This window comes from Nonomuraea sp. NPDC050383 (assembly GCF_044459125.1).
GTDB lineage: Bacteria > Actinomycetota > Actinomycetes > Streptosporangiales > Streptosporangiaceae > Nonomuraea.
In genome coordinates, this window is record NZ_JBITIP010000013.1 from 1 (window position 1) to 57671 (window position 57671).

Sequence of the window (57671 nt, forward strand, 5' to 3'; positions counted from 1 at the left end):
TTGCCCGACCACGCGATCCCCGGCGCGAACGTCCCGTCCTCGTAGTACTCGCCGGTGAAGTTGAAGATCCCGCTGGTGTGCTGCAGCACCATCCGCACGGTGATCCGCTCGTCCAGCCCGAACTCGGGCAGGTAACCGTCCACCGGGCTGTCCAGCCCGATCTTGTCCTCGGCCACCAACTGCAGCACCAGCGTCGCGACGAACGCCTTGGTGGCGCTGCCCACCCGGAACCGCCCATCCGCCGGCGGCCGCTCCGACGAACCCAGCTCGCGCACCCCGGCGGTGCCGACCCACTCACCGCGCTCGTCGTTCACCCGCAGCTGCATTCCGGTGATACCGGAGTCCACGATCTCCTCGATGATCTTCTGCAGCTCCGGGCGGACCCGCCCGGCCACGGTGTTCGCCGCGCTCACCCCGGACGTGGCCGAAGCGGCGTCGAGGGCTGCGCCGATCTTACGGGCCATCTCGGTCATGGTGGGGCTGGGCCTTTTCTGGGTGGCCGCATCGATGGCGATCAGGACAGTGCGGCGGAAGTTGTCGGCCTCGGCCGGGTCCTGCTGCCCCAGCAGCCTCATGGAGGCGGTCAGGGCCGGCAACACCTGGTCGGCCAGCTCGGCCACGCTCTTGCCGTACTTCACGCCCTTGGGCGCCTTGGCCAGCACGTGCCCGACCAGGCCGGTCGCGGAGGTCAGGGCGACGGAGCCCTCGGTGGCGGCCTGGTGCGCCGAACCGGCGGCACCAGCGGCCGACATCAGCGAAACGGCGCCCCAGGCAGCGGTGCGCAGGGTGAGCGCGTCCTGGTCGGTGAGGGTGATGGACATGATGGTGTGCTCCTTGAGATCTGTTACGAAAAGTCATGTGCACGAGCGATAACACTGACGATCGCCGACCGCGCTGATACCGGGCCGTCGCCGTACTGACGCCGCCGCTGACACGACGCCGCCGGTCAGCTGAGGTCGGGATGCCCGCCGGGCACGATCCATTCGGTCAGCTCGACGACGATGCCGTTGGGGTCGGTGAGTCGCAGCTGCCGTTCACCCCAGGGGCTGCACCACAGGTGCCTGGTGATGGGTGCGCCCGCTGCCTGCAGGCGCGCGTATTCGCCGACCAGATCGGTGACCGCGAACGCCACCACCGTCAGGGCGATCCGCTCGTGCGGCTGTTCAAGGTCACGCTGGTTCAGGAGGATGTCGACGGCCGCGTCGTCGCGGCTCAGCCAGCTGAGCTCCGGGTTGCCGAGCACCTCGCGGAAGCCCAGATAGACGGTGAAGAAGTGGCGAGAGTCGGCCAGATCGTCGACTGTGAAGACGACCGTTGAGCCGACAATGTTCACGTTTCTACCCGTATGCGGTTGTCTACCACTTTTCCCCTCCCGTGTAGCGATTCGCCCTGAATCAAGGCTGCCGGTACGGGCCGGCCGGGGCAACGCCGGATCCTGCAACGCCGCGTTAACCGCAGACTTCACGCAGGAGAGGACACGCGGGAGGTCCGCGACGAGCTGTGGGCGGTCTCAGCCGGGCAACGGTCCCAGATCGCCGGCGACACGGGCGAAGGCGCGGATCATGTCGTTCTCCGCGTCGCTACGCCACACCAGCCCGTACGGCAGCACATCCATGTCCTTGACCGGCAGGTAGGCGATGTCGGGGCGGGGGTAGTAGCGGATCACGTGGGTCGGGAAGAGGGTGACGGTCTCCCCCAGGACGGTGGCCATGAACACGTCCTCCAGGTTGTCCACGCTGACGGTGCGATCGATCGCGCGGCCCCGGGGTGTGACCTCCGGGACGTACTGCTCGAACCAGTCGCCGGGCGCGGAATCGATGACCACGTGCTGGAAGTCGCTGACCACCTCCACGGAGATCGAGGACCATCTGGTGAGCGCGTGGTCGTTCGCCACGCCCAGCACCCTCGGCTCGGAGAAGAGCACGGGGCCCTGGGTGAGGTCGGGCTCGTTGACGGGCAGCCAGGCGACCAGGATGTCGGCCTCTCCGTTGCGTAGCTGGGCGAACGGATCCTGGTAGTTCGACATCCTCAGCCGCAGCTCCCACTGCGGATGCCGGGCGCGGAAGGTGTCCCAGTAGCGGCGCAGTTCCTGGACGTTGCCGGGGAACAGACTCACTCTGAGCGTGCCGATCTTGCCGCGCGCGGCCAGCCGTGCCCGCTCCATGGTCTGCGCCAGGCCCTGGCTGAGCGGGCGCAGATCGTCCCGCACTTGCTCGCCGAGCTGCGTCAGCCGTACGCCGTGGCTGTTCCTCGCGAAGAGCTCGGCACCGATGGCTCGTTCCTGCTTCTTGATCGCCTGGCTGACCCTGGCGACAGAGACGTGCAGCCGCTCGGCGGTACGGCCGAAGTGCAGCTCCTCGGCCAGCGTCAGGAAGATCTCGATGTCCCGCAGCTCCACAAGCCCCATTCCTATCTGTGCAGCGTATGGGGTGGAGTTTGGCATATCAGGCCAAACAGGAAGCAGTCGAGCAACCGAACCTCTCCTGCGGCGACGAGTTGCGATGGGAGACTGGGCACCAGCGAGAGAAACGATCCTGGGTACTGCGGACACTCCCCCAGGACACGGGCACCACGTCGACGCCACGGCTGATGCTCAGCCGTCTGCGTCGAAGACCTCGGTGATCTTGCGGGCCATCGCGGTCATGATGGGGCTGGGCTCACCCTTCTGCGACCGGGCAGATGCCTCGATGACGACGATGACGGCGTGGCGCAAAGTAGTCGGCCTTTGCCGGAACCATCGATCGCTGCGCATCTCGTACGCCTCCTACCGTGGGTTTCCGGTCGGCAGGGTGCGTGACTGGGCCGAGGGCGCGGCTCTGGGGTTCGGCTCTCAGCCGCGCCGTAGCAGACCACGTTCATGGCGACCACCACTGCGTAGGTGCGGTCGTTGACCTCGACTTCAGCGAAGATCCGCAGCAGGTGGGTGTTCACGTGGCTTCCGCCATCACCAGGCGCTTGCCGGATCTCAGCGTTGGACAGACCGTCGGCGATGGCCGACAGCACATCCTCCTCACGCGCGGTCATGGGCATCTGCACGAGCCTTCCCGTCAACACCTACAACACTCAGCGCACCTTCGGCGGCCCCGCGTTCCCAAGCCCAACCAGCACAGCCATGACCGGAACCAGCGCAGCGCCTACTGGTTCGCACTCAACCGCCACGGCGGCCGCGGACTCCTCTGCCACCGCCATCTGCACCCCGTCATGATCCGAGATTGGTCCCTCCCGATGGACCTGTTCGCTGGCACCGTCCACGCCAGCGCCGACACCTGGAACCACCGCCCCAGGAACGCTCGCTGCCTCAGCGAATACCTCCGTCCGTTTCCGGTCGGCTCCGATCACCTCGCCACCGCCACCATCCCTGCTCCCTGGCCGGTCCGGACCACTCCCCGCCAGGCGCACCGGCCCCGCCCGAGCTTTGGCCGCGAGCGCAAGACTGGCTGAGTGCCTGTTCCAAGGCCGGTGATCTTCGCTGGCAAGAAGATTTGCGGTAGGTCGATTGCACGGCGACATTCAACAGTTCGGCCTCCCGAGCCGTCTATCCCCTGACGGAACGAGGAAAGGCAGAGGCCATTGGAGGACGAGCCCCGCTTCGAGGCATTCGTGGCGGAACGGGCCGACGCCCTGCTGCGCTACGGCTACCTGCTCAGCGGCAACCCGCACGACGCGGCGGACCTCACACAGGAGGCGCTGGTCCGGCTGCATCAGGCCTGGCCGCGGGTGCGGCGGAAACTGGCCCCAGAAAGCTACACCAAAACGATCATGGTCCGGCTGCACATCAGCACGTGGCGGTTACGCAGGCGCGAGCGGCCGGACTGGGCGCTGCACGAGACGGCTCGATTCGACACACCGCCCTCCGACAGCGACGAGGGCCTGTGGCAAGCGCTCGCCACGCTGCCACGCAAGCAGCGGGCCGTGCTGGTGCTGCGCTACTACGAGGACCTGTCCGACACGGACATCGCCGACGTGCTCGGCATCTCCCGGGGGACCGTACGCAGCCACGCCTCTCTCGGCCTGGCCAAGCTCCGTTCCGTTCTGCCCAGCATCTCAGAGATCAACGGGAGCCCCGAATGACCGACCCATTGGAATCCCGTCTGCGCGCGAAGCTGGGGCACGCCGCCACGCGCGCGCCACAGGCCCCGCCAAGTTTCTCCACTGAGGTAGTGTCGCGGTCGCGGCGGCGCAGGATGCGCAGGAACGCGCTGGTAGCAGGCATCTGCGTCGTCGCGATCGCCGCGCCGATCACGGTGATGGCCACGCGCAGCACCGACGAGCGCGGCGATCTCGCCACCGTCGCCACCGAACCCTCACTCGGGAACCCGGTCTGGGACACGTCCCCCATCGGGAAGCGCCTGACGATCGACAACCCCTCAGAGAAGCGACCCGTCTCGTTCTGGTACGCCAGGACGAAGAGCGGCGCCACCGTCTTCTGCCAGGAGCACAAGTCCAGGTCCGGAGGGAGTTCGAAGTTCTGCGGCGACGAGCCGATCGACGGCCGGGAGGTCACCGATCAGGGCTCCACCGAGTCGTTCCCACCCCCCGTGACCGGCAAGGTGCTGCACTACGGCACCGCCCAAGCCAACGTCGCGCACGTCGCGGCGGTGCTCAAAGACGGCGGGCGAGTCCCCGGCACGCTTCAGACACCACAGGGCGCTCCTCAGGCCATCTGGACCGTTACCGTGCCGGCGGACAAGACGGTGACGGCTTTCGAGTTCACGGGCGGCGAGGGCGAAACGATCGAGCGGATCGAGCGGCGGCCGATGGCGACGCCCGAGGCCGGTGCCAAGCCGATCGGCCTTACAGTCCAGATGCCCGGAAAGCTCGAGGTGGGTCTCTACGAGACGCCCGACAAGAATCTGATCTGGAAGCTGGATGGGCAGGCCGTGGGCCTCAACGTCCTGTCACCCGGCATGGCGGTGATCGCGAGAGGCGGCCCCGATCGGGCGCTGATCGACATGGGCGGCAAGCCCATGAAGGTGGAGCTGCGAGAGCACAAGGAGCACTGGTTCGGCATCGCCGGCGCCAAGACCGTCCGCGTCGCGCTGGTCTTCAGAGACGGCGCCTCGGTGAGCGTCGACACCCGGCCTGACCCGTGGAAGATCGGCGGCTTCCGGATGTTCGCCGGGACGCAGCAGCGTACCGATGACCTGTACGCCGAAGGCTTCAAGATCGTCGGTTACGGCCAGGACGGCACGGAGCTCTGGCATGAGGTTCACGAACCCACGCGCTAGAAGCGGGGGTTGACGCTGAGAGGAGGTCTCGTGCGACGAGTGATCGCGTGCCTGCCCCTGGTGCTGCTGCTGGCTTCCTGAAACCGGCCGATCTCATCGAACAGGAGTGCCCGGCCACGGGATGCCGGCCCCTCCGGGTGACCGGAGCCACATTGGGCAAGGTTCCGCTGGAGACCAGCCGCGGCACCATCCAGGTGCCCGCCTGGCTGTTCACCGTCGAGGGAGTCGAGCAGAAGAAGGTCCACGTGGCGGTCGACCCCTCGGCCGTCACTGCCCGTCCCGAGCGGGTACAGGGGGATATCGAAGAGGTGATGGCGTTCGACCTCGTCGCCGGCCAGCCACACGAGCTGCTTCTCCGTTATGGGTGCGGCGCCTGCGACACCGTTCACGGGGCACGCGCTTACGAGACCGAACAGCTGGTGGTGGTGGACGTGGACGAGAAGGACTCCAGCTCTGGCAAGCCTTGCCCGTTGATACGCAAGACGGCCACGATCACCGTCACGCTCGACCGGCCGCTGGGCGACCGTCTGGTGCTCGACTCCGGTACGGGGCTGCTGGTGCTGCAGGGACTCAACAAGCGCTGAGGGCTCAGCGACCGTACGCGGAGCTACCTGGAGCCGGCCCGGCTTGGTGGACAGCTGATCTGTGGGGAACCCTGGTTCCCGGAAGAAGGAGTCTGCTGTGCCGAACATCTATCCGCCAAAGTTTCGCCATCATCGGCGACCGCCAGTATGAGGCAGAAACCGACAAGTTAGTCCGGACGACCATGAGCCCCGGTCCGGGCCAACTTGTCGAGTCGCAGGTCACGCTGGACTCCTCCGAAATCACGCAGCGCACCTGACGCGAACTGAAGGGTCTTCACGTTCTATGGATTGTTTCGACCCCTTGAGTTCGCCCGAACCGGCGGGGTCTTGTTCCTCGGCAGCCGTGACCAGAAGCCGCCGGGCGGAGTCGGCGTAGCGGATGGCGGTCTTGGTGCCGAGGCCGAAAAACCGAGGCGAGATGCAGGGGGTCGCCTCGGCAGGCGAGGGCTCCTTCGAGGATCCGATCGATGCGCAGGCGTTCGAGGGTAGCGGCCTGTTTGTGCAGGATCAGCGAGGCGCCCTGGCCGCTGGCCGGCACCGTGGTCGTGGCGGTGATGCGGTTGATGAGCAGGTGTGGGTTGGCGGTGTTGGGCCTATCAAGACCGAAAAAGCCCCTACGGCCGCCCCGACAGCGAGGTACGGCTGGTGTGGCCAAGCGCCTACCGCTAAGCGCTAACGCGGGTTAGGACAGCGTCACGGTGATTTTCGCGGCCGACTGTTCTCATCAACTGGTTGCCCACCGCGGTCCTGTTTCCACGCGTGGCCGACTCGCCGGAGTACTGGACACCGTGGCGGCCAGAGGTCTCGCTAAAGGACCTCAGCCGGTTGGAGCAGATCAGCCCTGCGGTGGCGGATCTCGGTTCCCATCGGCCCCTCCATCCACAGCGGGTCAACGACGCCGAGAGGAATGCTCACCCGCTGCAGCCCTGTTGTCGGGTCGATCGGAATCCGCGACACATGAGACCACAGCCAACCCGGAACTTCAGATGAAACCTCATACTCACCCCAACCCACCACACCGATGCATTGCCCATCACCTTGATGAACGCGAATCCCTCCAGGCCCGACGATGGAACGTTTGCTGGGGACGCGGCTGTTGACAACATCGATCCGTTCGATGTTTCGCCATGCCATACGCGCACGGGCCTGCGGTGCTCCGGATCGCTCGCACGGTGGGTCCTGGAGTCAGCCTGCGGATGTTGCAGGTGCTGGGCCGGTCGAGCCGCGCACGATGAGGTGGGTGGGCAGCATCAGCCGGGATCGGCTGGGGCGTTGACGTCCGCCGAGTAGATCCAGCAAGAAGTCGACCGCGGTCCGCCCGATCTGCTGCTTGGCCACGGCGACGCTGGTCAGCGGCGGGTTGGCCATGGCGGCGAAGGGGATGTCGTCGAATCCGACGAGGCTGATCTGTTGGGGAACCCCGATGCCCCGGGCGGTGAAGCGGTTGAGCAGTCCGAGTGCGATGACGTCATTGAAGGCGATCACCGCGGTCGCTGAGGTGGCGAGCACCAGATCGGCCACAGCGGTGCCGCCGTCGTAGGTGGGTGACACGGCGCTGAAGTCGGTCAGCTCGGCGCCTGCGGCGGCGACGGCGGCGCGCAGGCCGCGGAGCCGTTCGCGGTTGTCGGAGGAGGCGGCGGGTCCGGCGACGTAGGCGAGGCGTCGGTGGCCGAGGGCCAGGAGATGCTCGGCCACCTGCCGGGCGCCGTCGGTGTTGTCGGAGGTGACGCTGGGAACCTGCCTGCCCCTGTGGTTGATCGTGACGACCGCGGTTGTCCGCAGGAAGGGATCCAGGTCCTCCTGGGCGGCGCGGGGTGAGCACAGCAGGAACCCGTCGACCTGCTTGGCCAGGGTGCGCACGAGGTCGACCTCGGTCGCTGGGTCCTCCCCGGTATCGGCCAGCAGGACGGAGTAGCCGCTTTCCCGGGCCCGGTGCTGCACGGCCTGGAAGATGGAGGAGAAGATCGGGTTGGTGATGTCGGGCACCACGAGTCCGATCGTCCGGGTCCGGCCCGTGGTCAGGGCGCGCGCGGCCTGGTTGGGGTGGTAACCCAAGGCTGCCGCGGCCCGATGGACGCGCTCGCGCGTGCCGGGGCGCACCTGGCCGGGGTCAGCCAGCGCGCGGGACACCGAGGCGGGTGACACACCCGCCAGCCGCGCCACGTCCTTGATCGTCACCGTCACGACAGGTTCATCCGTCACGACAGGTTCCTCTGGATTCGCCGGCACGTCGTATGCCACACCAGACTCATTCTGGAACCGTTTCCCTTTTGCTGTCAAGCAACAGCCGGGACGCCCGGCGGACACTCCTCAAACTTTGGGCCTTGACATGGTGAGGACCTCGGTCGATGTTTGGAACCGATTTCAGTTGCGTTTCACACTTCGGCGTTCCCAAGCCACTCCTCTGGAGGCGAAGCCGCCATGGAACACGCATCCGCCCCCGTAAGAGGCACCCGCGGACGATGGCGACGACGGTCCACGGCTTGTAGACGGCCGGGCCTTGAGCTGGTCGAAGCCGGTAGCGCGTCGCCCACCTTCGCAGGTGGCGTCCCTGTCGCCGCGCTGACCAGTCGAAGGATCAATGCGGCCGGGCCGGCATCGAACTTCTGATCGATCTCCTCAACGAGGGTGAACGGCCCGCCAGTTCCCGCAGGGTCGTACGCCTGCAGCTCCATCAGCCGGCCCCGTTCTCACGTATCGGGCAGGTAGACGCAGCCCTTTACACCACCATTCCGCCCACCATCGAAGATTGTCCGCGGCACGATCTGGGATCCCAGCCCGCACCCACGATCACTGCCGCTGGCACTGGCCCCCGCAAGGGATTCCCGACAGGACGGACCCCTCATGAGAATCACACCTCTTGCGAAGTTACTTGCGAAGTTATTGGCTGTCGCACTCCTCGCCGTTGGCGGCGGCGTCGGGACGAACGCCCTGGTGGCGCCGGTGTACGGCGCGACTGCGGCGACCGGCGCGGCCGGGGACAGCTCGGTCGGTCGGGCAGCCGGCGGCTGCGTCGCGGATCCCACCCTGCCCGGCGCCACGAAAAGCCCCCTCTACACCGTCGCGGCGGACGGCGCGCCGCTGTTCGTCGAGAAGATGACCAAGTTCGCCCCCGAGATGCAGGTGCATTACGCGCACTGCTCGATGGCGGGAGCGGGCACGGCCACGTTCTCGGTCACCGTCGCTCAGAGCTTCAGCTCGTACACCGTCAGCCCGAAGAGCCGGAAGCTGGCGGTCACCAGAAGCGGCAACACGATCACTTTCGACAGCGGCCCCAACTACTTGATCGTCCAGTTCGACTCCAAGGAACTGCTGTTCATTCTCATCGACGCGCCCGAGTCGAGCCCGCCCCTGCCGGGGGACGCCAACGTCAAGAACCTGGCCGATTACGGGGTCGACAACACGGGGGCGACGCTCGTCACCACCAAGATCCAAAACGCGATCAACGCCGCGTCCGGAGCGACCCGGAACATCCTGTACGTCCCGCCCGGCAGGTATCAGGTCGGTGAGCTCTGGATGAAGAGCAACATGACCCTGTATCTGGCGGCCGGCGCCATCCTCTACGGCTCGAACAGGCCGGGAGACTTCAACACCGGCGGCGGCGGTGTGAACATCGAAGGCACCCAGCACGCGACCGTCCGGGTGTACCAGGTGAGCAATGCGAAGCTGCTGGGCCCCGGTGTCATCGACGGGAACGGAAAGTCCCTGCGGGCGCAGGGCATGAACCTGAACCTTCTGAAGATCGAGCAGAGCTCCGACATCCTGGTCGACGGCCTCACCGTCCGAGACCCCAGCTACTGGAACACGCTCGTCTACCGCAGCGACAAGGTCACCATCAAAAACTACAAGGTGATCAACGTTCGGCCCACCACGACGACGTACAACAACACCGACGGCGTGGATTTCGACGAGTCGACCAACGGCCTGCTGTCCAATGCCTTCCTCTACACGGGCGACGACAACATGGCGACCAAGAACGAGTACGACACCGCAGGCGCGATCAACACCAGGAACGTCGTCCACGAGCATGTCGTCTGCTACAGCAATTCGGCCTGCGCGAAGATCGGGACCAAAACCCAAGGAACCTCGATGGACGGCGTCACCTTCCGTGACATCGACGTGGTGAAGGCTGGACGGGCGATGGTGATCGATGCCTACGACACGGCCGTCGTCTCGAACACCAGGTGGGAAGACATCCGAGTGGAGAACACCGACAGCCTGGTCGACCTGGCCGAAGACCGTCCGCCGACATGGAGAACGGCGAAGAACACCTCGACGATCCGGGACGCCTACTTCACGAACGTCGCCTCGGACGTCAAGAAGGTCATCAACCTGCACGGACGTTCCTCATCCGTGAACATCAGCGGCGTGCACTTCAGCAACTTCACCGTCCAGGGCAACCCGATCACCAGTCGAACCGATCCGGACGCGAGCTGGAACATCAACGCCTACGTCTCGAACATCACTTTCGACACGACACCGCCGCCCGGGACCTTCCGGCTGCGCAGCCAGCTCGCCAACCGGTGCATCGACACCCCGAACGGCGCCGGCGCCAACGGCACCCAACTGCAGATCTACGACTGCAACACCCTCGTCAACCAGCAGTTCACCCGCACCGGCGGTCAGCTGCAGCTCGTCGGCAAATGCCTGGACGAACCCACGGGCGCGACCCCCGGAACCAGGGTGCAACTCTGGAGCTGTTCCGGCGGCAGCAACCAGCAATGGAACCTCAACACCGACGGCACCCTCACCAGCGGCAGCGGCAGCGGTCTCTGCCTCGACCTGAACAACGACGCCACCACTAACGGCACCGCGGTCAACCTCCGCATGTGCGACGGCGGCAATTCACAGAAGTGGACCGTCAGCTAATCAGTGCCGGCATCACCCAAACGCACTCGCGCCGGCTATCTCAGCCTGAATCCCCGGTGTGATCCCAGATGATCGTTTTCGAGCGGATTCCTGGGGACTGTACCAAGAAGACTGGACACACTCCTGCCTGGTGGAACGTCGTTGACAGTCCGGCGAGGCGGGTGACGCCTCACCACTCGGCGGACGCGGGGAGGAAAGTTTCACGACATCTCATCGCAGCGGTGCGAACGTGTCACGGGAAGAGCCCAGGTGGCGCGTCGACGGCACCCGCGGCCTCCGAGACACGTGATCCACGTTCTTGACGTCCGGCCCTTCAATGAATTAACTCCACACCACTGTCACCCCGCGAATCAGTCTCGAAGGCAATTAATGTTAGCGCTAACATACGCATGACTCAACCTGCCGTATCGGCACCCGCTCATGATTCGTGATTGAGAAAGGAATGCATGATGCTTTCCGGGAGCCTGAGAAAGGCGCTCGCGGCCGGGGCGGGCGCGCTGCTCGCCACCTCCTGCCTGGTCGGCGGTGGCACAACGGCCCAGGCGGCGACGTCGCAGCCGTGTGACATCTACGCCGCGGGCGGGACGCCGTGCGTGGCGGCGCACAGCACGACCCGTGCTCTGTACGGCGCCTACAACGGCCCGCTGTACCAGGTCAGGCGCGCGTCGGACAACACCACGCGCGACATCGGCGTCCTCAGCCCGGGCGGAGTCGTCAACGCCGCCACCCAGGACTCGTTCTGCGCCAACACGACCTGCGTCATCAGCGTCATCTATGACCAGTCCGGCCGCAACAACCGCCTCACCCAGGCGCCGCCCGGCTACTGGAAGGGCCCCGCTCCGGGCGGATGGGACAATCTCGCCGACGCGAAGGCGGCCCCGATCACCATCGGCGGGCAGAAGGCGTACGGTGTCCGCGTGGAGCCCGGTACCGGCTACCGCAACAACAACACCAATGGCGTCGCCAAGGGTGATGAGCCCGAGGGCATCTACGCCGTCGTCGACGGCACGCACTACAACCAGTGGTGCTGCTTCGACTACGGCAACGCGCAGACGGATGGCATAGCCGACTCCCCCGCCATCATGGAGACCGTCTACTTCGGCGCCGACAAGCAGTGGGGCTACGGGGCCGGGGCTGGTCCCTGGATCATGGCCGACCTGGAGTGGGGACTCTTCTCCGGCGTGAACCCGGGCTACAACAACCTCGCCGCCATCAACCACCGCTTCGTCACCGCCATTGTCAAGGGCGAGCCGAACCACTGGGCGATCCGGGGCGGCAACGCGCAGTCGGGCGGCCTGACGACCTATTTCGACGGACGGCGCCCCAACGGCTACCACCCGATGAAGAAGGAAGGCGCCATCCTGCTCGGCATCGGCGGTGACAACAGCGTCTCCGGTCGAGGCACCTTCTACGAGGGCGTGTTGACCTCCGGCTACCCGAGCGCCGCCACCGAGGACGCCGTACAGGCCAACATCGCCGCCGCCGGCTACGCGCCGGCGGGCGGCGGCGACCCGCAGCAGAACGTCCAGATCGTGGGCGGCCAGTCCGGCCGGTGCGCTGATGTGCCGAACGGCAGCACCACCAACGGCACCCAGGTGCAGCTGTGGGAATGCTGGGGCGGCACCATGCAGCGCTGGACCTACACCTCGGGCAAGCAGTTGCAGGTGTACGGCAACAAGTGCCTGGACGCCTACGGGCATGGCACCGCCAACGGCACTCAAGTGATCATCTGGGACTGCAACGGCCAGACCAACCAGCAGTGGAACGTGAACAGCAACGGCACCATCAGCGGCGTGCAGTCCGGCCTGTGCCTCGACGCCTACGACCAGGGCACCGCCAACGGCACGAAACTCATCCTGTGGTCCTGCAACGGACAGGCCAACCAGCGGTGGACCCTGCGTAGCTGACTCCGGCCGTCGGGTTCGGTGCGCATGAGGGTGATCGGGTGAAACGGCCTGATGGGGTCCGGGCACCCGGGTGCAGCGCGCCGAACCCGACGGCGTGCATCTGAAATGTCGGATCGTGACGAACTTCAATTTCTCAGTTGTGTTTGCCCAGCCTGGAGGCGTGTTGGATGCCGCGGCGGGCGCTCACAGGACCGTTTCACGGTCCTGTCCGTGCTGCGGGGGGAAGCTCAGACCAAGTCAGACCCTCTGCATCACTTCTGGCACCGGACACACACCACTCGGCCCAGAAATCGTTGATCACAAGGTCGTTTCTGGAGATGACCTCGTTGAAGTTGTCGGCGGTCAGCTCGATGGTCCTCATGAGTGCCATTCCTGCTTGTGCTGGGGGTATTGGGCTGTGCCTGGGAGCTGTGGGCCGTCGTGCACACTTCGAGGTCGCGGTGTGCCCGATGGCCAGCTGTCGCGTTCGTACGCCGTCGGCAAGGCAGGTCCTGCGAGGTCAGCGGGCAGCGACGCTTTCCGCGGCCCCGGCCTCCGGGGCTGCCTCGTCGTCGGGCCGGAGGGGTGCGGTGCTCTTCGGGCCGCGCAGGACGACGTGGACGAGCAGGGCGGCCATGACGGCGGCGCCGATCCACATGGCCTGCTGCCAGCCGTCGACAAAGGACTGCTGTGCCGCGTGGATCAGGTCTTGGGCGTGGCTGCCGGTCTTGGGCGCGACCTCGATGGCGTTGGCGATGCCTTCGCGTGCGGTGTCCGCGGCCTCGCCCGGGATGCCGTCGAGCTTGTCGTCGATGGCGCTGCGGTAGCCGTTGGCCAGGAGCGCGCCGAGCATGGCGACGCCCAGGGCGGTGCCGAACTCGCGGGTGACGTCGTTGAGCGCGGAGGCGACGCCCTGCTTGGCGCGGGGCAGTGAGCTGGTGATGGCCTCGGTGGAGGGTGTCATCGACAGGCCCATGCCGATGCCCATGGCGAGCATGCCGGCCAGGATGGACAGGTAGCCGCCGTCGACGGACACGAACAGCGCCATCAGGGCCAGGCCGAGCGTGGCCACGGCGACGCCCACGGTCATGGTGGAGCGGGCGCCGATCTTGGCGGCCATCTTCGCAGCCAGGTTCGAGGTCATCATCATCATGACGGCCATCGGCATCATCGCCACGGTGGACAGCAGCCCGGACCAGCCGAGTACGGCCTGGAAGAACGGGAAGAGGACGACGGCGATGCCGGCCTGGACGCCGAAGACGACGAGCAGGGTGATCGAGCCGCCGGCCAGAGCGCGCTCACGGAAGAGGCGTACGTCCAGCAGCGCGGCGTCGCGGCGGTGCAGCTCCCAGGCCACGAACGCGATGGCGGCGACGACGCCGACGGCCAGGCTGATCAGGGTGATGGGGGCGGTCCAGCCGCGCTCAGGGCCTTCCTGCAGGACGAAGATGAGACCGATCACGGCGATGGTGGAGATCAGCGCGCCGATGGTGTCGAAGGTATGGAGGGAGCGTTCGCGGGAGTTGGGTACCGACTTCAGTGTCATCGCCAGCGCGACGACGACCAGGACCACGGGCAGCACGAACAGCCAGCGCCAGTCGGCGACGTCGACCAGCAGGGCGGAGAGGAACATGCCCAGGATGCCGCCGCCTCCGGCGACACCGGTCCACACACCGATCGCCTTGCCCCGCTCCTCCTCAGGGAAGGTGGAGGTGATGACGGCCAGCGTGATCGGCATGATCATCGCGGCGCTGATACCGGCCGCCACGCGGGCGGCGATCATCACCCCGGCCGACGGGGCGAGTCCTGCGACGACGCCGGCGGCACCGAAGACGACCAGCCCGGTGATCAGCATGGGCTTGCGGCCAAGGCGATCACCGATCGCGCCCAGCGGCAGCAGAAGCGCGGCCAGGGCGAGGGTGTAGATATTGATGATCCACAGGACGGTGGTCTGCGAGGCGTCGAACTCGACGGCCATGTGGGTCTGGGCGACGTTCAGCCCTGACACCGAGGCGATGACGGCCATCAGCGCGATCGAGACGGTGATCAGGATCGCGCGCAGTTGACGTGCATCCGGCGCTCCCCCACCGCTTACTGTCGTGTCCGCCGCCTGAGGAGGCTGATTGGTACTCATGATTTCCTTCCCAAAAGGGCATGCAGAACCAGCGCCGGGACAGGACCGGTCGCCAGGTTCGTGAGATAGGGACTTGCTCGCCGCGCGGACCGCTGGATGGCGGTCGTGCGGTTCTTCAGCAGCGGGGCTTACGTGTCAGCCGGTGGTCTTCTGTGTCGCGGTGAGGTCGGTGGCGTTGCCGGCCACCCACACGCCCGGGATCTCGGTGGTTCCGGCCATGGCGGAGGCGAAGCGGCGGCCCATGTTGTCGGGCAGGTCCTCCCTCGGCAGCTTCAGCCCCTCCAGGCCCTCGGTGCGGGCCTGCATCTGCGTGGCCACAGCCAGGACCCGCCGCTCCACGAAGGCGCCGTCGGTCAGGTGGACGCCTGCGAGAGCGCCGCCGTCATCGTTGACGACTTCCTTGACGTCGGTCTCGACGATGCGGATGTTGCGTGCGGCGGATCGGGCGCAGGACACGGAGTCCAGGTCGGTGCCGCGGGTGAAGTACGTGAGGTGTGGCCCCGGTGCTCGGCCAGGCCGGACACTTCGGGCAGCACGTCTCGCAGGCCGGTGGCCACCAGTACCCGGCGCGCCGTCAGCGTGCGGCCGTCGGCCAGGGTGACGGTGAACCGCAGGCCGCCGTCCGCTAAGGGGGCGGCGGGTGCGGCCGAGACGACCTCACCGAAGACGATCTGGCCGCCGTACTGGCGTACCTGCCGGCGTCCGCACTTGAGGATCTCGGGCGACGGGGTACCGTCCAGGACGATGAAGCCGTGCACGGCAGCGGCGGGGGGTTGCGCGGGGTGCCGCTGTCGATCATCACGACATCCACGGTCGCGGTGGGCAGTGCGTCGCTCTCGTAGCGGGAAGTCTGCGCAGACATGTCGCGTCCTTTCGTCGTACCTGGCCCCCCGTGCTGGACCGTCTGTAGTCGACATTAACCTCGCGTTGCATCAAAGGCATAGCATGTTGCTCATGACGCAAGAAGATGGGCAGCTGGACAGCCTCGTACGCAAACGGATCCGCGCGCTGCGCGTCGCGCAGGACTGGTCACTGGAGGAACTGGCCACCCGCGCCAACCTCAGCCAGTCCTCACTGAGCCGCATCGAGAACGGCCAGCGTCGTCTCGCCCTGGACCAGCTCGTCACTCTCGCCCGCGCACTGGACACCACCTTGGACCAGCTCGTGGAGAACGCCACCGACGACGTTGTCATCAGCCCGATGATCGACGGCACTCACGGCCTGATGCGCTGGCCCATCAAGGGCGACCCCGGCATGAGCGTGATGCGTCAGCGGATGACCGACCCGCCACCCGATAATCCCGCCCGCATGCGCGCCCACCCCGGCCGTGAATGGCTGGTGGTGTTGTCCGGCACCGCCATCCTCATGCTCGGCCATCGGCGCTTTCGCATCGAGACCAACCAGGCCGCAGAGTTCCCCACCATGATGCCGCACGCCATCGGCGCCGAGGGCGGGCCGTGCGAGATCATGGGGATCTTCGACCGCGACGCCCGCCGCGGCCACCAGAAAGACGCCGGCGCCGACGGCGCCGAAGACGACTGCGGAGGTGCGCAGGGCCTCCGCGAATAGAGCGCGTCGGCCGCGCCGGAGGCCCCGCTCCGCCTGGCGACCTTGCGCGCCGGGCAGCACACCAAGCCACCTTCTTGCGCGTTTAGCAAGAAGACTTGCGGTTGGCGCATGACGTGCTTACGGTGTTGCCATGACCCAAGCGCACCAGCACACCTTCCACCATGCCGAAGGCGGCCACCACCCCGACCACGGCCATGGCGGCCACCAGGAGCATGGTGATGCAGGCCAGGCGGAGATCCTCGACCTGGATGCCGAGGTGCTCGCCGAGCACACAGCGTCCATCACCGCCTGGCTCCCGCTGAAGAGCGAGCCGAGCCAGATCGTGGACCTGGGCTGCGGCACGGGAGCGGGCACCTTCGCGCTCCTCGCGCGCTTCCCCGACGCGCACGTCACCGCTGTCGACACCTCGGCCGGGCACCTCCAACTCCTGCGTAAGAAGGCATCCGCCCGCGGTGTTGAGGGGCGCGTACGGACCGTGCAGGCCGACCTCGACAGCAACCACTGGCCCGACCTCGGCACACCGGACCTGGTGTGGGCCTCGGCCTCGATGCACCACATGGCCGACCCCGACCGCGCCCTCCGGAGCGTCCACGAGCTACTCGCCCCCGGGGGCCTGTTCGCCGTCGTCGAGCTCGCGGGCTTCCCCCGCTTCCTGCCCGCGGACGCTCCCGGGGACCGGCCCGGTCTCGAGGAGCGCGCCCATGCCGCGACCGACAGCTTCCACACCGAGCACGTCCCGCACCGCGGCGCCGACTGGGGCCCGATGCTCACCGCCGCCGGGTTCACCGTCGAAGAAGAACGCACCATCACCGTCAACATCGCAGGCGAGCGCAGCGAAGCCATCGGGCGCTACGCCCACGGCAGCCTGCAGCGCATCCGCGGCGTCGCCGCACCCGCGCTCAGCCCCGAGGACCTGGCCGCACTCGACGAACTCCTCGACGCCGACAGCCCGAACAGCATCCTGCGCCGCGACGATCTCGCCGTACGGACCGAGCGCACCGTCTGGGCCGCCCGCCGCGCGTGACGCCCCGGCGCCCCCAGGTTTGCCCGCCGCGCAGACCAACATCCGAATGGCTTGCCTCAACCGAAACCACCGCCTGCGTATGGGCGGGCGTGCGCTGCGCTGGGCCGAGCGATCACGCCCGCGCACGCCTCGCCCAGCGCTATCGCCGCGACCTCCATGGCGCGGCGGAGAGGAACGGGAGCATCCACATGACCGCACCGCAGACCCCCGCGGACTACGAAGCCTGGCGCCAGGGCCGGTGGGAAGAGATCGCCGGAGCGAACGGCAAAGCCAAGGTCGTCGCCAACGCCAAGATCACCACCCCGGGCCCTCATGCACTTCCTGGCATCCCCGGCCAATGGCGCACCACCGCAGCAGGAGACCTGACCGTGACGGCCCAGGCCACCGACGGCGTGCAGGTAGCCGGCAGCCTGGTCGACGGAACGAGCCCCGTCCCTTCCGGCAGCTCCCTGGAATTCCCCGACAACCGGGTCGGCTTCGCCGGCGGCGCGGACGGCTCCTACGGCCTGGTCGTCATGGACCAAGGCCGCGTCGAGCGCACCGGCCTCACCGGCATCGACACCTTCCCCTACGATCCCGCCTGGGTCTTCGAAGGCCAGTACCGGGCAGCCCCGGAAGGGCGCCGCATCGAGGTGCCGCGGCTGACGAGCCCACGCAGCACCGAGGCCATTCTGGCCCCGGTCGACCTGGCCGTGACCATCAACGGCACCGAATACGTCCTGGCCGTCCTCCAGGACTTCCCCGGCCAGCGCCTGGTGATCTTCACCGACGAGACGAACGGCGATTCGACGCCGCAGATCGGCCGCTGGCTGGTGCTGCCGCTGCTGGAGCCCGGCAGCACCCTGCCGGTCGACTTCAACAAGGCCACACTCTCCCACCACCACCTGAACCCGGACGTCTTCGTATGTCCGCTCTCGCCGCCCGGCAACCACCTGCCGATGCGCATCGAGGTCGGCGAGCGCGCCCTGATCCACGCCGCCGCCGACCAGAGCTGATACGCCCCACCCCTGCCGGAACCCATCACCGTGTAACGAAGGAACACCCACATGAGCCAGGACCTGAAGAACAAGGCCGTCACCTACCTCCGCGCACTGGAGAACCGCGACTGGAAGACGGCCCGCGCCCTGTGCACCCAGACGGCCACCGTCTGGCACAACGACGGCAAGGGCGAGCAGTCCATCGAGGAGAACATCGCCGGGATGGAGGGGCAGATCGAATCCATCGAGTCGATGCGCTACGACATCCTGCGCCAGCTCTCCCAGCCGGGCGAAGTCCTCCAGCAGCATGTGGTCCACGTCGCCACCACCAGCGGCATGCGCGGCGAAGTCCACGCCGCCGTCTACTTCGGCTATGACGACACCGGAAAGATCAAGCGCATCGAGGAGTACGCCAACTTCATTCCCGTCGGTGGCCAGGAGAGCTGAGGGCGGCAGTCAGCACAACCCCCTCATCGTCACGGCACCAGTCCATGGCGATGAGGGGCGCTGCCATGCAAGCGTGCCGGAGCCTGACGACGCCATGACCTCGAAGAGGCCTCACCTACTGCCCGGGCCGCCGACCGCATCCTGACCGATAACGGCTCCTGACACCGAGACATCGACACCCACCTCAAGGGCATCGCGTACGACTTCTCCGCCCGCCTGCTGAGGCGTCTGCGGCATCGCGGGCGTCTTCACCGTCCTCGATGACCTCGTCCGGTTCCTGCGCTACATGCTCGTGCCCACGACCGCGCCTGCTGGCGCCGGATTCGGGGCCGAGTGGACCGCACGTTCCCTGACCGTGCAGACCGGTGGCCTGGAGCCCGCGCGGGGCTCGGATAGGCCAGTCGCCGAACTCGTTAGTCGCCCTCGTCGTCAGACTGTCGTGACGGATCCGATCAAGGTGCCAGAGCGCCCACGCACCAAGGGTGACGGGGCACTTCTGTCGCTCACGATGCTGTGGCTTGTGGGCACACCTGTTCTCGGAGTGATCTGGTTCAGCTACGGCTTCGCCCTCATCGGCGCACCGGCCAAGAACAAGGAGCTCTCCCAAGTGGCAGGTCATGCCATGGTGTTTCTCGGCCTCGGAGTCCCGCCTCTTGTATGCCTGCTGTCGCTGATCTGGAGGAGGAGAGTGGCTGCACTCATCTACGGGCTGACCTCACTGGCCTTGATGATCTTGGTTGTCACTCGAATCAGCTGACCGGGCAGGCGTCTTCCAACTCATGTAGGGCGGCCCGGAACGGCGCAGGGTGGGCAGCGCAGCGAGCGCGGGCATCGGGACGACGATGGGCGCTCGCCTGCTCGCCGAGCCGAGCGAGCAGACGAGCGTGGGGTCGCGCGGTGGCGTGGGTCTACATGGTCGTTCCGCCCGAGACGTCGAGCCGGTGTCCGGTGATGTAGCGGCTGTCGTCGGAGGCCAGGAAGGCGACGGTGTCGGCCACGTCCTCGGGCGTGCCCAGCCGCCCGAGGGGCGTCTGCGCCGACAGCCAGGCCAGGGCTTCGCCGACCAGGCGTCCTTGGTGCATGTCGGTGTCGATGACGCCGGGTGCCACGAGGTTGACCGTGATGCCGCGCGGCCCGAGCTGCTTGGCCAGGGCGACGGTCATGACGTCGAGTGCGGCCTTGGACATGGCGTAGTCGATCGCCCTGGGCATGGCCGCCCCGCGGGTCAGCATGGTGCCCACGGTGATGATCCGCCCACCGTCCCGCAGCCGTGGCAGGGCTTGCTGGGTGATGAAGAACGGGGCGGTGGTGTTGACCGCGAACAGCAGCTCAAGGCCCTCCCGGGTGACGCCGTCGATCTCGCTCTGGCCGCCGAGGATGCCCGCGTTGTTGACCAGGACGTCCAGTCCGTCAGCGTGCGCGTCGAAGGCGGTCCACAGAGCTTCTGCGTCACCGGGCGCGCCCAGCTCGGCCTGGACGGCGAAGGCCCGCCCGCCGGACGCTTCGATGGCGGCGACGGTGTCCTTGGCGGCGGCGTGGTTGCTGCCGTAGTGCACGGCGACCCGGGCGCCTTCGTGGGCCAGCCGGGTGGCGATCGCGCGGCCGATGCCCCGGCTCGCGCCGGTCACCAGCGCCGTCTTACCGGTCAATGTCGTCATGATCATGCCTTTCTTGCTTCATGCGGTGTAGGGGGTGGTGGCCTTGGCGTCGCGCAGGACGCGCGCCCACCAGGTCACCTGGTCCAGCAGGGTCTTGGCGGCCGCGGCCGGGCCGACCGGGTCCTTCGGCTGCCCGTCGGCGTCAAAGCACTCCCAGGCGCCGTGGAAGCTGACGGTGTCGCGCGTAGTGACGGCGTGCAGCTCGGCGAAGACGGCACGCAGGTGCTCCACCGCGCGCAGGCCGCCGGAGATGCCGCCGTAGGAGACGAACGCCACCGGTTTGGCGTGGAACTGCTGGTTGTGCCAGTCGATGACGTTCTTCAGCCCGGCAGGGTAGCTGTGGTTGTACTCGGGGGTGACCACCACGAACGCGTCGGCGGCGGTCAGCCGCGGCGTCAGCCCGCCCAAGGCCTCCAGCACCGGCGTAGGCGCGGACATCGACGGGGCCGCCCCGCCGATCGGCACCTCGGCCAGGTCGATCACGTCGACGTCCAGGTCCGGGCGGGACGCGGCCTGGCCGGCGAACCAGCCAGCCACGGTCGGGCCGAAGCGGCCGTCGCGGACGCTGCCGACAATGACGGCCAGCCTCAGCGGATCAGTGATCACTTGTGTTCTCCCTTCGTCCCGGCGGCCTGTCGCAGGGCCGCCGACAAGGTTGTCTCGGTCTGGGATCCGGTGAGCGGGGGCAGGTCCTCGATGAGGAAGACCGGCACGCCGGTGATGCCGAGGCTGCGCACGCGGTCGAGCCGGGCGCGTACCTCGGTGGAAGGCACGTGGCCAGTGGTGACGCCGAGCTCGGCGGCCAGCCGGGAGAGCGTGGCGGGGTCGCCGATGTGCAGCCCGTCGGTGAAGTGGGCGCGAAACAGGCGTTCTGTCATGAGCTCGGCTTTGCCCTGGCGCGCGGCGTCGGCGATGAGGCGGTGGGCGTCGAAGGTGCCGGTGGCGATCGCCTTGCCGTACTCAAGCCGCAGGCCCTCGCCGGCCGCGTGTCGGGCGTAGGCGAGCGCGCCGGCGGCCGCTTGCGGGCCGAAGGTCTGTTCCAGGACCTCCAGCACCGGACGCCCGTCGGCCGGGGCGCCCGGGGCCAGCTCGAAGGGCAGGAATTCCACCGTCACCGGCAGGCCCTCGGCCCTGAGCCGGTCCGCGGCACGGGCGAAGCGGGTGTAACCGACGTAGGAGTGTACGCAGATGACGTCCATCACGAGCTGGACTTTCACCCTCTGTGGCATGGCCGCGCCCTCACGCGGCCGCAGTGGCGGGCTGGGGCGACGGGGTGCCATCACGCAAGGGGACCTCGCGGACGAACCAGGCCAGCACGAAGGCGAGGACGCCCAGCGCGGCGGCGCCGAGGGCCATGACGTGGATGCCGTCGGTGACGGCGAGGCGAACCGCGTCCCGCGCGGCGGGGGTGAGCCGGACGAGCGCCTCGGGCGTGAGGGCGATCCGGGTGGCGCTCTGCGCGCCGAGGCGGTCGATGAGGGTCTCCTGGAGGCGTCCGGTGTACAGGGCGCCCAGGGCGGCCACGCCCAGTGAGGCGCCCATCGTGTGCCAGAGGGTGACCGAGCCGCTGGCCGCCCCCATGTCGCGCGGCTCGGCGCTGTTGATGGTGATGATCGTGGTGGACTGCATGAGCAGGCCCACCCCGAGGCCGCCGATCAGCGTCAGGGCGGAGGCGAGCGTCAGGTTGACGCCGGGGCGCAGCAGGAGCAGCGCGAGCATGCCGGCCGTCACGGTGGCGCCGCCCAGGATCGGGTAGATCCGGTAGCGGCCGTTGCGGCTGATCAGCCGGCCGGTGCCGATCAGTACGGCGACCATGCCGAGCATCGCGGGCAGGATCAGCAGGCCGCTGGCGATCGGCGAGGCGCCGTGGACGAGTTGCATGTACTGGGGCAGGAAGGTGGCGGCCACCACCATGCCGACTCCGCCGAGGAAGCGGATGACCTGGGCGAGGGTGAAGTTGCGGTCGGCGAACAGGCGCAGCGGCACGATCGGCTCGGCCGCGCGCCTCTCCACGAGCAGCAGGACGCCCGCCGCCGCCAGCCCGATCACGATCAGGGCCAGGATCGCGGGCGAACTCCAGGCGTACCTGGTACCGCCCCAGCCGGCGACCAGGCTCAGCGCGACCAGGACCACCGTCAGCAGCAGCGCCCCGAGATAGTCGATCCTGGCTCTGACCCGGCGCCGCTCCAGCCGGACGGCCGCACCGATGAGCAGCAGGGCGGCCCCGCCGATCGGCAGGTTGACGAAGAACGCCCACCGCCAGCCGACATCGGCGAACAGGCCACCGAGCAACGGCCCGGCGATGAACGCGATCGGCATCATCACCCCGAACAGTCCCATGAGCTTGCCGCTGTGCCGGGGTGGCACCAGCTCGCCGATCAGCGCCAGGGCCCCGGTCATCAGTCCGCCCGCGCCCAGTCCCTGCACCATCCGGCAGCCGACGAGCTGGATCATGTCCTGCGCGGCTCCCGACAGCCCGGATCCCAGCAGGAACACCGCGATCGCGGCCATGTAGACCGCCTTGCGGCCGTACAGGTCGCCGAGTTTGCCCCAGATCGGGGTCGAGGCGGCCATGCAGATCAGATAGGCCGTCGCCACCCAGGAGAAGTAGTCGAGACCGCCGAGATCTTTCACGATCGCCGGCAACGCGGGCCCCAGCATCATGCCGTCCAACGGGGCTGTGATCATGCCCAGCAGCACGCCGATGACGCCCACGCGAAGAGCTCCATCCATGCTTCCTCCAATTCGCGTACTCCGTACGTGAAACGGACCATAGCCATTCGGGTACCATGTACGCAAATGACGGAAGGGTGGGCGGATGGCCGACGAGGAAGCGACCAGCATCTGGATGCAGCCGGAGGAGCACGAGCGCACCGGCCCGGGACGGCGCCCCGGCTACAGCCGCGAGCAGATCACCCGAACGGCCGTACGGATCGCCGATGCCGAAGGAGTCGAGGCCGCGACCATGCGGCGGATCGCGGGCGAGTTGGGCACCGGCGCCATGTCGCTCTACCGCTACGTCCCCCGGCGCGACGACCTGTTCGACCTCATGATCGACCTGGCGACGGGAGAGATCGAGCTCCCCGACGGCCCGTCCGGTGACTGGCGCGGCGACCTGACGCTGCTGGCCCGCCAGATCCGCGCGATCGGCCTACGTCATCCCTGGCTGATCGCGCTGCTCACCAGCCGGCCCACGCTGGGCCCCCAGCTGCTGCGCGTGCACGAGTTCGCACTCAGCGCCTTCAACGGAACCGGGCTCGACATCGACGACATGACCGGCTTCGTCGGCATGCTGAACGACTACATACACAGCGCGATCCGCCGCGAGATCGGCTGGCTGGAGGAGGCCCGCCGTACCGGCCTGGACCCCGAGCGCTGGAAGCGGGACTACATGGGGCCGTACGTCCGCCAGGTCGTCGAATCCGGCGCCTTCCCCCTGTTCAACCGATCGGTCCTCGACTCCCGCACCGCCCACCTCGCCCCCGAGGAGCGCTTCCACCACGGACTCGACCGCATCCTCGACGCCATCGCCGCGCTCATCCCATCGCTCCGTCGTCGTTGAGCAGCCAAGTCGGCAACGCTCCCGCGAAGGAGCAGTCCGCGGCGAAGGCGATCTGGATGCCGCCGGCCGTCATGCCCAGTAGGGACACCGGCCGGCACGCTATGACGACAAGTTCGTCCGCCGCCATGACGACAGCCGGCCATGGCTGCACGCCGCCAGCGAACTGGCCCAAGTCCCACCAGGGGGAAGAAGGCTTCGACTTCTGGGGTGCAGGCAGCCTCCGTGACGCAGACACCCTCGTCGATCAGACGGCGTAGTGCGGCCGGCTCGGCGGGGCTGTTGGCGTTGATGCCGCCCATCGTGGTGATCACTCTGCCGTCACCTCATTGACGGCGATGCGGGCGCTGGATTCGTCACGGCGGCCCGCCGCCGAAACCGCTGCTCTGGCCCCCTGCTTTCCCGATCTGCGCCAGTCGTGCTGCTCGCTCTGCAGCCGGGCTAGACGTCGTCGTCCGGGCGTAGGGCGTGCAGGACCGCAGAAGTGTCCAGGTAGAACGGGTGTATCTCGGTGATGCGTTCATTCTTGATCGTGATCAGCTGCATCACCGAGGTCTCCAAGGCCCGGCCGGTGGCGCGGGCGCGCAGGATCCCGCGGTTCCAGACCACGACACTGCCGCCGTCGACCACATACTTCTGCTCCAAGAACTCCAGGGACTGCCATGCCTCGCTCATGGCGGCCATGAACTGCTCGATGCCGCTCGGCCCGCGCCAGATGCCCCCGTAGGGCAGGGAGTCCGCCTGATACATCACGACCTCTGGGTCCAGGCACTGGGCAAGCTGACCGAAGTCGGCCTTGCCGAGGCCCCCTGCGGCGATATAAGCGACTTCCGCCCGGTAGAACCTCTCCAGCACGGCGAGTGAGCTCCTGCCCTCGTCGCCTCCCGAAGCCGGACCGTCATTCGTCATTGCTTCTGCCATCATGCGCTCATCATCTCCGCCCCGGACAGGATGCATCCGGCGGAAATCGGACCCGTAGTCGTCACGCATGTAGAGCGGCCTCAGCTCCGACAGCCGGCCGTGATCCCGAGGCAGCGGGCACCGGCAGGATCATCTCCATCACCAGCTGCCGGGCCTCGCCCCACCAGCCGCGAACAAGATGAGCACGCCAGGCCGGATCACCTCGGCCGCCATCAGATACTCGCGCGCCAGGTTGAACAGCAGCGTCGGCGAATCATGCTCCATCGTCCGGTCCAGCAGGAACTGCTCCACTCCAGCCGGCAGTGATCACCCGGGCCCCCGAACAGCGGCCGGTCCAGTGGCGGGTCCTTGCGTGGCCGACGTGAGCAGGTCACGGCCGGGGCGCAGACGTGCCGCGCCCCCGGCAGCGGGCTGCCAGGGGCGCGGGGATCAGGATGACGCGAGCTTCACATCGAGCCCGGTGATCCGGTCGGTGGCGACGGCGGCGGTGGCGGTCGTGGCGGCGTAGCCGCTCTTGGTGACCGTCACCTCCCGATCGCCGGTCTGGGGGGAAAACAGCCAGTAGGCGCCGGAGACGTCGGTGGTGGCCGTGCGCCCGCCGGAGGCGACCGCCGCCCCCTGCACGGGCTTGCCGGTGGCGGCATCGGTGACCGTGCCGGTCACCAGGCCGCCCTCGACCTTCTGGCAGGTGCGGTCACCGACGTAGACGTCGTCGATCGCCCACCAGCCCGAGCGGTTGCCCCGGTAGTGGAAGCGGACCTGGGCCTTGGTCTTGCCCGCCGCCTGCGGCATCGGCACCACCTGCGCGGCCGGGCCGGAAGCGCCGGGGAAGCCCTTACGGGTCCACACCGTCGTCCAGGTACGCCCGCCGTCCAGGCTGAGGTCGGCCCAGGCGATGGCGTTCACGCCGGGCTTGAGGTCGCCCGCGAACTCCAGCACCGGGCTGGTGTGCTCGGCCAGGTTCAGCACGGGGCTGGTCAGGTAGGTGTCCTGGACATGCCCCTTGCCGGAGTGGTCGGAGTCGACGATGGCGAACCTGCCGCTCCCGCCGGTCCGGTTCTCCCGGGCGCCGGGGTTGTCGAAGACCCAGCCGGGCTGGTGGTCGAACCCGGGGAAGCCGGGATCGACGTTGGTGACCTGCCACCCGGTGGGCTTGCCCGAGCTGAACGGCTCGGGCGTGCCCGCCCTGCTCGCCTGGTAGCCGGGGGCCACGCACGCCAGGGCGGCGGGCAGGGCGGCGTCCACGGTCTGGTCCTCCGCCCCCAGACTGACCTTCCTGCTGACCGGGTCGTAGCCGGGCGCGCCCGGGGTGATGCGCAGCGTGTAGTCGGTGGCGGGCAGCAGGGACAGGGAGAAGCGGCCGGTGATCGCGTCCGCGGTGGCGTCCCACGTGTGGCCCTTGCCGTCGTCGGCGGTCACCTTGGCGCCCAGCGGCCAGCCGTGGCCGGAGCCGTCGGTGAGCGTGCCGGACAGGGTCTTGCGCTGGGTCGGGGTGAGCGGGACGTCCTGCTTGATCGAGCCGTCCTTGGTCACCTTGACCGCCACGGTGGCGTCCTGGTAGCCGTAGGCGCTCACCTTGAGCTGGTAGTCACCAGCCAGCAGCTTGAAGGTGTACGCGCCGTCCTCGCCGGCGGTGGACTGGCGGTTGAGCGGCCCGCTCAGCGACACGGTGGCGTCCTTGAGCGGCTCGCCGGTGGCGGCGTCGGTGACGGTGCCCGAAAGCGTGCCCAGGCCCTGGGCGCCCGCCTGCACCAGCGCCAGCGCGTCCAGGCGGCCCTCGCCGTAGACGTTGTTGTTGGCCGCGTCGCCGCCGCACTGCGGGTCGGCGGTGTCGATGGCGGTCAGGTCCAGCAGCGTGCGGGTGCCCTCGATGTCGCGGGCCAGCGACGGGTTGGCCGACCAGAGCAGGGCCACCGCGCCCGACGCGTGCGGCGTGGCCATCGAGGTGCCCGACATCAAAAGGTAGCCTCCGCCCTTGACGGAGGAGCGGACGTCCACGCCGGGAGCCGAGATGTCGGGCTTGATCTGCCCGTCCTGGCCGTCTCCCCGGCTGGAGAAGCTGGCGATCTCGTTGTTGCTGTCGTAGGCGCCCACGGAGTAGTTGAGCGTACGGCTGCCCGGGGTGCCCGAGGTCCGGCACTCGGGCCCTTCGTTGCCGTTGGCCCACATGCCGAAGATGCCGGACGCTGCCCAGGCCGCCTGGACCTCCTCGAACATCGGCTCGTTGGAGGGCAGGTCGCTGCCCCAGGAGTTGTTGACGATGTGCGGGCGCTTGGCCGGGTCGGGGTTCTGCCCGGCCGCGTCGGTGGGCGCCAGCATCCACTGGCTGGCCCGCATCAGGTCCAGGTCGCTGCAGCCGCCGGCCTGGCAGCCGCTGGCGGCGATCCACTTGGCCTTGGGCGCGACGCCGATCTGGTCGCCCTTGCCGTCGTCGCCCACCATGGTGCCCATGGTGTGCGAGCCGTGGTTGTGGCCGTCGCACGGGCCGGGCTCGTCGCAGTTCCCGGCCGCGTCGTACCAGTTGTAGTCGTGGGTGAAGGTGCCGTCGCCGTTGTTGCCCCGGTAGGAGCCGATCAACGCCGGGTGGGTGTACTCCACGCCGGTGTCGACGTTGGCCACGACGATGTCCTCGCCGCGCACGCCGTACTGCTGCCACACCTGGTCGGCCTTGATGTTGGCGATGCCCCACGCCACGGCGGCGGCCGTCGCGGCGGCGGCCTTGGTCTCCACCGGCAGGGCCACCGGGTAGGTTCTGGGCGCCCGGACCTCGCTCACCCCGTCCATCTTCGCCAGCTTTTCGGCCAGCTTCAGGGGCACGTCGCGGACGTACACGGCGTTGGCCGCCCAGAACGTCTCGCTCTTGCGGCTCTCGGCCTTCAGCAGCTTGCGCAGCGGGGCCTGCGAGCGGTCGGCCGTGTCGCGCAGGGCGCGCACGACCTGCTCGCCGCGCGCGGTGCGGGTCCTGGCCCGCTCGGCGCTCTTGGTGTCGGCCTTGTCGGACAGCAGCACCCACAGGTCGGTGCGGTCCTTGGCGGCGTAGGCCGCGAGCACTTCCCCGCCCAGCGGACGCGGATCAGCCGGCGCTGCGGCCGCCGCCGGGGCGGGGGCCAGGAGGGAGGCGGCCATGAGCGCGCCCACCGCTAAAGTGATGATTTTCATGTCAGCGTCCTTCGCAGCTCAGGTGCGCGACGAGTGGCTGTGAAGTGGTCTCCCAGCCAGTGCCGTTGAGAATCTGGCCGCTCGCCCAGACGTCCTTGGGCCCGGAGCCGGTCAGCGCGGTGTAGATGTACGCCGAGCCGGGCGCCTGGACGCCCTCGGGCCGCACGTCCGTCCAGGACTTGCCGTCCCAGTGCTGCAGCGGGGGTTGCGACGAGCCGTCGGCCGGCGACGTCGCGGTGATCCACACGTCGTTGGGGCCCGCGGCGTAGACAGAGAAGGGCGAGGTCCAGGCCGCCGACGGCGTGGGCGCGGCGCTCCAGGACTTGCCGTCCCAGTGCAGCGCCACGGGGGCGAAGGTGCCCGGCTTCCGCTCATAGCCGACCGCCCAGACGTCGTCGGAGGCACGAGCGCTGACGGAGAGGAGCTCGGCGAGCAGCCCGGGCACGCCGGGCACTTCCCTCCACGCCTTCCCGTCGTAGTGCAGGATCAGCGACTCGATCCGCGCGGGGTCGGTGTACTGCCTGCCGACCGCCCAGACGTCGTCACGGGACCGCGCGTGCACAGCGCGCAGGGTTGCGTTCGCCCGGGTCATCGCCGGGTGGTCGACGTTCTTCCAGACTCTGCCGTTCCATTGCTGGATGGCGGCGCCGGCGGAGTCCGCGCTCTGTGTGGTGTACTCACCGACGGTCCAGGCGACCGAGGGTGAGACCGAGTCGATGGACTGAAGAACGGGCCTGGTCGCGGTGGGGTCGGGGGAGATCGCGGTGGGCACGAAGGCCCACCGCCCGCCGTTCAGGCGCGCGAAGACCGGGACGCCGCTGCCGTAGGTGTCGCCGTAGCGGAACTGGTAGCGCGCCCACCCGCTGGACGTCGAGTCGAAGGTCGTCTCCCAGGCGCCGCCAGCGGCCATGGCCGCGTGCGGGATCTGCTTGGGCAGGAGCTTGACCGACCTGCCGTCCGAGGTCAGGGTGGTGGAGGTGCGGTCACCCTCGGTGGTGAACACCGCCTGCTTGGATGAGACGGACGACGCGTGGGCCACCGAGACGCCGCCGTCGGGGATGGCGGGCACGTCGAGCAACTTCCAGGTGGGGGTGCAGGCGGCGGCCGAGGCCGCCGTCGCCGCGCCGGTCGTGAGCGCGGTGGTCAATGCCGTCGCCGCCAGGGCGACAGCGGTTCTGCGTATGCTGCGCACGAATGCTCCTCAGAAGGCGCCGATGCCGTTGGGTACGCCCATGCCGGTGGGCCCGTCGTATCCGCGCCTGGCGGTGCACAGCGGCGAGCCGCCGCAGGACCCGTTGGCGCCGGTGGTGATGTCGAACAGGTACTGGCCGGAGCCGTAGAGCTTCTGGCCGGGCACGATCTTCTGGCCGTTGTCGCCCAGCGCGTACACGCCGCCGATCAGCGCGACGCTGATCGGGGTGCCGCTGACGCCGATCCAACCGCCCCAGGTGGTGCTCTCGTAGAGCTGCACGGGCGAGCGGGCATCGCCCACCGCGGCCACGTCGGCGACCGTGCGCTTGGCGCCGCACTGCCCCTTCGGCTGCCAGGCCGGGCGCGCCTCGTACACCGAGCAGCCCGAGCCGGACCCCGAGGAGGCCATCTCGCTCCAGCCGCGCGCGTTGCCCGGGTCACGCCACAGGATGGTCGCGCCCACCGCGATCACCGATCCGTAGGCGGCCGGGACCATCTGCCTGCCCACGCCGTTGCCGAACCCGCTGCCGCCGCCCGCGACGATCGGGACACCGGGGTGGTCGTAGTGCACCGCGTCGGCCCGCTGGCCGGCGTACTCGTAGAAGCCGGTCATCACCGAGACCGCGTCGGCGCCCTGGACTACCGCCTGGTCGACCGCGGCGCCTATGCTGGCCGGCGTCTCGTCGTCGGCCTCGACCAGCAGCAGCTTGCAGTTGGGGCAGGCGGCCGAGCCCAGGTCGAGCCCGGCCGCGGTGTGCAGCGCGTAGCCGTTGTGGGTCGGTGGCCTGGTGGTGCCGCCGCGCTGGTCCACGTGACGGAAGCAGGGGAACATCTCATCGCACAGCGGCAGGTCATTGCCCTTGCGATACTCGTTCAGGTCGCGCTCGGCGCGGGGATGGCCGTACGGGACCACGACCGCGAGGGTCTGGCCACCGCCCAGCCAGGACGAAGGCAGCTTGTAGGCGTCCTGCAGGTCGGCCGCCTTGAGCCCGTCACTGACGTTCGCGTCGGACTTGGAGGTGACCTTCAGCAGGCAGTCGGGGGTGGAGCAGTCGCCGGCGGCCTGAGCCGACGCCGGCACCAGCAGGGTCAGGCCGAGCACGATCGCGGGGAGCAGCCGGGAGATGATCACGGTCACTGGTCCTTCGGTGCGAGCCGGTAGGCGCGGAGGTTGGTCTGCTCGACGGCGTTGCCGTCGCGGTCCACGGCCTTGATCCGCAGGGCGGCGTACTCGCCGCTGCCGGGGCTGGTGAGGGTCGTGGTGAAGCGGCCGTCGCGTCCCCGGTTCGCGGTCTGGGGCTCCGACCACGTCGTGCCGCCGTCGTAGGAGACGGAGACGGTGGCGTTCACCCTGCTGGGGTCGTCCTGGTACTGCTGGTGCCGCACCGTGAAGGCCACCTCGAACGGCTCGCCGGCGGGAGTGGCGTTGTTGATGTCCAACGGCAGGTCGGGCCGTACGAACAGCAGGGGCAGGAACGAGCAGCGGCGGGTGGGGTCGGGCGCGCACATCGCCTGGTCGGGCAGATCGGCCGACCGGTCGCGGTTCGTGGTGCGGAAGGTCCAGTCGGTGGTGCTGGTGGCGTCCTCCACACCAGGGTTGTCGCCGGTCACCTTCAGCCGGTATTCGGCGGGCTGCGGCAGCAGCGGCAGGTCCAGCAGCTGCGTGAGGCGTGTGCCGTCGCCCCGGGTCGCCGAGGTGAAGGCGAGCGCGCCGTCGCGGTAGAACTCCACCTTCGCGAGTCCGTCGAGGGCCGAGCGGTAGTGGCCGGCGGTGGAGTCGGCGTACGGGTTGAGGTACAGCAGGCCCAGATCGTCCTGCCGGCAGGCCACGCACACCTGCTGCAGCGCGCTGGTGACGTTCGTGTCAGGGGTGTCCTGGACCCCGATCAGGGCCTCCTGCACATACGGTGCACTGCTGGAGGGCACCTGCGGTCCCTTGTTCCAGGTCTCGGTGAGGTGCTGGCCCGGCCGGATCAGCCGGCGCTCCCCCAACAGGCGCAGCCCCAGGTCCGGTCGCAAGATGGGCTCCCAGGAGACCTTGCCGGGGGCGTTGCTGTACCAGTAGTCGGTGCGCTTGCCGCCGTACATGGGGGCGGTGACGCCGAAGGTGGTCTGCGTCCACGGCAGGTAGACCGTGCTCAGGAGCTCCGGGTGCTGGGAGGTGGCTCCCGGAGTGTTGTGGATCGTGGAGTCCACGGTCGTCAGGTCCGAGCGCCTGACCGTGCGGGTGAGTGAGGCCGGCACGCCACCGGGCTCGTGGAAGGCCACCTTGTACGTGGGATCGGCCCCGGTGGGACCGCCGATCGAGGTCATGGCCAGGAAGTCCAGGCTGCCCTTGGTCACGCGCCTGGTCGGCGTGGCGTACAGGGTGTGGACCCCGAAGTCCCCTCCGGAGACCAGGCGCATGAGGAACAGCGCCGTGACCGAGTTGCCGAAGGGCGGGTTGCCGACCTGGTCGCCCTGGACGGTGGTGCGGTTGTAGGTGATGAGGTCGTACTGCGTGTCGGCGGTCTCGGGCACGCCCTCGATCGTCGTCTCGTACGGCACGGCCTTGCGCGCGTCCAGCGTGAGCGACATGTCCTCGGTGACGGAGAACTCCGGCTCGATCACCAGGGCGCCGGTGGAGCCCATGTCCAGGACCGGTCCGGTCAGGACACTGGCCTCGATGCTGTAGTGGCCCGCCGGCACGCTGAAGACGGCCTGGGAGGTGCCCTCCACGCCGTCGCCCACCTGGAACAGCGTGAACGTCGGGTCGTCCAGGCTGTGGATGGAGCCGAGCATGACGCCGGGCTTGCCGGTGCGGTCGATGGAGTCGACGGTGACCGTGTGGTACTCGGGATAGTCGGCCGGCGCCGCCATCGGATCGGCGGGCAGGGCCGGGGCGCCTTCGGGCTGGGCCAGCGTGATGCGGCCGGTGCCCGGCTTCTGCCCGGCCTTCCACTTGCCGGCCAGCTCCTGGCCGAAGCCTTCGGCGTCCTTCTTGGCCAGGGTCCTGGACTGCGGGCCGAGCGTGGCCACGCCGCCCGACTCGACCTTGACCGGCAGGGCGTCGGCGTGCGCGTCGTCCAGCCCGGCGCGCACCAGGTAACTGACGTTGAACAGGCGGACGTCCAGCGTGGTGCCCAGGAACGGGGCGGCCTCGGCGGGAATGACGTACTCGTCGCCGTTCAGGGTGAGCTGGGCGAACACGCCATTGCCCGGGTCGATGACGGTGGCGCTGCCGGTGAGGTCCACCTGCACCTTGTCACCGGTCACCAGCGTGACCGTGGCGCCGGGCCCGGTCGCGGCTTTCGGCGGGGGTTCTGTCGTGGCCTCGGCGGTGCCGAGCCCGGTGACCAGCGTGAGCGCGAGGCAGGCCGCGCCCAGCCGGGAGGTTAACTTGTTCATGCCTTGACCCAGCCGTCCTTGTCGTCTTCGCTTCCGCCTTCTTCAGGCGCGATCTCCGCGCCTTCGTCCTCGGTGAGCTCGCCCTCGACGGGCTCGTCCTCGGCCTCGTGTACGTCGGACATGCGAAGAGCGTGACGAATAGGACATTCAGCTAGCTATGCGGGAGATCCCTCATTCCGCCGTGGCGGCGTCCCCCATGAGGGCCAGCTCGATCCGCGAGCGCAGGTTCAGCTTGCGCAGGACGGCACTGAGATGCCGCTCCACCGTCTTGGCCGACAGGAACAGCTCCTGCGCGATCTCCTTGTTGGTCAGCCCGGAGGCGGCCAGCCGCGCGACGTCCCGCTCGCGGGGTGACAGGGCGTCGCCGTAGCCGCGGGTGCCGCCCCGGTGCCTGGCGGGCAGCGACAGGCCGCGATCGCGCGCCAGGCGGGCCGCGCGGTCCAGGTCCCAGCGGGCGCCGAGCGCCTCGTAGGTCTCGATGGCCCGCCTGAGCTGCTCATCGGTCCCGGCCTGCTCCCTGGCCTGGGCCGCCTCGTACGGGCACTGGATGGCCTCGTAGAGCTCGGCCGCGGCGGTGAAGTGACCGCCGGAGGGGTCCAGGACGCCGCGGGCGTGGCGCAGCGCGGCGGGAGCAAGCGGCGCGTGCAGGCCCGCCATCGCCCGTTCGGAGCGGTTCACCAGGTCCGCGGCCTCCGCGGCGCGCCCGGCCGCCACCATCGCCTCGGCCAGGGCGGGCACGGTCCGCACCTCCGAGGGCCGCAGGCCGCGCTCGAACCACGACTCGATCAGCGGCAGGACCTCCGCCACCGCCCGGTCCGGCTCGCCGCGCGCGACGGCCTGGCGCAGCAGCGCGGTGATCAGCAGCGCCGTCTCGTCCATGGTGCCCGGGACCTCGGTCATCACCTGGCGGATGCCGAACTCGGCGCCAGCCGCGTCGGTGCGGGCCAGCGCCAGGCAGGCGGTCACGGTCGCCGCCGCGTACCTGTCCTTGGGCCGCTCGCTGAGCCGCTCGGCCAGCATGGCCGTCTCGGTGGTCAGCCCGTCCCAGGAACCCGCGCAGTAGTCGGCCACCGCCAGCGCGGAACGGCACCGGTCGATCATGTCCCCGCCGCTCACCTCGACCAGGGGGGCCGCGCCCTCCAGGGCCACCCGTAATATCGTCTGCGCCTGGACGTGGTCACCGACGAAGGCCAGCGCCGAGCCGATCGAGTAGTAGGCGTTGACCTTCGCCCGGTGCCAGGACCGGTGCCCGAGGCTCCCGCGCACCTCCTCGATCAGCTCGGCCCAGCGCGGGTCGCCCATCAGCACCATACTGCTGGTGATCTTGCCGAGCACGAAGATCTGCAGGGGCGCGTTCTTGACCGCGGGCAGGACGGCCAGCGTCCTGTCCATCCAGTGCCGGTCGGCGGTTCTGGCGTCCCGCCCCATGCTCAGGACGGTCATCATCCGCACCGCCAGCTCGGGCTGGGCCTCGATGTCCAGGTCCGCCACGGCCGAGGTCAGCGCCTCGAACCAGGGGCCGGGCCCCTGGCCGGTCGCATCCTTCAGATAGAGCAACAGCAGGGTCAGCTCGGCGCGCAGCACCGGCGAGGGGCCCTGGTCCAATGCCAGGGCCAGCAGGTCGATGACGTCGGGAATGTGCAGCAGCCCCTCGGCCGCCCAGCCGAGCTTGACCGTCAGCCGCCCGCGGTGCTCCGCCTCCAGCGGAGCGTGCCGCAGGACCGCCTCCAGGATCCTGACCACCTCGGCGTCGTCGCCCAGCCGCAGCGCCTGGTCGGCGGCTCGTTCGGCGGCCTCCACCCAGGCCGCCATGTGCCCGGCGCGCCGGTGGTGGTGGGCCAGTTGCCCCAGCGGCACCGACGGCATCGCCTCCACCGCGGCGGCGGCCCTGGCGTGCAGGTCGCGCCGCCTGGCCGCCGGAATGTCCTCGTACACCGCCTGCGCCGCGAGCACGTGCCGGAACGCCGCCGTCTCACCGCGCGCGGTCAGCAGGCCGTGCTCCACCGCCTCGTCCAGCCCGTCCAGCGCGCTCTCATACGGCAGGCGGGCGGTGGCCGCCAGCACCTCGACCGGCATCGGCTCCTGCAGCACCGAGGCCGCCCTGACCACCGCCTCGGCCTGCGGCGACAGGCGGCCCACCCGCTCCAGCACCGGGTCGCGCACGCCCGCCGGCACGTCCAGCCTGGCGATGGTCCTGCGCGCCCACTCTCCGCCCCGGTGCATGAGCGTCCCGCGCTGGCGCAGCAGCGCCACCAGCTCCTGCACCGCCAGCGGAACGCCGGAGGCCCGCTCGCACAGGTGCTCGGCGAAGTCGAGCGAGATCTCCTCGGTGCCCAGGATCGCCGCCGCCAGCTCCCTGGTCTGCGCCACGTCCATGGGCGCCAGTCGTACGCGGGCGTGGGCGACGGCGCGCGGCAGGCGGGCCGTCACCGCACGCAGGTCGGCGGAGGCCTCATCGGCGCGGTAGGTCAGCACCACGGCCAGGTCCCGGGGCGGGTCGGACAGCAGGTAGCCGAGGAACTCCACGGTCTGCTCGTCGGCCCAGTGCAAGTCCTCCACGACCAGCACGGCCTGGCCCAGCGCGCGCAGGAGCTCACTCAGGCCGCGGAACACCCGGTGGCGCTCGCCCGCGCGGTCGTCCAGGGGCTCGGGGGGCTCCGGCAGGCGTTCGGCCAGCTCGGGCAGGAGCGGGCGCAGCGCGCCCGCGACCGCTGACAGGCCGGTCAGGTCATCGGGCACCTCGCGCAGCGCCTCGACGATCGGGCCGAGGGGGAACGGCTCCCTGATCCTGGCGCAGCCGCCGGTCAGAATACGGAGACCGGTCCGGGACAGCTCGGCCACCAGGCGGGTCTTGCCGATGCCCGCCTCGCCCTCGACCACGGCGACCGCTGGGGTGTTGGAGACGGTCTCGGTCAGCTGGGCCAGCTCACCGGCGCGGCCGACGAGTGTCGGCGAGATCATCAGCCGCTTATGGATCACGTCTGTTCCCTGCTCGACCCAATGCCTAGATCACACAAATACCACAAATCCCCTTTCGGCCCGTCCCTTTCTCGGACTTCTCCTCGACGACGGACGGCTTCCGGCGGCCGAGGACGAAGCGGGTGGCTGGCCGAAGCGGCGCCGGTGATCCACGGCGCCGATGTCTCGCACAATGACCGGTGACGCCGGGGACCAGCGGCCGGGCGCGCCATGGCCGAGCTGAAGCCCTTGGACACGCATCCGCGTGTCCGGTGGCCGCGGCAGCCCGAAGTGCAGGAATTCCCGCAGGCTCTGACCTCCGTGACCACCTGTGAGCCTCAACTTCCCAACTGGAGGAGAGCCGAGCGGGGTGCCCGGCTGGAGGTGGCGGGGGCTACCCGCCGCGCACCGATTGCGGCAGCCTGTACCCGCCAGCTGGGCCGGCCGCCGGCGTATCCGGCCGTCAGGTCCCGGGCGCGGCCCTGCTGGATGAGTGACGCGAGCTACCGGCGCCCGACACCGGCCATCGCTGATCGTCCGGCTTGCCGCGTTTGTCAAATGGGCGTCACCAGAGGTGTACTGCCTTCCGGAAAGCTGATCATCCGATCACGCACGAGGGGGGACCGGTGGACTTCGCGATCCTGGGCACCATTCGCCTCAATGGACCCGGCGGCCGGATCCGTCTCAGCCGCAAGCAGCGGGCCGTGATCGGGGTCCTGCTGCTCCACCCGAACGTGACCGTTTCCACCGAACGCCTGATCGGCGCCCTCTGGGACGACCCGCCCCGCTCGGCACTGTCCAACGTCCAGACCTACGTCCATCAGCTCCGCCGCTCCCTGGAAGGCAGCGGCCTGTGGCTGGGGACCGAGGGGTCGGGGTACGCCTGCGAGGTCCCGCCGGAGCGTCTGGACCTGCTGGTGTTCGAGGAGGGCGTACGCCGGGCGCGCAGGGAACGGGCGAACGGCGACCTGGTGGCGGCCGAGCGGGAGTACGCGGCCGCAGTCGCGTTGTGGCGCGGAACCCCGGCCGAGGACGTACCGCTCAGCGGGGCCGTGGCGCCGCGGATCACCGAGCTGGAGGAGCAGCTGGCGGTGGCCAGATCGGAGTGGATCGACGTACGGCTCGCGCTCGGCCACGACGGCCTCGCCGCCGAACTGCGTACTCTCGTCGCCGCCCACCCGCTGCGTGAGCGGTTGCGAGAGCAGCTCGTGGTCGCCCTGCACCGCAGCGGGCGGCGGGACGAGGCCCTCGACGCCTTCCGCGAGGCGCGTGAGCTGCTGGTGGCCGAGCTGGGCATCGAGCCGGGCCCGGAACTGCGCCGCCTGCACGCCGCGCTGCTCTCCGGCGACGCCGATCGCCGTTCGCCGCTGCTCCCCGGCGAGACCGATCATCACTCGCCATCGGCCGGAGAGGCCGGGCGCCACTCGCCGTCACCGACAGGAGAGGGCGGTCGTCATTCGCCGCCGCCGGCCGCGGACGCCGACCCGCACGGCATGCCGCCGTCCGCGGACGCCGAAGCGGGCGCTCGGCCGATGGCGTTCCGGGGGCTGTGCCAGTTACCCGGCGATACCGCGGACTTCGTCGGGCGTGAGGGAGAGATCGCCGAGCTGCTGGGGCTGCTGCGGGCGGGCGCGGATCGGCTCGGTCCGCCCATCGTGGTCGTGTCCGGTCTGCCCGGCGTGGGCAAGACCACGCTCGCCGTACGACTGGCGCACCTGTTGCGAGCCGACTATCCCGACGGGCAGCTCTTCGTCCGGCTCGGACGGGACGCGCGCGGCCCCCGGGAGCCCGGCGAGCTGCTGGACGTGCTGCTGCGCTCGCTCGGCCTCGACGGCGCGCTCATCCCCATCCCGGTCGAGGAACGCGCGGGACTGCTGCGTCAGCGGCTGGCCGACCGGGCGGTGCTCCTCGTGCTGGACGACGCCGTCGAGGAGGACCAGCTCCGCCCCCTGCTGCCGGGCACCGCACGCGGCGCCGTCCTGGTGGCCTCCCGCTCTCCGCTGCCCGCCCTGGAAGGTGCCGTACGGTTCACGCTCGACGTCCCTGACGAGAAGGACGCCAGGCTCCTGCTGGAACGCGTGGCGGGCCCGGACCGCATCGGTGCGGCGCCCGACGCGGCCGAGCAGATCCTGCGTTCCTGCGGCCGGTTGCCGCTGGCCATCCGGGTCGCGGGAGCCCGCCTGGCCACCCGGCCGGTCTGGCCGGTCAGCGAGTTCGCCACCCGGCTGGCCGGACGGGGCCTGGACGAGCTGGTCGTCGGCGGGCTGGACGTGCGCGCGACGTTCGAGCCGAGCTACGCGGCGCTGCCGGACCCGGCCAGGCGCGCGTTCCGGCTGCTGGGCCTGGCCGGGCTGGACAGCGTGGCGGAGTGGTCGGTCGCGGCCCTCCTCAGAGCACCCGCCACGGAAACGGACGCGGCGACCGCCAGACCGCCTGGCTCAGACGGGGATGCGGACAAGCTGGGGACGGCGACGCTGGAGGCGGATGCGGCGCTGGAGACGCTGGTCGCGCGGGGCATGCTCACCTCGACCGAGGTGGACGGGGCCGGACAGCCCCGCTACCGGCTGCACGACCTGCTGCGGGTGTACGCGCGGGAACGGGCGCAGGCGGAGGAGACCCCCGAGAGTCGGCGTGCGGCGCTCACCGGCCACGTGCTGGAATGCCTGCGGCGTACCCGGGCCGCCACGCGCCGCCTGCCGATCCTGCTGGCCCCGCCGTACGAGTGCGAGCCGGAGGAGGGGGCGGCGCCCGACGTACGGGTGAGCGAGATGTGGCTGGCGGCCGAGCGGCGTACGCTGATGCTCGCCCTCAGCACCGCCGCCGAGCTGGGCCTGAACGACGCGGCGGCCGAGCTGGGTCACCACCTCACCAGCTATTTGATCATGGATCGGTTCCTGGCCGACGCCGAGCTGGTCCAGCGGATCGTGATCGGGCTGGGCGATGGGCGCGCCGCGTTGCGGGCCCGGCTGCTGCTGGCCACGGTGGAGATCGAATGGGGTCGGTTCCCATCGGCCGAGACCATGTGCGGCGTGCTGCTGGCGGAGTTCGATCGCGCCGGCGACAGGCACGGAGCGGCGTACGCGCTGATCGTCAGGGCCGCCGCGCGGCATGGCATGGGCCATTTGGACGAGGCGCTGGCCGACGCGTACGCCTGCCTCGACCTGATGGCGGCTCACGGTGACGCCGCCGGGCTGGCGTACGCGTGGACCTGGCCTGTCTGGATCCACGTCGAGCGCGGTGAGCACGGGCGGGCCGTGGAGATCGCCAGAGCGCGGCTGGAGGTGACCGAGAAGGACGACTACGCCATCCGCGGCAACCTGCTGCGCGGCCTCGGCACCGCCCTCTACCACCGGGGCGAGACTGCGGAGGCCGTCGTCCGCTACCGGGAGGGCCTGCTGACGGCGCAGGCGCTCGGCGATCGCGCCGAGACGAGCAAGGCGCTGCGCCGGCTGGGGGAGGCACTGGGTGCGCTGGGCCGCTTCGACGAGGCGGCCGAGACACTGGCGGCGAGCCTGCGGCTGTTCGTGGAAAGCGGCGACACCCTGGGCGAGGCGCTGGCCGGGCACACGCTCGGCGTCGTGCACCTGCGCCAGGGCGAGCCCCGCCGGGCGGTGGCGGACCTGCGGGCCGCGCTGGAACGGCTCGGCGGCGACGGGCCTTCGGTGTGGCGAGCCCGCGTTCTCAGGGAGCTGGGCCGGGCCTACGCCCTGCTGGGGCGGCACGAGGAGTCGGCGGCGGCGTGGCGCGGCTCCCTCACCCTGTTCGGCGACGCGGCGGAGGGACGGGAGGTGGCCGCGTTCCTGGCGCCCTGACCGACGCTATTCGCCGAGCCGCCATACGACCGGCACACCCTGCGTTCCCGCCAGCCTGGCCTCCTTGCGCGCCAGCCCCGGGGTGGCGCCCTCGGCGACCAGCACGCCCTCGGGCGACAGGGCGGCCCACATCCCGGCGGGCGCGTCGGCCACCTCCAGCGCCCGGTTCACCTCCGGCCGGGCCGGGGCGGGCGTCCGGCGGGCCTGCCACCGCCGCCAGTACAGCCACTGCACGACGATCAGCGGCCCGAGCACGGTCAGCAGCGGCAGCAGCCGGCCATGGGACAGCACGAAGCCGATGGACAGAGCCAGCAGGACGGCCTCCAGACCGGCGGCACACCACGCGGCCGCCTTCCCGAACGCCCGCAGCGCCACCACCGGCCAGATCGACAACATCAGGCAGTCGCCGAGCCCGATGAGGGCGGGATCGTCGCCATAGGAGGAGGCCAGCACGGGCGCGAACGGCAGCCCCTGCATCCGCTGGACGAAGTCGGCGGTGAGCGACGTCAGCCCGGTGGCCAGCGTGTCGTACAGGGTGAGGGCGGCGGCCAGGGCGGCCACCTGCGCGGGGGTGATCGCCGCCTGCACCCACATGTTCACCACGCCGACGACGAGCAGGATCAGCAGGGCGTCGTTGATCACAAGGAGCGCGGCCGGCCATCCCAGCGCGAAGGCGGTGACGTCGGCGGCGCACAGGAGCAGGGCGGCGATCATGCCCCACCGGCCGCCCAGCACGGGGGCGAGGGTGAGCTGGGTCAACGTCAGGACCGCGAGCCCGAAGATCGACACGACGACGCCCGTGGGCAGGTGCAGGTACGCGAACGGCATCACGACCAGCGTCACCACCATGACCGCGATGTCCGCGCCCACCATCCGGCCGACCGGCGGTCTGGGCATGACGTAACGGCGCAGGTACGCGGCGGTGAGCGCGACGGCCAGAGCGACGAGGGCGTACAGGGCGAGCACGTACGGGGTCATCACAGTCCTCGCTCGAAGCTGATCTCCAGCAGGTCCGTGCGCAGCCGGCAGGGCGTGGGCAGGTCCTCGGCGGTCTCGACCAGAACGATGCCGGTCAGGGGCAGCCCGTGGGCACGCTCCTCCAGCCGGCCGAGCAGGCCCTGCTCGGCCTTGCCCGCGACGACGTACAGGATGGTGCCCTCCAGGGCGTACCGGGTGGGCAGCGGCAGCGCGTGCTCGGCCTGCAACAGGTCCAGCACGTCACGCGTGGTCAGCCCGCCGGGTGACCTGCGGCCGAGCACCCGCGAGGTGGCGGGCAGGGCGGCGAGGGCGCATGTCGGGGGCTCGGCCAGAACCTGGACGAGGTCGCCGGTGACGTACCTGAGCAGGAGCGTGGTGTCGCGAAACGCGGAGTACGGCGTCACGACGATGGTGCCGATCTCGCCAGGAGCGGCGGTGGCCAGGGTCTCGGGGTCGAGTATCTCGACCAGGCCCTGGTCGGCGGACAGGTGCAGATGACCGTCGGGGCAGACGCGGCCGGACACCGGGGCGATCTCGGTCATGCCGTACCCGTCGCGGACCTCGGCCCCGAACGCGTGCTCCGCCCGCTCGCGCAGCGCGTCGGTGAGGACCTCGCCGCCGGACCAGATGGTGGTCAGCGCGAAGTCGGCGGCCCGCCAGCCGCCCCGCTCGGCCTCCTGCACGAGCGCCGCGAGGTGGGAGGCCGGCACGTTGAGGTGAGACATCTGCGCGCGCTTGCCCGGAACGTGCAGCGGAGTGGCCAGCCGGTCGAGCGTGGCGGCCGGGTCGATGGTGCCCAGGTGGGCGAACACGGCCCCGGTACGGGTGACGGCCCGTTCGGTGAGGATCTGCGCGACGGACCGCGAGCTGCTCGCGTTGGCCCACACGTCGTCCGTGCGCACGTTCCCGGACATCATGAGCGAGAGCGCCGACAGGCACGACAGCAGCTCGATCTCGTAGGCGGAGAACCACACGAGCGTGGGCGTGCCCGTCGTGCCCGTCGTGTGCGCGAGCACGGATGGCTTGGCCCGGTCGGAGACGAACGCCGCCGGCCTGCCGCGCAGGTCGGCCTTGGAGGTGGGGGCGATCGAGGACAGGGTTCGCGGGGTGATCGAGGCCGGGTCCACGCCGTGCTCCGCGAACCACCGCCGGTAGTAAGGGCTCTCCGCCGCCGCGTGGGCCACTGTGCGCCGCAGCCGCCGCCGGGTGAGGTCCTCCTGAAGCTCGGGGTCGTTGCCCGCGATCAGGTCGTCGGCGCCCTCGCCGGGCGAGCCGAACGTCTCCAGCGTCTCGCGCATGTCGTCGACCAGCGTGTAGACGTCCCGCAGCCGGAACCTGCGCCCCGACATCATCGACCAGGCGTAGCCGAGCTGGCGCACCGCGGTGCCGAACACGCCGCATTCCTCCCGTCGTGGTGTCCCCCGGGAGAGAGCTCCCGGGGGATCACTCGGTGTTCGTCAGACCTGCAGCCCGAAGATGGCGCTGGACAGGGTGCTGACGGCGTACTTCGCGTAACGACGGGCGGTCTTGACCATGACGAACTCCCAGTTCCTCAGGGGGCGCACCGATCGCGCCCTCTGCGATCAAGAGTGGGAGCCGCTGCCAGAGATCCACTACACAGTGGCTACTCAGTCAGTACAAACAGCTGGTGGCGGGTCCCGTCCGCGCTACAACGCCCGCGGCCTACAGCCTGTGTCCGACCAGTGGTCGATCTACGGCACCAAGCAGATCATCCGCCTGCCCCGTCCTGCTGCTGCACGCCAATTGGAACTGGGCGGAGAGATACGGGCTCGTCGGAGCCATGGACGACGAAGACGCCCGCCGGGTACGCCAGCTCGCCCCGCAGACCGTCTACCGGCGGATCGACGCCAAGCACGTCATCCACAACGACAAGCCTCACGCATTCGTCGCTGCCGTGACCGATTTCGCCGATAAGCTCCCCTTCTCGGGGGCGGTCGGAAGCGCTACACGTCAATGAACGCCGATCACAAAGGCCCTGTGAGATCGCGTGGATTGGTGAGGATCATCGGGGTCGAGGGGGACGTGTCTCCCAGCGGTGAGTGATCCAGGCGTTGCGTGCCCGACGGGGGGGAATCCCGGGGGAACAGTCACCTCTGCCGGCGCTCCTGCGGAGCCGAACTGGAGCGGATCCGGCAGCAGCGGCTCGTCCCGATTCAGGTGACTGAGATTGTCCTCAGGTAGTCGACCACCGCGTCGCCTGACCGGGTCCGTACGGCCACATAACCGTCGGGCCGGACGAGGACGAGCGTCCCCCTGTTGGCGCCATAGCGCTTGCTCGGGGCCCCTGGCTCCAGATGGTAGACGCGGATGTCGTCGCCGTAGAGGGCGTCCAGGCGCTCGGCCAGACCTGGCGCCACCGCGCCGAACTGGAGCAGCGTGAATTGAGGGCCGCGGAAGAGGTCGAACAGCCGCGACTGCTCGCCGGTCACCGGATGCCGGCACGGCGAGTCGGGTGCACGGTCGCCGGGACGGACCTTGCCCTTGTCGCCGACCGACAGCTCGGAGTTGCGGTAGTTCACGTTGAGCTGGGAGGTCTTGCTGACGATCGCCTTGGTCACCGCGGGGCTGCGCATCAGCGGCAGGATGATCCGGTCGCGAAGGAAGGTCATCAGAGGCTTGGTGGAGAACAGCGCGGTCATGCCGGCGCCGCTGGTCTTGAGCACGGATTCGGCAACCGGGCGGCGCTCCCGTTCATACGTGTCGAGCAGGCTGTCGGGGGCTTGGCCGCGTACCGCGAGGGCCAGCTTCCAGCCCAGGTTGTAGGCATCCTGGATGCCGGTGTTCATGCCGAGACCGCCCGCGATCGGGTGGACGTGGGCGGCGTCTCCGGCGATGAAGACGCGGCCGGCACGGTAGCGGTCGGCGAGCCGTACCTTGTAGCTGAAGCGCGACAGCCAGGTGGCGTTGTGCAGGCGCACATCCGTCCGGCCGGTTCGCTGCGCGAACAGGCGCTGGAAAAGCTCGAGTGAGGGTTCCTGACCGGCGCCCTCCTCGCCGGGGCGTACGGTGAGGCCGAACTGCCACGACTGCGTACCGGGCAGCAACGCGAGGCCCACGGAGGACTCATCCGCCGCGTACCAGACATAGGAGCCGTCGCGCGGCAGGCCGTCCACCTCCACGTCGCCGAGCAGATAGTGCTCGGTCTCCGACACCAGCCCGGGGAAGGTGATCCCGGCGGCCTCGCGCACGGCGCTGCTTCCGCCGTCGCAGCCTACGAGGTAGGAGGCGTGGATCACTTCACCCGTGGTGAGCTGCGCGACGACCTGGCTGTCGGACTGCTTGAGGTCGGCCAGTTGTAGGCCGCGCTCCACGTGACCGCCCAGCTCGGTCAGGCGGGCGCGGAGTATTTGCTCGGTGCGCCACTGCGGCAGCAGGACGAGCGTCGGGTACGGCACATCCGGCCGCGAGTGGACACCGGCCAGGAGGTGCAGCTCCGCGACGAACCGGCGGTCCATGTAAATCCGCGCCGGCATCTCGGACGTCCCCGCGTCCAGGAAGTCCTGGACCACGCCGAGATCGTCGAACACCTCCAGACTGCGTGGCTGTATGCCCTTACCCCGAGACTGGCGGTGGAATTCGGGAGATTTGTCGATCACTCGGAAGGTGACGCCGCGCCGGGCCAGCTCGCAAGCCAGCGTCAGCCCGGTCGGTCCGCCTCCGACGATGAGGACCTCTACGTCGGTCAATGTCTTCCCTCAATTCAGGACGGAACCAATCCGTTCCATTTGGAGGATAGGCGGCCATGAAGTCGAGACGCAACCGTTCCGTCTCGGGTATTATCGCCGATATGGCTGAGATCCACCCGCGTGGTCGTGGCGCCGCCGTGCTGCGGCAGACAGTCACCGACACCATCGTCGCGGCGGCGGTCGCCGAGCTGGCGGAGGCAGGTTACGCCGGTATGTCAATGGGCGCGGTGGCCCGGCGGGCCGGTACGGGAAAGGCCGCGCTCTACCGGCGGTGGCCCTCGAAAGAGGCGATGGTGGTCGACCTCATCGACGTCATCGCGTCCCGGCAGGTCCCGGCAGGCGGGGCTGGTGACCTGAGTAGCGACGTACGCGCCTACGTCCGAGCGGTGGCGGATACGCTGTCGGATCCCGTGGTCATGCGCATCGTGCTCGATCTGACAGCCGAGGCCGCTCGCAATCCCGGGCTTTCCGCGGCATTCGACACCGCGATCCGGCAGCCGCGCAGGATCGCGTGCGAGCGGTTTCTGAGGAGCGCGGTGGAGCGTGGCCAGTTGCCCGCCGACCTGGACCTTGACCTGGCCCTTGATCTACTGGTCGGGCTCACGCAGTGGCGTGTCCTCAACACCGGCCGGACCATCGACGACTCCTCCGTCGAAGCGACGAGCCAGCTGATCATCCAGGCGCTTCCGCTCTGTCTGGGGACCGGTGAGTGATCATGAGGCGGCTTCAGTGACTCTCACTGTGATGCTCCGAACCACTGGGGCCTGACTCCTCGCCGACGCGGCCGTCCAAGCCAGGCCCACGCCCCGGACCGGCGCGGCCGGACGAGAACGCCGACAACGACCAGCGCGAACGCCAGGATTCCCGCCTTATAGGCAACCCACCAGGTGGGGATGCGCATCGCCTTCCGCGCACTGCTGCGTCGCTTCCCCAGTCTCCCCCTGGCCGATCCGTACGAGCAGGTGGGCCTCCGCGTCCTCAGCCTTGTGTACGGCTCGCACACGCTGCGGGTGACCTGGTCAGCGGACAGCCGCCGAGAGCCGGCACCTCACCCACCCGGCAGCCGGCCACCAACCGAGCTTCATGCCATGAAGCTGTAGACGCCGACTGCGACGCAGATCAGCAGCATGGCGGTGGCGTTGAGGAAGAGGTTGCGGCCGAAGTCTCGTGCCGCGATGTGCATCGCGATGGCGACCATGAAGTAGAGGACGAGCGCGGCACAGGTCACGGCGCCGAGATACGGCAGCCAGATGCCCAGGATCAGACCGGCCGCGACGGCGAACTTCAGCGGCGACATGATCGACCAGTAACGTCGCGGCCACTTCACGTCTTCGAAGCACTGGGCGATGAACGGAACGGGCTTGATGCACGTGACGGCGTCACCGGCGGATGATCGCTAGGACGACGACCGGCCAAACCGGATCGGGCAATGCTGACACGTCTCTCTCCATGCAGTGGATTGATCACGACGAGCTAGTTCCGTACTATACCGTATAGTATGGTTCTGGCTCTGCCGGAGCCGGCGTGGGCGATCCTGCCTCAGCGTGTGGGCGGCAGGACGGGTGCTGGAATCGTCATCGGCTACACGTGCGACTGGGACAGCCCCGCATGGTTGCCACGGGCTCGCGTTGAGCAAGCAAGGACCGCGATCGAAAGACCGCAGCTCGCCGGCGGCCACCCTGCAGGTATTACCCAAGGCCATCCGAGAAGGGGTCGCTCATGCAAAGAAAACTACGGGCTGCAGGAATTGCCGTAGGCCTCGCTGGTGCAATCCCTACCGGCTCCAGCGCGCGGGCGTATGGCCCGCACGCGATCGTCAAGCCGGTGATGGACGTGGTAGCTCCGGGCTCGTTCCTGGTGGTGTCGCATGAGCGCGGCTGACGGACGGCACACCTCAGACCGGGGTGTGCGCATCGCTCTCACGCGGCCTGAGCGCCAACATGTCGGACGGGATGCATTCTCCCCCATTCCTCATCGGATCCTGGCCCTGACCGCCGTACTCACGCTGGCCACGGCCGGGTGCAGGGGGCTGCCGACGAAGGAAACCGCGCCCCCGCCCACCACCACCGCACCGACGTCGAGTCCCCCGGCCACCAGCGCTCCACCCGCCACCGCCACGGCATCGGATCAAGACACCCGACCGGCCCTGGCCGAAACCCGCAGCACCATGACCGAGAACCTCAAGGTCGAGGTCGTCGGCCTCAACCGCGTCAAGGGCAAGCACCTCATCGCCCAGATCCGGCTGTCCAACACCGGCACCGACAAGCACCTGTCCTGGCCCGGCGAGATGGGTGACCGCACCCGCCCCCTCGGCGCGATCAAGTGGGCCTCCGGCATCGGCGTCCTCGACGCGCAAGCCCGCACCTGGATCCTGCCGTACAAACCCGCCGGCTCCCCCTGCCTCTGCAGCGACCTGGACCGCGACGGCCTCGGCCGCTTCATCGACCCTGGCCGGTCGATCACCGTCTACGCGGTGCTGCCCGCACCGTCGGGCAATCCTGTGACGACCACCGTCGTCACCCCCGTGGGCCCTCCGATGCTCAACGTGCCCATCAGCGACGAAGCCCCGCCCGGCGACTTTCCCGACCCCGATGCCGAGCCCGTCACCCCGGTCACCCGCCGCCTCATCCTCCCCTCCGAGTCCCTGGACAAGTCGGAGGAGACCGCCGACGACGGCAAGGACCTGCAGGTCAACCTCTCCTCCGACGTGCTGTTCGCGGTGGACAAGGCCACCCTCACCCCCGATGCCAAGTCGATCATGGCCCGCACGGCCAAGCTCATCGACGCCTCCCCCGCCACGGTGGTGACGGTGGCGGGCCACGCCGACTCCTCCGGCAACGACGCCATCAACGACCCGCTGTCACTGCGCCGTGCTCAGGCGGTACAGCGCGCCTTGTCGGCGCTGCTGCCCAGGGGCGGGGTCCGCTTCCAGGCCAAGGGGTACGGCTCGCGCCGCCCGCTCTACGACAACGACAGCGACGAGGGCAAACGCCGCAACCGCCGCGTCACCGTGACCTTCCCCAAACCTCAGCCCGCTGCCCAGGAGCCGGCGGCCACGACCTCTCCCGGCGCGACCGACCTGACCGCCACCACCAAGGCGGACGGCCAGCCCATCGCCATGGAGATCGCCGGCCTGCGCCGACTGCCCGGCGGCCTCGGGCTGCTCACCTACAAGATCACCAATGAGGGACCGGCCGAGACCTGGTTCAGGGACCTTCACCACGCCCAGGACTGGGAGGCGTACAAGTACCAGGCCGCAAGCAACGTCCGGGTGACCGACGTCGCCGCCGGCCGCCAGTACCTGCCCGGCCGCCTGGACGTCCCCACCGACGACGGCGTGGACTTCTACTGCGCATGCACGGACGTCTCCGGCGTCCGCATCAGCACCGAGAAGTTCGCACCCGGCCAGACCCGCGAGTTCTGGAGCCTCTTCGCCCTGCCCGGCACCGCCGACACTGTCAAGGTCCAGATCGGCCCGTTCCACGACCTCCAGGTCCCCATCCGGTGACGGCATCCGGAGGTTACAGTCCGGCCATCCCTCGCTCATGGAGGTCCGGCAGCCGATCCCGAGGACGCCCCACTCCGCCACGTCACCCGCCGCCACCGGCGCGGGCGACGGCGCTGGGACCTCACCGGCGGCCGGGTCGCAACCTTCTAGAGCCTGTTTTGTGGATCTCATGTGAGCCATAGCAACAGGCAGACGATGGTGACACCTGCCTGGTAATGAACGGCGAGCTTGTCGTAGCGGGTGGCGATGCCTCTGAACTGCCTGAGCCGGTTGAAGCAGCGTTCGACGACGTTGCGACGCTTGTAGCGGGCCGGGTCGAACGCGCAGCGCCGGTGTCCTCGATGAGCTCGCCCGGCCAGAGGAGCCCCAGGACTCCCTGCTGGGCGGCGCGCGCGGCAGGGAGTGGAGGCGGGGTCGGCCGGTTCAGAGCTCGATGCCCTTGATGATCTTCGTCAGCTCGGGTACGAGAGGCTGGCTGGCCATCACGGTGACGACGACGCCCTTCCGCTCGACCCAGCCGGCGTACCGGCCGTGGCCCAGCGCGCCGTCGCCCTTCTGGGTGAGCACCTGACGGTCGCCGATCTTCACGGTCCTGGTGTTTCCGGAGAACGTCCCCGTGTCGAACGGCGCGTTCCTGAGCTGTGCCAGTGAGCCGGCCTTCGGCCAGCACACCACCCTGACCCACAGCGACCGGTGCCGGATGTCCACGTCGTCGCGGTCGTCGGTCCACTGGTAGCCGTACTCGGTGATGCCGTCGTGCTTGTTGACGACCACCTGTCCGTACGTGAAGCCCTTCGGCAGGTGGTTGACGTGCAGCCCCTTGATGGCGGTGGCACCTCTCGGCGGCTTGTCGGACTTGGCATCGGACGACCGCTTCGCCTCCGCCTTGCTGGGGACGGGACAGCTCGGGCGCTCCGCCGCCTGTGCGGGGAGCGCCAGGAGAGCTGCGGCGACAGGGAGCACGGACAGGGCGGCAAGTTTCTGGATCTTGTTCATATCGGGGTTGGATATGACGGATGTGAGAAAAGTTCAGCAGTTTCGAGCGCGATTTCCGTTGCGAACTTGTCGTACGCCGACACTTGCTAGGCTCTCGCCCGCAATGTCCATGATCACATCAGGAGCATTCGATGAAGAGAGCCCTACTCGTCTTGGGAGTCGTGGCCGGCTTGGTCGGCAGCGCGGTACCGGCGCAGGCGGTTGACGAGTACGGCAGCTACGCCGAGCTCGCGGCGCACGAGGTGAAGGGCAAGGACTACCGGATCGCCCAGCGGTCCACTCGCGGGGCAAAGGTGGCGTACATCGCCATCCACGGCGGCGCCATCGAAGCCCCCACCACTCAGCTCGCGGACTACGCGGCGAAGGCGGGCGACCACGCCTTCTACTCCTTCGAGGGCATCAAGCCCGCCGGCAACTCCGACCTGCATCTCACCTCCACCAGCTTCGACGAGCCGAGTGCGGTGAGGCTGGTCGCTCAGAGCAGCTACACCGTCTCCTGGCACGGCGCGTCCGGCGCCAAGGCGACCACATACGTGGGAGGCCGCGACACCGTGTTGATCAAAACGATCACCGCCGAGCTCCGCGCCGCCGGCTTCACGGTCGCTGACTCGATCCCCGAAGAGATCGGCGGAGACAGCCCGCGCAACATCGCCAACAGAAACCTCAGGAACCGGGGCGTCCAGCTCGAACTGTCCCAAGGCCAACGCGAGCAGTTCTTCAAAGACGGAAGGCTGGCCCGCTCCTGGATCGAGAACCCGGCCAACCGCACCACGGCGTTCTACCGTTACACCGCGGCGGTCAACCGGGCCCTGGCCTCGGCTGTCACACGCGCCGGCCTGCCCCGGTAGGCCGCAGAGCCCGCACGACGTCCAGGTGTTGTTGCTCGTCAGGGTGAGGGTGGTGGAGTTGCGCAGCAGCCACCCAGCGGCTTGCCGCTATTCCACCAGCGCGCCGAATACGTAGGTTCCGGGAGCATCCGGGTTGTCGCCGGCCCAGAACTCCGTCCAGTGGATGCGGAACTCGTCGCGGGTGAGGTGGCCGTCACCGTCCAGATCGAGGCGCGGGAAGATCTCGTCGGTTGCTGAGGGCGCCCCGTTCCACGTCTCGATGAGCGCGCCGTATTCCGAACAGGAGATGAGGCCGTCGCCATCGAGGTCGATGGCCTCGAACATCGCGTCGGCAGTGCCGGAGACGGCGTCGGCCATGTCACCGAGTCCTTCCACCACGCGAAGCACCTCGTCGAGGGAGACAGCGTCGCCGCCGCCAGGGCCGGAGGCGGCCCGGAGCACGAGCCACCAACCGGTCATGATGGAGGCCAGTCGGTCTGGGTCGACGGACCCCGCGACGGCCGTCCAGCGGTGGGCGAGCGCCTGGAAGTCGGCCTGGGTCAGTCGGCCGTCGCCATCCACATCCATCGCACGAAAGACTCCGCCGACCTTTCTACGCTGGAACTCACTGGCCACATCCGCCTCCACTCTTCGGGAGACTCAATGCTTCCGGGAGATCACTGATCGTGACCATAGTCAGTCGAGTGACGAGTCTGTTACGCGTCGTGGGGGGCGTCCCTGGTCGCCCCGATCGAGGCAGAGATCATCGAGCCCACCGCTCAGGGCCGCACGGGTTGGTAGGTGAACCAGTCGAAGGCGGCCGAGCGCTCGGTGGCGTACATGCCGATGACCCGCCCGGTGAAGCCGGTGGCGACGGTGCCGCAGGCGGGACCCGGCGGGGCGTACGTCTCGACAAGGTCGGCCTGTACGGGCTGCTGGGCGTCGCCGCGCTGATCGCGCTGTTTCCGCTGCTGTGGATGGCGTCCGGGTCTCTGCAGAGCCTCACGGAGCTGCTCTCCAACGACAGCTTCCTGCCCGCCGACCCGCAGTGGCACAACTACGTGACCGCGTGGGTGCAGGGAGAACTCGGCGTCTACCTGCGCAACAGCGTGCTCTACACCGGATTTGCGGTCGTCGGCATCCTGGTGGTGTCCAGCCTCGCCGGGTACGCGCTCGCGCGGCTCGACTTCGCTGGCAAGGGCGTGTTCACGTTCGTCATCCTCGCCGTGATGATCATCCCTACGCCGGCCATGTTCCTCGCGCAGTACAAGCTGCTCATCACCTTGAACCTGACAAACAATCCCGCAGGCTACGTGCTGATCCTCATCACCTCCGGCATCCCCATGTCGACGCTCATCATGCGCAGCTTCTTCGTCAGCCAGCCCCGCGCCCTGGAGGAGGCGGCCGCGCTGGACGGCGCCGGCCCGCTGCGCATCTTCTGGAACGTGATCCTCCCGCTGGCCCGGCCCGGCCTCGCCGCCGTGGCGGTCATCCAGGGGCTGGGCGCGTGGAACGAGTACCTCATGGCGCTCGTCCTGTTCGAGGACAACTCCCTCATGCCGATCCAGCGCGGCCTGACCGCGTTCACCTCGGCCGAGACGCCGCAGCAGCAGATCCTCCTAGCCGCCACGACCATCTCGATCGTGCCGATGGTGATCTTCTATCTGATGGCGCAGCGTCACATCGTGAAGGGCATCGGCGCGGGCGCGATCAAGTAGGCGGGCCCTGGGCGGCGTCACAACGAGCGGCGCCCAGCGGCATCCTCCTCGACACCGAGGCCTTCAGCAAGATCGGCTCTCGGCTCGACCATGTCCCGCGTGCTCCTCCCGATGGCTGATCCAAGGTTTCTCCGAACGATTCGAGTGGTCGGGTGGTCGGCGCTCAGCACGCGCTCGCAGTCGGCCAGGGCGGCCTCGAACAGGGGGATGGCCCGGCCCAGGTCACCCGCCGCCTGGTAGGCGCCGGCGAGGTTGTTGCGGGAGGCCAGGGTGTCCGGGTGGTCGGCACTCAACACGCGCTCCCGATCGGCCAGCGTGGCCTCCAGCAGGGGAACGGCCCGGCCCAGGCCCCCCGCCGCCTCGTAGGCGACGGCCAGGTTGTTGCGGGCGGCCAGGGTGTGGGAGTGGTCGGCGCCCAGCACCCGCTCCCGTGTGGCCAGCGTCTGCTCGTACAGCGGGATTGCCCGGCCCAGGTCACCCGCCGTGTAGTGGGCGGTGGCGAGGTTGTTGCGGAATCGCAGGGTGGTGGGATGCTCGGCACCCAGCAAGCGCTCGCAGTCGGCCAGCGTGGCCGCCATCAGGGGAACCGCGCGGCCCAGGTCCCCCGCCAGCTGGTAGGCGGCGGCGAGGTTGTTGCGGGATTCGAGGATGTGGGGGTGGCCGGCGCCCAGCACCCGCTCCTGATCGGCGAGGGTGGACCGCAGCAGGGGGACTGCGCGGGTGAGGTCGGCCATCTCGCACAGGTACCGCCCGCCCCAGGCGCGAAGTCTCAGCAGGTCAGCATGGAGGCCGTTGCCGGGGCGGGCCTGCCGGTAGAGGGTGTCGGTCTGTTCGACGAGTACCTCGACCGCGGTGCGAGCCGCCCAGGTGGCAGAGCCTCGGGCAGCGTGGCGTTGAAGGCGCGCAGCAGGCCTGTGGCCTGGTCAAGGAGAGTGCCGAGGCCGCCGTGGTGAGTGGCGCGTTCGCGCAGCACCCGCTGGATGAGGCGGTGCATCACCACCGTCTGACGGTCCTCGCTGAAGGTGATCAGCGAGGTGTCGGCCAGGTCGGCCAGCACGTGTCGTATGCCTGTCGTTTCGGTGCCCGCACCGGACCACTCGTGCAGGATCGGCAGCGGGACGCCGGCCGGGGACAGCACCGCGAGCACCCCGAGCAATCGCTGGGCGGCCGGCCGTGCGTTCTCCACCTGCGTAACCGACAACAGGATCGCCTCAGCGGTGCCGACCGGGTAGGCGTCGCCGTGCTGGGCGGGCAGGTAGTCGCGGACGGGAAAGGCACGCAGCTCTTCCAGGTAGCCGTGGTAGTCCAGGGACAGCCGGGAGATCATCGCTGCGGCCTGGGCCAGGGCCAGCGGCAGATGCCCGAGTTCGGTGGCGAGTTCGGCGGCGCCTGCGGGGTCGGCCAGGCCGGTGCGCTCGTGCAGGAAGGCCGCCGCCTGGGCGGGGGTGAACATCTCCATCTGCACCGGCTGACAGGCGCGCAGGAACGCGCGGTTACGTGAAGTGATCACGACCCGGGTCGCGCCGGTGGCCGGGCACCAGGCGCGTACCGCCGCCACGTCGGTGGCGTTGTCGAAGACCAGCAGCGCCGGCTGGGCGGTGGCGGCCAGCCATGCCTTGGCGCGCCGCGCGGCCGTGGCGGCGTCATCGTCGGGCCTGCGCTGGCCGAGCCGTTCGGCCAGCGCGGCCAGGCCGGTCAGGATCTGGTTGGGGGTCTCGGCGGCGATCCAGGCGATCACCGGCCAGCGCGCCGCCTGGCAGGCCCAGGCATAGCAGGCGGCCAGCAGCGTCTTGCCCACCCCGGGTGTGCCGGCCAGCGCGCAGATCACCACCGCCCCGCCGCCACGCGCCTCCCTCCCGCCGGTACCGGGTTCGCCGAGCAACTCGGCGAGCCGTTCCATCAGCTGAGGGCGTTCCTGGAAGCCGGGCGGGCGCTGCGGGATGTCCCCCTCGACTATCTGGCCAGGCTCCGGCTTGGGCGGGTAATGGTGATGCTCGTGCCGGTGATATTCGGCGCCGACGACCTTGTCATGGAAGACGTTGTCGTGGAAGTCGACGTGGTCGCCCTCAGCGCCGCCCATCGTCATCCCCGTCGTGATCCTGGTCCGGCGCGGCGGGCTCGGAGCCTGTCACCTGCTTGCCGACGACCTGGCCGGGGAAGGTGCTGTGGTGGAACTCGATGTGATCGCCGCCGTACGTGCGCCGATGGTCGACGACCTCGTCGATGTTCTGGTCGCCGCCCGCCTGGTACACCCGCCCCTGTCCGGAGGCCTGCCCACGCATCTGCGCGTTCCGCGCGCCGTCCCCGGTCGAGATGATGCCGAAGTTGTCGCCGCCGAGGGTGACCGCCCGCTCGCCGGCGCCCGGCACCGCAGGCGCCGTGCTCTGCGCGGCCGCCGGCGGGTTCTGCCCGGCGCGCAGCTGCGCCCGCAACGCCACCGCCGCCACTACCAGCCCGGCCGCGCCCATCGCCATGCCGGTGAACATGCCGACCACACTGGCCCGCTGATCCAGCACCTCCAGCACATGGTCGGGCAGGTGCAGCGGATCGGCGAAGAACCACAGCAGTGCCGCCGCCAGGCAGATCGCCAGCACGACGACCCCGGCGATCGCCACGACCCGCCACAACCGCGAACCCGGCGCGCGCTCCGCCCTCGGTGACGTCTTCGGCATGCCTCCAGCCTGCTCCCGAAGCGGCGCGAACGGGACTGAAGTAGCGAAGGCGTTACCGGTCATCCCGCCCTTTGCGCATCGGTCGTTCCGTCTAGTCCTCGTCACCGAGCCAGTCGAGGTTCTCGGCGACGAAGCGCAGGGAGTCGCGGACGGCCCGGGTCAGGACGTGGTCCGGCCCCAGTACCAGCTCATGGCCGGGAAGGGCTCTCTCGAACTGCCGAAGCGCACGTACGTGATCTCCGACCTGCTCATAGGCGAACCCCAGGTCGCGTCGGGCTCCGAAGGTCTTCGGATCGTCCTCGCCAAGAAGCCTCGCGAAGCCCTCCGCGGCCTCCACGTACAGAGGAACGGCACGTTTCAGGTCATCGACGGATTGATACGCGCTCGCGAGATCTTGGCGGGCGTCCAACGTGCCGGGGTGGTCTCGGCCGAACAGTCTGGAGCTGTCCGCGAGGACGCGCTTGAAGAGGGGGATGGCGCGATAGGGCTGTTCCGCCTGTTCGAAGGCGAGCGCCAGGTCTCGGCGAGCGTCCAAGGTCCTGGGATGGTCGTCACCCTGCACCCGCTCTCGGGCGGCCAGGACCTCCTCGAACATCGGCAGGGCGCGGTCTAGCGCACCGGTCAGCGCGTAGGCTCCGGCGAGCTCGCACCGGGTGTTCAGCGTGGTCGGGTGGTCGGGGCCCAGCGCGCGTTCCCGGTCTTCCAGCAGCTCCTCCAGCAACGGGATGGCCTTCGTGTAGTTCTTGGCCGCCAGGTAGGCGTCCGCGAGTCCCTCGCGGTTGGCGAGCCTGTCGGGGTGCAGGCCGTCGAGGACCCTGTCGCCGTCCTCCACGACGGCTTCCAGCATGGCGAGCGCGCCGTCCTCGTCCCCGGTCCGCGCGTGGACGTCCGCCAGGTTGAAGCGGGCGAGGAGGGTGTCCGGGTGGTCGCCGCCGAGCTCCCGTTCCCGCTCGTCCAGGTTCCTCCGCAGCAGTGCGGTCGCGCGTTCCTCCTCGCCGTTCGCCGCGCAGGCGAGCGCGAGGTTGTTGCGGACCGCCAGGGTATGGCCGTGCGCCGGGCCGAGGACGGCTTCGCACGCGGCGAGGGCCTCCTCGAAGAGGGGGATCGACACCGCCTCGTCGCCCGCGCGGTAGTGAGCGTTGGCGAGATCGTGGCGGCTCTGGAGCGTGAGCGGGTCGTGCGGCCCGAGCAGCCGTTCCCTGTCGGCCAGGAGCTGCTCGAACAGGCGCTTAGCGTTGGCGTGGTCGTCCGCCGCCTGGTAGGCATGCGCGAGGTGGCGGCGGCTCTCAAAGGTGAGAGGGTCGTTTCGGCCGTGCCGGGCCCTGCGGTCGGCGAGATTCGCCTTGAGCAGCGCGATGGCGTCACCCAGCTCCCCCGCGTCCTGGCAGGCCACACCGAGGGCGTCACGGATGTACAGCGTGACCGGATGGACGGCGCCGTAGAGCCGCAGGGCCGACTCCAGCGAGCGGTCCAGGAGGGCGACGGCCCGCAGGACGTCACCCTGCTCACCGAGGAATACGGACGTGTGCCACAGGAGGAAGGTCAGGGCCAGGCCGTCGGCGTCCTTCGGGGTCCTGGACACCAGCGCGGTGATGTGCGGGAGCAGCGCGCGGATCTCCGTCCAGGCCGCAGGGAGACTCGGGTTCGCGGGGAAGGCGAGCTCGAGCAGGATCGCCGCGCGGTCCCTCGCGATGCCGGGCGCCTCCCCCTCCGCCGTCCGGGTGACGTCCTGGATGAGCCGGTGCACGGTCACGGACTCGGAGGTCAGGCTGACCATGTTGTAGGCGCCGAGGAGGCCGAGAGCCTCCTCCACGTCGAGGGAGTCGCACAGCGCCCGCGTCGTGCTCCAGCCGCTGCGGTCGCGGCGTTCCCACAGACGACGCCGGCGGTAGACCGGCTTGGGCTCGGCCAGGGCCCGGAAGACGGTCCGCGGGACGGGTTCCGGGCCGAACCACGCCAGGATGGCGAGGAGGTCGCCGGGAAGCGGGGAGCGTACTCCGATCGTGTCGAGGGTCGTCTTCCAGACCTGGGCGATCGTCGCGCGTCCGGCGGAGCCTTCGGCCGTGCTGTCGTGGAGGCGGGCCGGCTGGTCGCGCAGGAGCCTCAGGTATGCCTCGGGAGTGAGACCGGTCTCCTGGAGGTAGGCGCCCGCCTGCTCGATCGCCAGCGGAAGCCCTCCGAGGTGGGCGGCGAGGTCCGCCGCGCCCGGCCAGGCGTCGGCTTGACCGGGCGGAGCGAAGGAGAGGAGCAGTTCGAGCGAGGCCGCCTCGTCCAGGACGTCCAACTGGACGGTGTCGGCGCCGAGGGTGTGCCAGCCGTGCGCCAGCCGGCTCGTGATGATCATCCGTCCGTCGGCGGCCGTGGCGAGATCGCCCAGCACGCCGGGGTCCGGGGCGTTGTCGCAGATCAGCAGCCAGCCGGAATGGCAGGCCAGCCAGGCCTTCGCCCGGAGCGTGAGCGCCTGCGCGGGCAGCCCTCCGAGCTCGGGCTGGAGCGCGACAGCCAGGTCGGCGAGACCCGCCGACACCGTCTCCTCGGTGTCGGACACGATCCACCAGACCATCTCGTAGTGGTCGCGGTACTGCCGCGCGTACCGCGCCGCTAACGTCGACTTTCCGACGCCGCCCATCCCGTGCAGTGCCCGCACCACCACCGGCCTGTCCTCGATCAGCGTTTCGTGGAGGACCTCCAGGTCCTCCACGCGTCCGACGAACGTGCGCGGGACGGCGGGCACGTTGCCCAGGCCCCGCGGCACTGCGACGCCTTCGACCGGACGCACCGCCTCGATCCGCGTCACCAGCTGCGTGATGTTCACGTGGTCGCCGGTCGTGATGATCCCGTGGTTGTCGCCGTGGAGCTCGACCGACCGTTCGCCGCGCGGCGGTGGAACCTCGGTCATCGGCGGGCCTCCCTCGCGCTGGACGTCCCCTCCGGGAAGCTACCCGTTTCCGGCGGGCGCGACAGCGCGAGATCGGCGGATGTTCGATTGTTCACGATTGTTCGGACGGCCTTCCTCGCCTGAGGTGAACGGTGGAACGTCGAGGTCACGTTCGTCCCACCTCCAGGAGGAAGCAGCATGTACCGAGCCCTTGCCGCCGTCACACTGAGCGCCGGCCTTCTTCTCCCCGCGTCCGCGGTCCACGCGCAGGACGACCCCGGCAGCGGACGCCGGGACGTCCGTTCCGGGGACGTGCGCAGAGGATGCAGCGGCACGCGGTGTGACGGGCTGGACCCGATCGATCTGGGATGCGACAGCGACGCCCGCACCAACTACCGGCTCTCCACCAGGCTCGGGGTGCTGGAGCGTCGTTACAGCCCCTCCTGCGACGCCTCGTGGGCACGGATCACCGGAGCCGGCGCGGGGACCTGGTTCTACGTACAGACCTGCGACGGCTCCTACGTCCGCACCTTCCGCGTACCGCCCGGCTACAACCACGCCTACACCGACATGGTGCCCGGATCCCGGCGTACCCGGGTGGGCGACCTCGCCGGCCACGGCCCCTGCTGACGTCCTACGCGCAGCGCGTCACGGCGACGGGGCCGTCGCCCTGTGGGGTGTGCACGTACGCCTCGGCGTACACGCAGCCCGGGGTGGTCAGGAGCATGTTCCCGTAGCTGCTGGGACTCTGGCCGCCGAAGGAACTGGGCGCGAACACACGGTCGGCGGAGCGGTGGACGGCGATGTGCACGACCCGGTCCGGGCCGTGCGGACCGAGAACGAGGCCCCAGCTGGCCCGGCATGAAGGCTGATGACGCAGGCGCAGGCGGCCGAACTCCGCGCCCTGCGGTGAAGTACCGATCGAAGATCAACGAGAACCACTCCGGCTCGTGCCGCGAGTTCGCGATGACCGACGCGTCGTCCGGCTCCGCCGCCAGCCGTGTGGCGGGGTATGAAGAAGGGT

Annotated in this window: 47 protein-coding genes and 3 pseudogenes; 19 read left to right on the forward strand and 31 right to left on the reverse strand. The window is 69.5% G+C overall.

All coding sequences use genetic code 11. From position 1 onward, the window contains the following. The 4 genes and pseudogenes from ACIBG4_RS28625 to ACIBG4_RS28640 all read right to left on the reverse strand — a co-directional run. A partial coding sequence (locus tag ACIBG4_RS28625; RefSeq protein ID WP_397204448.1) for a serine hydrolase domain-containing protein occupies positions 1–821 on the reverse strand: 821 nt, incomplete at its 3' end. A gap of 125 nt (positions 822–946) precedes the next feature. Further along, positions 947–1333, reverse strand: coding sequence for a VOC family protein (locus ACIBG4_RS28630; RefSeq protein WP_397204449.1), 387 nt, complete (start codon positions 1331–1333; stop codon positions 947–949). A gap of 177 nt (positions 1334–1510) precedes the next feature. Beyond that, positions 1511–2407 carry a LysR family transcriptional regulator gene (locus ACIBG4_RS28635; protein ID WP_397204450.1) on the reverse strand — a complete coding sequence of 299 codons (897 nt, stop codon included), beginning with the start codon at positions 2405–2407 and terminating at the stop codon, positions 1511–1513. Between the two features lie 464 nt (positions 2408–2871). Continuing rightward, positions 2872–3030, reverse strand: a pseudogene (locus ACIBG4_RS28640) (LuxR C-terminal-related transcriptional regulator); the annotation flags it as partial. Positions 3031–3570: 540 nt separating this feature from the next. On the opposite strand from ACIBG4_RS28640, the gene ACIBG4_RS28645 reads away from it, so the two are divergent. From ACIBG4_RS28645 to ACIBG4_RS28655, 3 genes are all read left to right on the forward strand, one after another. Beyond that, the gene (locus ACIBG4_RS28645; RefSeq protein WP_397204451.1) at positions 3571–4071 is read left to right on the forward strand and encodes a SigE family RNA polymerase sigma factor; all 501 of its coding nucleotides are present in this window, start codon (positions 3571–3573) and stop codon (positions 4069–4071) included. Further along, positions 4068–5228: a hypothetical protein gene (locus ACIBG4_RS28650; RefSeq protein WP_397204452.1), complete on the forward strand. Its 1161-nt coding sequence runs from the start codon at positions 4068–4070 to the stop codon at positions 5226–5228. The genes ACIBG4_RS28645 and ACIBG4_RS28650 overlap by 4 nt, the downstream gene beginning before the upstream one ends. Before the next feature lie 152 nt (positions 5229–5380). Continuing rightward, positions 5381–5812, forward strand: coding sequence for a hypothetical protein (locus ACIBG4_RS28655; RefSeq protein ID WP_397204453.1), 432 nt, complete (start codon positions 5381–5383; stop codon positions 5810–5812). Positions 5813–6997: 1185 nt separating this feature from the next. Here ACIBG4_RS28655 and ACIBG4_RS28660 read toward each other — a convergent pair. After that, complete coding sequence (locus tag ACIBG4_RS28660) at positions 6998–8014, reverse strand: LacI family DNA-binding transcriptional regulator (RefSeq protein WP_397204454.1); 1017 nt, start codon at positions 8012–8014, stop codon at positions 6998–7000. A 642-nt stretch (positions 8015–8656) separates the two neighbouring features. Between ACIBG4_RS28660 and ACIBG4_RS28665 the strand changes: the two genes are divergently transcribed. Together ACIBG4_RS28665 and ACIBG4_RS28670 are read left to right on the forward strand one after the other, a co-directional pair. Further along, positions 8657–10681: a ricin-type beta-trefoil lectin domain protein gene (locus ACIBG4_RS28665; RefSeq protein ID WP_397204455.1), complete on the forward strand. Its 2025-nt coding sequence runs from the start codon at positions 8657–8659 to the stop codon at positions 10679–10681. Between the two features lie 446 nt (positions 10682–11127). Further along, positions 11128–12588, forward strand: coding sequence for an arabinofuranosidase catalytic domain-containing protein (locus ACIBG4_RS28670; RefSeq protein ID WP_397204456.1), 1461 nt, complete (start codon positions 11128–11130; stop codon positions 12586–12588). Between the two features lie 499 nt (positions 12589–13087). On the opposite strand, the gene ACIBG4_RS28675 is transcribed toward ACIBG4_RS28670, so the two are convergent. Next, on the reverse strand, positions 13088–14701 hold the full coding sequence (locus ACIBG4_RS28675; RefSeq protein WP_397204457.1) for an MFS transporter: 1614 nt from the start codon (positions 14699–14701) through the stop codon (positions 13088–13090). A 135-nt stretch (positions 14702–14836) separates the two neighbouring features. Continuing rightward, positions 14837–15157 (reverse strand): hypothetical protein, encoded by a 321-nt coding sequence (locus ACIBG4_RS28680; RefSeq protein ID WP_397204458.1) that lies wholly within the window; start codon positions 15155–15157, stop codon positions 14837–14839. Between the two features lie 498 nt (positions 15158–15655). Between ACIBG4_RS28680 and ACIBG4_RS28685 the strand changes: the two genes are divergently transcribed. The 5 genes from ACIBG4_RS28685 (at position 15656) to ACIBG4_RS28705 (ending at position 19475) form a co-directional block, all read left to right on the forward strand. Next, on the forward strand, positions 15656–16270 hold the full coding sequence (locus ACIBG4_RS28685) for a helix-turn-helix domain-containing protein (RefSeq protein WP_397204459.1): 615 nt from the start codon (positions 15656–15658) through the stop codon (positions 16268–16270). Positions 16271–16400: 130 nt separating this feature from the next. Further along, complete coding sequence (locus tag ACIBG4_RS28690) at positions 16401–17294, forward strand: class I SAM-dependent methyltransferase (RefSeq protein WP_397204460.1); 894 nt, start codon at positions 16401–16403, stop codon at positions 17292–17294. A 188-nt stretch (positions 17295–17482) separates the two neighbouring features. Further along, a complete protein-coding gene (locus ACIBG4_RS28695) occupies positions 17483–18289 on the forward strand; it encodes a DUF1684 domain-containing protein (protein ID WP_397204461.1) in 807 nt (268 codons plus the stop codon). Between the two features lie 51 nt (positions 18290–18340). After that, positions 18341–18718, forward strand: coding sequence for a nuclear transport factor 2 family protein (locus tag ACIBG4_RS28700; RefSeq protein WP_397204462.1), 378 nt, complete (start codon positions 18341–18343; stop codon positions 18716–18718). Between the two features lie 439 nt (positions 18719–19157). Further along, the gene (locus ACIBG4_RS28705) at positions 19158–19475 is read left to right on the forward strand and encodes a hypothetical protein (RefSeq protein WP_397204463.1); all 318 of its coding nucleotides are present in this window, start codon (positions 19158–19160) and stop codon (positions 19473–19475) included. 151 nt (positions 19476–19626) lie between these two features. Here ACIBG4_RS28705 and ACIBG4_RS28710 read toward each other — a convergent pair whose 3' ends face one another. From ACIBG4_RS28710 to ACIBG4_RS28725, 4 genes are read right to left on the reverse strand one after another with little or no spacing between them, the layout of a single operon-like run. Further along, positions 19627–20376 carry an SDR family oxidoreductase gene (locus ACIBG4_RS28710; RefSeq protein WP_397204464.1) on the reverse strand — a complete coding sequence of 250 codons (750 nt, stop codon included), beginning with the start codon at positions 20374–20376 and terminating at the stop codon, positions 19627–19629. 18 nt (positions 20377–20394) lie between these two features. Next, positions 20395–20982 carry an NADPH-dependent FMN reductase gene (locus ACIBG4_RS28715; protein WP_397204465.1) on the reverse strand — a complete coding sequence of 196 codons (588 nt, stop codon included), beginning with the start codon at positions 20980–20982 and terminating at the stop codon, positions 20395–20397. Beyond that, positions 20979–21593 carry a DsbA family protein gene (locus ACIBG4_RS28720; RefSeq protein WP_397204466.1) on the reverse strand — a complete coding sequence of 205 codons (615 nt, stop codon included), beginning with the start codon at positions 21591–21593 and terminating at the stop codon, positions 20979–20981. Before ACIBG4_RS28720 ends, ACIBG4_RS28715 begins: the two co-directional genes overlap by 4 nt. 22 nt (positions 21594–21615) lie before the next feature. Further along, a complete protein-coding gene (locus tag ACIBG4_RS28725; RefSeq protein ID WP_397204467.1) occupies positions 21616–23109 on the reverse strand; it encodes an MFS transporter in 1494 nt (497 codons plus the stop codon). 85 nt (positions 23110–23194) lie between these two features. Here ACIBG4_RS28725 and ACIBG4_RS28730 point away from each other — a divergent pair, with 85 nt between their 5' ends. Beyond that, positions 23195–23938, forward strand: coding sequence for a TetR/AcrR family transcriptional regulator (locus ACIBG4_RS28730; RefSeq protein ID WP_397204468.1), 744 nt, complete (start codon positions 23195–23197; stop codon positions 23936–23938). Positions 23939–24376: 438 nt separating this feature from the next. Here ACIBG4_RS28730 and ACIBG4_RS28735 read toward each other — a convergent pair whose 3' ends face one another. The 8 genes from ACIBG4_RS28735 to ACIBG4_RS28770 form a co-directional block, all read right to left on the reverse strand. Continuing rightward, a complete protein-coding gene (locus ACIBG4_RS28735) occupies positions 24377–24925 on the reverse strand; it encodes a nuclear transport factor 2 family protein (RefSeq protein ID WP_397204469.1) in 549 nt (182 codons plus the stop codon). A gap of 69 nt (positions 24926–24994) precedes the next feature. Further along, positions 24995–25147 carry a hypothetical protein gene (locus ACIBG4_RS28740; protein WP_397204470.1) on the reverse strand — a complete coding sequence of 51 codons (153 nt, stop codon included), beginning with the start codon at positions 25145–25147 and terminating at the stop codon, positions 24995–24997. Positions 25148–25285: 138 nt separating this feature from the next. After that, the gene (locus tag ACIBG4_RS28745) at positions 25286–28015 is read right to left on the reverse strand and encodes a S8 family serine peptidase (protein ID WP_397204471.1); all 2730 of its coding nucleotides are present in this window, start codon (positions 28013–28015) and stop codon (positions 25286–25288) included. Position 28016: 1 nt separating this feature from the next. Then, complete coding sequence (locus ACIBG4_RS28750; protein ID WP_397204472.1) at positions 28017–29207, reverse strand: hypothetical protein; 1191 nt, start codon at positions 29205–29207, stop codon at positions 28017–28019. Between the two features lie 9 nt (positions 29208–29216). Continuing rightward, positions 29217–30344, reverse strand: coding sequence for a hypothetical protein (locus ACIBG4_RS28755; RefSeq protein WP_397204473.1), 1128 nt, complete (start codon positions 30342–30344; stop codon positions 29217–29219). Beyond that, positions 30341–32593 carry a hypothetical protein gene (locus ACIBG4_RS28760; protein WP_397204474.1) on the reverse strand — a complete coding sequence of 751 codons (2253 nt, stop codon included), beginning with the start codon at positions 32591–32593 and terminating at the stop codon, positions 30341–30343. The genes ACIBG4_RS28755 and ACIBG4_RS28760 overlap by 4 nt, the downstream gene beginning before the upstream one ends. After that, positions 32590–32715 (reverse strand): hypothetical protein, encoded by a 126-nt coding sequence (locus ACIBG4_RS28765; RefSeq protein ID WP_397204475.1) that lies wholly within the window; start codon positions 32713–32715, stop codon positions 32590–32592. Before ACIBG4_RS28765 ends, ACIBG4_RS28760 begins: the two co-directional genes overlap by 4 nt. Before the next feature lie 49 nt (positions 32716–32764). Then, positions 32765–35572 (reverse strand): ATP-binding protein, encoded by a 2808-nt coding sequence (locus ACIBG4_RS28770; RefSeq protein WP_397204476.1) that lies wholly within the window; start codon positions 35570–35572, stop codon positions 32765–32767. A 605-nt stretch (positions 35573–36177) separates the two neighbouring features. Between ACIBG4_RS28770 and ACIBG4_RS28775 the strand changes: the two genes are divergently transcribed. Further along, the gene (locus ACIBG4_RS28775) at positions 36178–39363 is read left to right on the forward strand and encodes an AfsR/SARP family transcriptional regulator (RefSeq protein WP_397204477.1); all 3186 of its coding nucleotides are present in this window, start codon (positions 36178–36180) and stop codon (positions 39361–39363) included. Positions 39364–39369: 6 nt separating this feature from the next. Here ACIBG4_RS28775 and ACIBG4_RS28780 read toward each other — a convergent pair whose 3' ends face one another. Both ACIBG4_RS28780 and ACIBG4_RS28785 read right to left on the reverse strand, forming a co-directional pair. Then, on the reverse strand, positions 39370–40341 hold the full coding sequence (locus ACIBG4_RS28780) for a hypothetical protein (protein WP_397204478.1): 972 nt from the start codon (positions 40339–40341) through the stop codon (positions 39370–39372). Beyond that, positions 40341–41735, reverse strand: coding sequence for a phenylacetate--CoA ligase family protein (locus ACIBG4_RS28785; protein ID WP_397204479.1), 1395 nt, complete (start codon positions 41733–41735; stop codon positions 40341–40343). The genes ACIBG4_RS28780 and ACIBG4_RS28785 overlap by 1 nt, the downstream gene beginning before the upstream one ends. 407 nt (positions 41736–42142) lie before the next feature. Between ACIBG4_RS28785 and ACIBG4_RS28790 the strand changes: the two genes are divergently transcribed. Then, the gene (locus ACIBG4_RS28790; protein ID WP_397204480.1) at positions 42143–42319 is read left to right on the forward strand and encodes a hypothetical protein; all 177 of its coding nucleotides are present in this window, start codon (positions 42143–42145) and stop codon (positions 42317–42319) included. A gap of 196 nt (positions 42320–42515) precedes the next feature. Here the strand turns inward: ACIBG4_RS28790 and ACIBG4_RS28795 are convergent, their stop codons facing one another. Next, positions 42516–44048, reverse strand: a complete 1533-nt coding sequence (locus ACIBG4_RS28795; RefSeq protein WP_397204481.1) for an FAD-dependent monooxygenase — start codon at positions 44046–44048, stop codon at positions 42516–42518. Positions 44049–44104: 56 nt separating this feature from the next. Between ACIBG4_RS28795 and ACIBG4_RS28800 the strand changes: the two genes are divergently transcribed. Beyond that, the gene (locus ACIBG4_RS28800) at positions 44105–44761 is read left to right on the forward strand and encodes a TetR/AcrR family transcriptional regulator (RefSeq protein ID WP_397204482.1); all 657 of its coding nucleotides are present in this window, start codon (positions 44105–44107) and stop codon (positions 44759–44761) included. Positions 44762–45129: 368 nt separating this feature from the next. Here ACIBG4_RS28800 and ACIBG4_RS28805 read toward each other — a convergent pair. Then, positions 45130–45417 (reverse strand): annotated as a pseudogene (locus ACIBG4_RS28805) (DoxX family protein); the annotation flags it as partial. Between the two features lie 798 nt (positions 45418–46215). On the opposite strand from ACIBG4_RS28805, the gene ACIBG4_RS28810 reads away from it, so the two are divergent. Next, positions 46216–47556 carry an OmpA family protein gene (locus tag ACIBG4_RS28810; RefSeq protein ID WP_397204483.1) on the forward strand — a complete coding sequence of 447 codons (1341 nt, stop codon included), beginning with the start codon at positions 46216–46218 and terminating at the stop codon, positions 47554–47556. Positions 47557–47723: 167 nt separating this feature from the next. Here the strand turns inward: ACIBG4_RS28810 and ACIBG4_RS28815 are convergent. After that, positions 47724–47861, reverse strand: a pseudogene (locus tag ACIBG4_RS28815) (IS5/IS1182 family transposase); the annotation flags it as partial. A gap of 118 nt (positions 47862–47979) precedes the next feature. Beyond that, the gene (locus ACIBG4_RS28820) at positions 47980–48552 is read right to left on the reverse strand and encodes a hypothetical protein (RefSeq protein WP_397204484.1); all 573 of its coding nucleotides are present in this window, start codon (positions 48550–48552) and stop codon (positions 47980–47982) included. A 131-nt stretch (positions 48553–48683) separates the two neighbouring features. Between ACIBG4_RS28820 and ACIBG4_RS28825 the strand changes: the two genes are divergently transcribed. Continuing rightward, entirely contained in the window at positions 48684–49400 is a 717-nt protein-coding gene (locus tag ACIBG4_RS28825) for a poly-gamma-glutamate hydrolase family protein (RefSeq protein WP_397204485.1), read from the forward strand. Between the two features lie 87 nt (positions 49401–49487). On the opposite strand, the gene ACIBG4_RS28830 is transcribed toward ACIBG4_RS28825, so the two are convergent. Then, positions 49488–50015: an EF-hand domain-containing protein gene (locus tag ACIBG4_RS28830; protein WP_397204486.1), complete on the reverse strand. Its 528-nt coding sequence runs from the start codon at positions 50013–50015 to the stop codon at positions 49488–49490. 165 nt (positions 50016–50180) lie between these two features. On the opposite strand from ACIBG4_RS28830, the gene ACIBG4_RS28835 reads away from it, so the two are divergent. Beyond that, positions 50181–50333 (forward strand): hypothetical protein, encoded by a 153-nt coding sequence (locus tag ACIBG4_RS28835; protein WP_397204487.1) that lies wholly within the window; start codon positions 50181–50183, stop codon positions 50331–50333. 23 nt (positions 50334–50356) lie between these two features. Next, positions 50357–51097 (forward strand): carbohydrate ABC transporter permease, encoded by a 741-nt coding sequence (locus tag ACIBG4_RS28840; RefSeq protein WP_397204488.1) that lies wholly within the window; start codon positions 50357–50359, stop codon positions 51095–51097. Positions 51098–51114: 17 nt separating this feature from the next. Here the strand turns inward: ACIBG4_RS28840 and ACIBG4_RS28845 are convergent, their stop codons facing one another. From ACIBG4_RS28845 to ACIBG4_RS28860, 4 genes are all read right to left on the reverse strand, one after another. After that, on the reverse strand, positions 51115–51873 hold the full coding sequence (locus ACIBG4_RS28845; protein ID WP_397204629.1) for a tetratricopeptide repeat protein: 759 nt from the start codon (positions 51871–51873) through the stop codon (positions 51115–51117). After that, positions 51867–53177 (reverse strand): hypothetical protein, encoded by a 1311-nt coding sequence (locus tag ACIBG4_RS28850; RefSeq protein ID WP_397204489.1) that lies wholly within the window; start codon positions 53175–53177, stop codon positions 51867–51869. Before ACIBG4_RS28850 ends, ACIBG4_RS28845 begins: the two co-directional genes overlap by 7 nt. Further along, entirely contained in the window at positions 53164–53769 is a 606-nt protein-coding gene (locus ACIBG4_RS28855; RefSeq protein WP_397204490.1) for a hypothetical protein, read from the reverse strand. The genes ACIBG4_RS28850 and ACIBG4_RS28855 overlap by 14 nt, the downstream gene beginning before the upstream one ends. Before the next feature lie 91 nt (positions 53770–53860). Beyond that, positions 53861–56668 carry a tetratricopeptide repeat protein gene (locus tag ACIBG4_RS28860; protein WP_397204491.1) on the reverse strand — a complete coding sequence of 936 codons (2808 nt, stop codon included), beginning with the start codon at positions 56666–56668 and terminating at the stop codon, positions 53861–53863. A gap of 177 nt (positions 56669–56845) precedes the next feature. Here ACIBG4_RS28860 and ACIBG4_RS28865 point away from each other — a divergent pair, with 177 nt between their 5' ends. Next, entirely contained in the window at positions 56846–57277 is a 432-nt protein-coding gene (locus ACIBG4_RS28865) for a DUF2690 domain-containing protein (RefSeq protein ID WP_397204492.1), read from the forward strand. A 4-nt stretch (positions 57278–57281) separates the two neighbouring features. On the opposite strand, the gene ACIBG4_RS28870 is transcribed toward ACIBG4_RS28865, so the two are convergent. After that, entirely contained in the window at positions 57282–57458 is a 177-nt protein-coding gene (locus tag ACIBG4_RS28870; protein ID WP_397204493.1) for a hypothetical protein, read from the reverse strand. Positions 57459–57671 lie beyond the last annotated feature (213 nt).

Coding starts and splice junctions, on each gene's coding strand:
- ACIBG4_RS28635 (WP_397204450.1), bottom strand. CDS start 2,407: ATGGGGCTTGTGGAGCTGCGGGACATCGAGATCTTCCTGACGCTGGCC.
- ACIBG4_RS28650 (WP_397204452.1), top strand. CDS start 4,068: ATGACCGACCCATTGGAATCCCGTCTGCGCGCGAAGCTGGGGCACGCC.
- ACIBG4_RS28665 (WP_397204455.1), top strand. CDS start 8,657: ATGAGAATCACACCTCTTGCGAAGTTACTTGCGAAGTTATTGGCTGTC.
- ACIBG4_RS28670 (WP_397204456.1), top strand. CDS start 11,128: ATGATGCTTTCCGGGAGCCTGAGAAAGGCGCTCGCGGCCGGGGCGGGC.
- ACIBG4_RS28675 (WP_397204457.1), bottom strand. CDS start 14,701: ATGAGTACCAATCAGCCTCCTCAGGCGGCGGACACGACAGTAAGCGGT.
- ACIBG4_RS28685 (WP_397204459.1), top strand. CDS start 15,656: ATGACGCAAGAAGATGGGCAGCTGGACAGCCTCGTACGCAAACGGATC.
- ACIBG4_RS28690 (WP_397204460.1), top strand. CDS start 16,401: ATGACCCAAGCGCACCAGCACACCTTCCACCATGCCGAAGGCGGCCAC.
- ACIBG4_RS28695 (WP_397204461.1), top strand. CDS start 17,483: ATGACCGCACCGCAGACCCCCGCGGACTACGAAGCCTGGCGCCAGGGC.
- ACIBG4_RS28700 (WP_397204462.1), top strand. CDS start 18,341: ATGAGCCAGGACCTGAAGAACAAGGCCGTCACCTACCTCCGCGCACTG.
- ACIBG4_RS28710 (WP_397204464.1), bottom strand. CDS start 20,376: ATGACGACATTGACCGGTAAGACGGCGCTGGTGACCGGCGCGAGCCGG.
- ACIBG4_RS28725 (WP_397204467.1), bottom strand. CDS start 23,109: ATGGATGGAGCTCTTCGCGTGGGCGTCATCGGCGTGCTGCTGGGCATG.
- ACIBG4_RS28730 (WP_397204468.1), top strand. CDS start 23,195: ATGGCCGACGAGGAAGCGACCAGCATCTGGATGCAGCCGGAGGAGCAC.
- ACIBG4_RS28735 (WP_397204469.1), bottom strand. CDS start 24,925: ATGCGTGACGACTACGGGTCCGATTTCCGCCGGATGCATCCTGTCCGG.
- ACIBG4_RS28745 (WP_397204471.1), bottom strand. CDS start 28,015: ATGAAAATCATCACTTTAGCGGTGGGCGCGCTCATGGCCGCCTCCCTC.
- ACIBG4_RS28760 (WP_397204474.1), bottom strand. CDS start 32,593: ATGAACAAGTTAACCTCCCGGCTGGGCGCGGCCTGCCTCGCGCTCACG.
- ACIBG4_RS28765 (WP_397204475.1), bottom strand. CDS start 32,715: ATGTCCGACGTACACGAGGCCGAGGACGAGCCCGTCGAGGGCGAGCTC.
- ACIBG4_RS28780 (WP_397204478.1), bottom strand. CDS start 40,341: ATGACCCCGTACGTGCTCGCCCTGTACGCCCTCGTCGCTCTGGCCGTC.
- ACIBG4_RS28790 (WP_397204480.1), top strand. CDS start 42,143: ATGGACGACGAAGACGCCCGCCGGGTACGCCAGCTCGCCCCGCAGACC.
- ACIBG4_RS28800 (WP_397204482.1), top strand. CDS start 44,105: ATGAAGTCGAGACGCAACCGTTCCGTCTCGGGTATTATCGCCGATATG.
- ACIBG4_RS28810 (WP_397204483.1), top strand. CDS start 46,216: ATGACCGAGAACCTCAAGGTCGAGGTCGTCGGCCTCAACCGCGTCAAG.
- ACIBG4_RS28820 (WP_397204484.1), bottom strand. CDS start 48,552: ATGAACAAGATCCAGAAACTTGCCGCCCTGTCCGTGCTCCCTGTCGCC.
- ACIBG4_RS28825 (WP_397204485.1), top strand. CDS start 48,684: ATGAAGAGAGCCCTACTCGTCTTGGGAGTCGTGGCCGGCTTGGTCGGC.
- ACIBG4_RS28840 (WP_397204488.1), top strand. CDS start 50,357: ATGGCGTCCGGGTCTCTGCAGAGCCTCACGGAGCTGCTCTCCAACGAC.
- ACIBG4_RS28850 (WP_397204489.1), bottom strand. CDS start 53,177: ATGGGCGGCGCTGAGGGCGACCACGTCGACTTCCACGACAACGTCTTC.
- ACIBG4_RS28855 (WP_397204490.1), bottom strand. CDS start 53,769: ATGCCGAAGACGTCACCGAGGGCGGAGCGCGCGCCGGGTTCGCGGTTG.
- ACIBG4_RS28860 (WP_397204491.1), bottom strand. CDS start 56,668: ATGACCGAGGTTCCACCGCCGCGCGGCGAACGGTCGGTCGAGCTCCAC.
- ACIBG4_RS28865 (WP_397204492.1), top strand. CDS start 56,846: ATGTACCGAGCCCTTGCCGCCGTCACACTGAGCGCCGGCCTTCTTCTC.